The sequence below is a fragment of the Rhabdonatronobacter sediminivivens genome (assembly GCF_013415485.1).
Taxonomy (GTDB): Bacteria; Pseudomonadota; Alphaproteobacteria; order Rhodobacterales; family Rhodobacteraceae; genus Rhabdonatronobacter; species Rhabdonatronobacter sediminivivens.
Genome location: NZ_JACBXS010000012.1, coordinates 57,672 through 101,050, shown reverse-complemented (window position 1 = coordinate 101,050; position 43,379 = coordinate 57,672). Strand labels below are relative to the sequence as shown.

The 43,379-nt window shown below is 66.7% G+C and carries 40 protein-coding genes, 1 tRNA gene and 1 pseudogene (1 of these 42 only partly in view); 28 read left to right on the top strand and 14 right to left on the bottom strand.

The features are described from left to right. Positions 1-515 precede the first annotated feature (515 nt). From HUK65_RS07905 to HUK65_RS07880, 6 genes are all read left to right on the top strand, one after another. Positions 516-1,328, top strand: a complete 813-nt coding sequence (locus HUK65_RS07905; protein ID WP_179905615.1) for a uracil-DNA glycosylase — start codon at positions 516-518, stop codon at positions 1,326-1,328. After that, positions 1,325-1,867 carry a molybdenum cofactor biosynthesis protein B gene (gene moaB / locus HUK65_RS07900; RefSeq protein WP_179905614.1) on the top strand — a complete coding sequence of 181 codons (543 nt, stop codon included), beginning with the start codon at positions 1,325-1,327 and terminating at the stop codon, positions 1,865-1,867. The genes HUK65_RS07905 and moaB overlap by 4 nt, the downstream gene beginning before the upstream one ends. Positions 1,868-1,962: 95 nt before the next feature. After that, positions 1,963-3,438 carry an efflux RND transporter periplasmic adaptor subunit gene (locus tag HUK65_RS07895; RefSeq protein ID WP_179905613.1) on the top strand — a complete coding sequence of 492 codons (1,476 nt, stop codon included), beginning with the start codon at positions 1,963-1,965 and terminating at the stop codon, positions 3,436-3,438. A 4-nt stretch (positions 3,439-3,442) separates the two neighbouring features. Next, positions 3,443-6,883, top strand: coding sequence for an efflux RND transporter permease subunit (locus HUK65_RS07890; RefSeq protein ID WP_179905612.1), 3,441 nt, complete (start codon positions 3,443-3,445; stop codon positions 6,881-6,883). 111 nt (positions 6,884-6,994) lie between these two features. Continuing rightward, positions 6,995-7,747 carry an SDR family NAD(P)-dependent oxidoreductase gene (locus HUK65_RS07885; RefSeq protein ID WP_179905611.1) on the top strand — a complete coding sequence of 251 codons (753 nt, stop codon included), beginning with the start codon at positions 6,995-6,997 and terminating at the stop codon, positions 7,745-7,747. Between the two features lie 26 nt (positions 7,748-7,773). After that, positions 7,774-10,407 (top strand): cation-transporting P-type ATPase, encoded by a 2,634-nt coding sequence (locus tag HUK65_RS07880; RefSeq protein WP_407692420.1) that lies wholly within the window; start codon positions 7,774-7,776, stop codon positions 10,405-10,407. A 92-nt stretch (positions 10,408-10,499) separates the two neighbouring features. Here the strand turns inward: HUK65_RS07880 and HUK65_RS07875 are convergent, their stop codons facing one another. The 5 genes from HUK65_RS07875 to HUK65_RS07855 all read right to left on the bottom strand — a co-directional run bounded on the left by HUK65_RS07875 (position 10,500) and on the right by HUK65_RS07855 (position 14,598). Next, positions 10,500-10,700 carry a DUF2905 family protein gene (locus tag HUK65_RS07875; protein WP_327787061.1) on the bottom strand — a complete coding sequence of 67 codons (201 nt, stop codon included), beginning with the start codon at positions 10,698-10,700 and terminating at the stop codon, positions 10,500-10,502. A 52-nt stretch (positions 10,701-10,752) separates the two neighbouring features. Continuing rightward, positions 10,753-11,643, bottom strand: a complete 891-nt coding sequence (folD, locus tag HUK65_RS07870) for a bifunctional methylenetetrahydrofolate dehydrogenase/methenyltetrahydrofolate cyclohydrolase FolD (RefSeq protein WP_179905609.1) — start codon at positions 11,641-11,643, stop codon at positions 10,753-10,755. Between the two features lie 22 nt (positions 11,644-11,665). Continuing rightward, positions 11,666-12,541: a bifunctional 5,10-methylenetetrahydrofolate dehydrogenase/5,10-methenyltetrahydrofolate cyclohydrolase gene (locus HUK65_RS07865; protein ID WP_179905608.1), complete on the bottom strand. Its 876-nt coding sequence runs from the start codon at positions 12,539-12,541 to the stop codon at positions 11,666-11,668. Positions 12,542-12,556: 15 nt separating this feature from the next. Beyond that, positions 12,557-12,853 carry a chorismate mutase gene (locus HUK65_RS07860; RefSeq protein ID WP_179905607.1) on the bottom strand — a complete coding sequence of 99 codons (297 nt, stop codon included), beginning with the start codon at positions 12,851-12,853 and terminating at the stop codon, positions 12,557-12,559. A 68-nt stretch (positions 12,854-12,921) separates the two neighbouring features. Then, the gene (locus HUK65_RS07855; protein WP_179905606.1) at positions 12,922-14,598 is read right to left on the bottom strand and encodes a formate--tetrahydrofolate ligase; all 1,677 of its coding nucleotides are present in this window, start codon (positions 14,596-14,598) and stop codon (positions 12,922-12,924) included. 195 nt (positions 14,599-14,793) lie between these two features. Here HUK65_RS07855 and HUK65_RS07850 point away from each other — a divergent pair, with 195 nt between their 5' ends. The 4 genes from HUK65_RS07850 to HUK65_RS07835 all read left to right on the top strand — a co-directional run bounded on the left by HUK65_RS07850 (position 14,794) and on the right by HUK65_RS07835 (position 20,656). Continuing rightward, positions 14,794-15,684 carry a DMT family transporter gene (locus HUK65_RS07850; RefSeq protein WP_179905605.1) on the top strand — a complete coding sequence of 297 codons (891 nt, stop codon included), beginning with the start codon at positions 14,794-14,796 and terminating at the stop codon, positions 15,682-15,684. Between the two features lie 108 nt (positions 15,685-15,792). After that, positions 15,793-16,887 (top strand): TRAP transporter substrate-binding protein, encoded by a 1,095-nt coding sequence (locus HUK65_RS07845; RefSeq protein WP_179905604.1) that lies wholly within the window; start codon positions 15,793-15,795, stop codon positions 16,885-16,887. Positions 16,888-16,990: 103 nt separating this feature from the next. Beyond that, positions 16,991-17,989: a TRAP transporter small permease subunit gene (locus HUK65_RS07840; protein ID WP_179905603.1), complete on the top strand. Its 999-nt coding sequence runs from the start codon at positions 16,991-16,993 to the stop codon at positions 17,987-17,989. Between the two features lie 6 nt (positions 17,990-17,995). Continuing rightward, on the top strand, positions 17,996-20,656 hold the full coding sequence (locus tag HUK65_RS07835) for a TRAP transporter large permease (protein ID WP_179905602.1): 2,661 nt from the start codon (positions 17,996-17,998) through the stop codon (positions 20,654-20,656). A 52-nt stretch (positions 20,657-20,708) separates the two neighbouring features. Here the strand turns inward: HUK65_RS07835 and HUK65_RS07830 are convergent, their stop codons facing one another. After that, the gene (locus HUK65_RS07830) at positions 20,709-21,050 is read right to left on the bottom strand and encodes an ArsR/SmtB family transcription factor (RefSeq protein WP_179905601.1); all 342 of its coding nucleotides are present in this window, start codon (positions 21,048-21,050) and stop codon (positions 20,709-20,711) included. A gap of 215 nt (positions 21,051-21,265) precedes the next feature. Between HUK65_RS07830 and HUK65_RS07825 the strand changes: the two genes are divergently transcribed. The 5 genes from HUK65_RS07825 (at position 21,266) to HUK65_RS07805 (ending at position 23,800) form a co-directional block, all read left to right on the top strand. After that, positions 21,266-21,613 (top strand): AtpZ/AtpI family protein, encoded by a 348-nt coding sequence (locus HUK65_RS07825; RefSeq protein WP_179905600.1) that lies wholly within the window; start codon positions 21,266-21,268, stop codon positions 21,611-21,613. 22 nt (positions 21,614-21,635) lie between these two features. Continuing rightward, entirely contained in the window at positions 21,636-22,346 is a 711-nt protein-coding gene (locus HUK65_RS07820) for a F0F1 ATP synthase subunit A (protein ID WP_179905620.1), read from the top strand. A 58-nt stretch (positions 22,347-22,404) separates the two neighbouring features. After that, positions 22,405-22,641 carry a F0F1 ATP synthase subunit C gene (locus tag HUK65_RS07815; RefSeq protein WP_179905599.1) on the top strand — a complete coding sequence of 79 codons (237 nt, stop codon included), beginning with the start codon at positions 22,405-22,407 and terminating at the stop codon, positions 22,639-22,641. Positions 22,642-22,721: 80 nt separating this feature from the next. After that, positions 22,722-23,246, top strand: coding sequence for a F0F1 ATP synthase subunit B' (locus tag HUK65_RS07810; protein ID WP_179905598.1), 525 nt, complete (start codon positions 22,722-22,724; stop codon positions 23,244-23,246). Beyond that, on the top strand, positions 23,243-23,800 hold the full coding sequence (locus HUK65_RS07805) for a F0F1 ATP synthase subunit B (RefSeq protein WP_179905597.1): 558 nt from the start codon (positions 23,243-23,245) through the stop codon (positions 23,798-23,800). Before HUK65_RS07810 ends, HUK65_RS07805 begins: the two co-directional genes overlap by 4 nt. A 143-nt stretch (positions 23,801-23,943) precedes the next feature. Here HUK65_RS07805 and HUK65_RS07800 read toward each other — a convergent pair whose 3' ends face one another. The 6 genes from HUK65_RS07800 to rpmH all read right to left on the bottom strand — a co-directional run bounded on the left by HUK65_RS07800 (position 23,944) and on the right by rpmH (position 27,339). After that, positions 23,944-24,711 (bottom strand): FadR/GntR family transcriptional regulator, encoded by a 768-nt coding sequence (locus HUK65_RS07800; protein WP_179905596.1) that lies wholly within the window; start codon positions 24,709-24,711, stop codon positions 23,944-23,946. A gap of 103 nt (positions 24,712-24,814) precedes the next feature. Continuing rightward, entirely contained in the window at positions 24,815-25,450 is a 636-nt protein-coding gene (locus HUK65_RS07795; RefSeq protein ID WP_179905595.1) for an OmpA family protein, read from the bottom strand. Between the two features lie 33 nt (positions 25,451-25,483). Then, a complete protein-coding gene (locus HUK65_RS07790) occupies positions 25,484-26,395 on the bottom strand; it encodes a methylated-DNA--[protein]-cysteine S-methyltransferase (protein ID WP_179905594.1) in 912 nt (303 codons plus the stop codon). An 87-nt stretch (positions 26,396-26,482) separates the two neighbouring features. Continuing rightward, on the bottom strand, positions 26,483-26,749 hold the full coding sequence (gene yidD / locus HUK65_RS07785) for a membrane protein insertion efficiency factor YidD (RefSeq protein ID WP_179905593.1): 267 nt from the start codon (positions 26,747-26,749) through the stop codon (positions 26,483-26,485). Further along, a complete protein-coding gene (gene rnpA / locus HUK65_RS07780; RefSeq protein WP_407692421.1) occupies positions 26,746-27,168 on the bottom strand; it encodes a ribonuclease P protein component in 423 nt (140 codons plus the stop codon). The genes yidD and rnpA overlap by 4 nt, the downstream gene beginning before the upstream one ends. A gap of 36 nt (positions 27,169-27,204) precedes the next feature. Next, positions 27,205-27,339 carry a 50S ribosomal protein L34 gene (gene rpmH, locus HUK65_RS07775; RefSeq protein ID WP_179905591.1) on the bottom strand — a complete coding sequence of 45 codons (135 nt, stop codon included), beginning with the start codon at positions 27,337-27,339 and terminating at the stop codon, positions 27,205-27,207. A 256-nt stretch (positions 27,340-27,595) separates the two neighbouring features. Here rpmH and HUK65_RS07770 point away from each other — a divergent pair, with 256 nt between their 5' ends. From HUK65_RS07770 to HUK65_RS07745, 6 genes and pseudogenes are all read left to right on the top strand, one after another. Further along, entirely contained in the window at positions 27,596-28,348 is a 753-nt protein-coding gene (locus HUK65_RS07770; RefSeq protein ID WP_179905590.1) for a TVP38/TMEM64 family protein, read from the top strand. Beyond that, positions 28,345-29,748, top strand: coding sequence for a dihydrolipoyl dehydrogenase family protein (locus tag HUK65_RS07765; protein WP_179905589.1), 1,404 nt, complete (start codon positions 28,345-28,347; stop codon positions 29,746-29,748). The genes HUK65_RS07770 and HUK65_RS07765 overlap by 4 nt, the downstream gene beginning before the upstream one ends. Positions 29,749-29,772: 24 nt before the next feature. Continuing rightward, on the top strand, positions 29,773-31,158 hold the full coding sequence (locus tag HUK65_RS07760) for a sensor histidine kinase (protein ID WP_179905588.1): 1,386 nt from the start codon (positions 29,773-29,775) through the stop codon (positions 31,156-31,158). Positions 31,159-31,232: 74 nt separating this feature from the next. Further along, positions 31,233-31,309: transfer RNA gene (locus HUK65_RS07755), tRNA-Arg, on the top strand. 226 nt (positions 31,310-31,535) lie between these two features. Continuing rightward, positions 31,536-31,811 (top strand): annotated as a pseudogene (locus HUK65_RS07750) (hypothetical protein); the annotation flags it as partial. After that, positions 31,808-32,512, top strand: a complete 705-nt coding sequence (locus tag HUK65_RS07745; RefSeq protein ID WP_179905586.1) for a glutathione S-transferase N-terminal domain-containing protein — start codon at positions 31,808-31,810, stop codon at positions 32,510-32,512. The pseudogene HUK65_RS07750 and the gene HUK65_RS07745, both read left to right, overlap by 4 nt. Positions 32,513-32,817: 305 nt before the next feature. On the opposite strand, the gene HUK65_RS07740 is transcribed toward HUK65_RS07745, so the two are convergent. Then, complete coding sequence (locus HUK65_RS07740) at positions 32,818-33,408, bottom strand: DUF1285 domain-containing protein (protein WP_179905585.1); 591 nt, start codon at positions 33,406-33,408, stop codon at positions 32,818-32,820. Between the two features lie 113 nt (positions 33,409-33,521). Here HUK65_RS07740 and HUK65_RS07735 point away from each other — a divergent pair, with 113 nt between their 5' ends. From HUK65_RS07735 to HUK65_RS07720, 4 genes are read left to right on the top strand one after another with little or no spacing between them, the layout of a single operon-like run. After that, positions 33,522-34,529 (top strand): AAA family ATPase, encoded by a 1,008-nt coding sequence (locus HUK65_RS07735; protein ID WP_179905584.1) that lies wholly within the window; start codon positions 33,522-33,524, stop codon positions 34,527-34,529. After that, positions 34,526-35,416: a DUF58 domain-containing protein gene (locus tag HUK65_RS07730; RefSeq protein WP_179905583.1), complete on the top strand. Its 891-nt coding sequence runs from the start codon at positions 34,526-34,528 to the stop codon at positions 35,414-35,416. Before HUK65_RS07735 ends, HUK65_RS07730 begins: the two co-directional genes overlap by 4 nt. A gap of 1 nt (position 35,417) precedes the next feature. Then, positions 35,418-38,198: a DUF4159 domain-containing protein gene (locus tag HUK65_RS07725; protein WP_179905582.1), complete on the top strand. Its 2,781-nt coding sequence runs from the start codon at positions 35,418-35,420 to the stop codon at positions 38,196-38,198. Beyond that, positions 38,195-40,267 (top strand): hypothetical protein, encoded by a 2,073-nt coding sequence (locus HUK65_RS07720; RefSeq protein WP_179905581.1) that lies wholly within the window; start codon positions 38,195-38,197, stop codon positions 40,265-40,267. Before HUK65_RS07725 ends, HUK65_RS07720 begins: the two co-directional genes overlap by 4 nt. A 275-nt stretch (positions 40,268-40,542) precedes the next feature. Here the strand turns inward: HUK65_RS07720 and HUK65_RS07715 are convergent, their stop codons facing one another. Further along, the gene (locus tag HUK65_RS07715) at positions 40,543-41,004 is read right to left on the bottom strand and encodes a GatB/YqeY domain-containing protein (RefSeq protein WP_179905580.1); all 462 of its coding nucleotides are present in this window, start codon (positions 41,002-41,004) and stop codon (positions 40,543-40,545) included. Positions 41,005-41,180: 176 nt separating this feature from the next. Between HUK65_RS07715 and carA the strand changes: the two genes are divergently transcribed. The 3 genes from carA to HUK65_RS07700 form a co-directional block, all read left to right on the top strand. Further along, a complete protein-coding gene (gene carA / locus HUK65_RS07710; RefSeq protein ID WP_179905579.1) occupies positions 41,181-42,338 on the top strand; it encodes a glutamine-hydrolyzing carbamoyl-phosphate synthase small subunit in 1,158 nt (385 codons plus the stop codon). Between the two features lie 112 nt (positions 42,339-42,450). Further along, the gene (locus HUK65_RS07705; protein WP_179905578.1) at positions 42,451-43,233 is read left to right on the top strand and encodes an alpha/beta fold hydrolase; all 783 of its coding nucleotides are present in this window, start codon (positions 42,451-42,453) and stop codon (positions 43,231-43,233) included. Beyond that, positions 43,230-43,379, top strand: partial view of a Mur ligase family protein gene (locus HUK65_RS07700; protein WP_179905577.1) — the start only. Its footprint extends 1,407 nt past the window's final position; only the first 150 of its 1,557 coding nucleotides appear in the window; the start codon lies at positions 43,230-43,232; its stop codon lies beyond the right edge, outside the window. Before HUK65_RS07705 ends, HUK65_RS07700 begins: the two co-directional genes overlap by 4 nt.

Here is a 43,379-nt window from a genome sequence, read left to right as displayed (position 1 = left end):
TCATCGCCCACATCCGTCGCCTCACCCGCCTCATCGCAAGAACCTGAAATCATTCAGACCATTATGAATCGGACTCTGAGGACTTTGGGGGAAAAGGCCGTGGAAGCATATACCACCCCCCGCGCAAGCATCCATCCCCGTAGCCCTCAAAACCTCTTTTGAGGTATCGAAATCTCTAAATACATCGCCAAGGTCTATGTTGCACATATCACGTGAGGGATACATCTCGTGGATTCAGCGTGGTAGCTGGGGAACATGAGCAGACCCACACCCGCCGCCTACATGTCCAAGAACTGGCCCAGCTACAACGATGCGCTGATGCACCGCAGCTCGCTGACGATCTGGTTCGATTCCGCCATGACAAATGCGCCACGACCTTCCTCGCCGCTACCGTCATCTACCTGCTTTGAATATCAATAAGTCTGGGCCTGGGCCCCCGACGCGGCGGTGACAACCCGGGCCGTGTGACGCGATGGGCGCTTTACGTGCTGGCGCGGGGCGCTTACCTATGGCGCATGCAGGGGCAGATGGATTGGCATACCGCGCGGGCGCTGCTGGAATGGCAGGTCGAACTGGGCGCGACCGAGGCGATCGGCGACAGCCCGGTCAACAGTTATGATCTGCCCGCCGACACGCCGTGGAAACCCCCTGTCAGACCCAGACCTGCGGCCCGCCCCGCGCCCGCGGCGCCCGCACCCGCACCTGCGGCCCCCGCAGTTGACCCGGTGGCCGAGGCCCGCGCCCGCGCCGGTGCGGCCCAGGACCTGGACGCCCTGCGCGCCGCCATGGCCGATTTCGACCATTGCGAGTTGAAGAGGGGCGCGCGCAGCCTGGTGTTCAGTGATGGTCAGCCAACCGCGCGCGTGATGATCGTGGGCGAGGCTCCGGGCAGCGAAGAAGACCGCCAGGGCAAGCCATTCGTGGGCCGGGCCGGGCAGTTGCTGGACCGGATGTTCGCCGCCATCGGCATGGCACGTGATCACCCGGACCCGGGCCGCGCGCTCTATATAACAAACATGCTGCCCTGGCGCCCGCCCGGCAACCGCGATCCGAATGCGCAGGAACTGGCCATGATGCGCCCCTTTGTCGATCGCCACATCGAACTTGCCGCGCCGGATGTGCTACTGTTCATGGGGCGGGTTTCCGCCACCACGCTGTTGCAGACCGCAACCGGGATCACCCAGCTGCGCGGCAACTGGCATGACTTCCTGCACCGCCCGGTGCTGCCCATGCTGCACCCCGCCTATCTGCTGCGCAACCCCGCCGCCAAACGCCATGCCTGGGCGGATCTGCTGACCCTTCAGGCCAAACTGAGGTCCCTGCCATGAGCCGAATCGACGACACCAAGGAATTCATTCCCGTCCGCTTTGCGGTGCTGACCGTATCGGACACGCGCGATCCGGCCGGCGACCGGTCGGGCGACACGCTGGCCGGGCGGATCGAAGCTGCGGGCCACACCCTTGCCGCGCGCGGGATCGTGCGCGATGAGCGCGACCAGATCGCCGCCCGCCTGCGCGAATGGTGCGCCGACCCGGGCGTGGATGCGATCCTGACCACCGGCGGCACCGGGCTGACCGGGCGCGATGTGACCGTCGAAGCCCACCGCGATGTCTATGAAAAGGAGATCGAGGCCTTTGGCACTGTCTTCACCATCGTCTCCATGCAGAAGATCGGCACCTCGGCCATCCAGTCCCGGGCCTGTGCGGGGGTGGCGCAGGGCACATACCTCTTTGCGCTGCCCGGATCGCCCGGCGCCTGCAAGGATGCCTGGGACGAGATCCTGCGCCTTCAGTTCGATTTCCGCCACCGCCCCTGCAACTTTGTCGAAATTTTTCCGCGGTTGGACGAACATCTGCGACGGAAATGACGCGTGCGGCCGTGTGCATGATGCAAATGTGACCCGCGGGCCGGGGTGCTGCGTATATCCTGTGATCCGACGGCCCCAAAGTTAAGAAAGTTGCCATGCGTTTCCTGACCCGCAGCCTGTTGGCGCTGTTTCTGGCCGGTCTGACCCTGGGGTTGCTGGGCTATGCCGCGCATGTGGTGGTGACCTCGGTGCAGGAGCGCGCCCAGCAATCCGCCCGCCCCGCCATGAGCCGTGAGCGCACATTCACGGTGCAGGTCATGCCTTATGATCCCGGGCAGGTGATCCCGGTGCTCTCGGCCTTTGGTGAGGTGCGCACCCGCCGGTCACTGGAGCTGCGCGCGCCCATGGCCGGGCGGGTGCTGGAACTGGCGCCAGGGTTTGAGGATGGCGCTGCGGTCACCGCCGGGCAACTGCTGCTGCGCATTGATCCGTCCGAGGCGCTTTCGGCGCGCGATCTGGCGCAATCCGACATGTCCCGGGCCGAGGCCGAGCTGCGCGATGCCGTCCGCGCCCTGGATCTGGCCGCCGAAGACGTGGCCGCCGCGCAGGAACAGCTTGACTTGCGCCAGCGCACCCTGGACCGGCGCCGAGATCTGGCCGGGCGCGGCGTGGGCACCGAAGCCCAGATCGAAGAGGCCGAGCTGGCCCTGTCCTCGGCCCGGCAGGCGCTGGTGTCCCGTCGCCAGGCCCTAGCCCAGGCCGAAGCGCGGCGCGATCAGGCCGAAACCGCGCGCGACCGTCTGCGGATCACCCTGACCGATGCCGAACGCCGCCTGGCCGATACCGAGGTCCACGCCGGTTTCGCAGGCGTGCTGAGCGGGGTCGATGTGGTCGAAGGTGGGCTGGTCAGCACCAACGAGCGGCTGGCAACCGTGATCGACCCCGATGACCTGGAAGTGGCCTTTCGCATCTCGACCGCGCAGTATCTGCGGCTGCTGGACCCTGACGGCGGCCTGCGCGCGGCCCCGGCGCAGGTGTCGCTGGATGTCTCGGGCATGGAAATCACCAGCCCGGCACGGCTGAGCCGTGTCGGCGCGGGTCTGACCGAAGGCCAGTCCGGGCGGTTGCTCTATGCCACGCTGGATGCCCCGCGGGGCTTTCGCCTCGGTGATTTCGTGACCGTGCGCGTTGATGAGCCGGCGCTGGAGAATGTGGCGCTGCTGCCTTCGGCTGCGGTGACAGCGGCGGGCGAGGTGCTTGTCGTCGGCCCGGATGACCGGCTGGAGGCGCACCCGGTCGAGGTCCTGCGCCGCCAGGGCGATGCGGTGATCCTGCGTGCCAGCGCCGATCTGGCCGGGCGTGAGGTGGTGCGCGAGGTCGGCCCCATGCTGGGCGCGGGCATCCTGGTCCAGCCCCAGCGTTATGCGGCTGCCAGTGCCGGGCAACCCCTCGCCCCCGAAGCGCGCATGATCCGGCTGGACCCGGAACGCCGCGCGGAGCTGATCGCCCAGGTCGAAAGCAACAGCCGCATGCCCGAACCCGTGCGCGCGCGGCTGATCGCTCAGCTGGAACAGGATGAAGTCCCCGAACAGATGATCGAACGTATCGCCAACGGGCCGCGCGGGGGGTGATGCCATGACCGATGCGGGCGAGGTCCGGCGCAACCGGTTGCAGGTCACGGCTCTGGGTCTGTTTCGCTATTTCACCCGGCACCGCACGGCGGCGAACCTGCTGCTGGTGCTGATGCTGACCGCCGGGCTGGCCGCTATTCCCAACATGCGCGCGCAGTTCTTCCCCGATGTGGTGGTGGACACGGTTTCGGTCAGCGTGGGCTGGTCCGGGGCGGGGGCCGAAGATGTGGACGCCGCCATTGTCCAGATCATCGGCCCGGCCCTGCAGGCTGTGGATGGCGTGGCCCGCGTGGACGCCCGCGCCCGCGAAGGTTCGGCCAGTTTCGTGATGGAGTTCGAAACCGGCTGGGACATGACCCGCGCCACATCCGATGTGCAGGATGCGCTGGATGCGGTCAGCAACTTGCCCGCCGATGCCGATGACCCGCGCCTGCGCCGGTCAAGTTGGGGCGACCGGGTGACGAATGTGGTGATCACCGGCCCGGTGGCGGTGGAGCAACTGGCCCGCTTTGCCGATGAATTCACCGCGCGGCTGTTTGCCGAAGGGATCACCCGCACCAGCATTCAGGGCATCGCCGCGCCCGAGGTCATGGTCGAGGTGCCCTCGCGCAATCTGGTGGCCCATGACATTGCCATGGCCGATATTGCCCAGTCCATCGCCGCCGCCGTCTCCGCCGACCCCACGGGTGAGATCGCCTCAGGCGCCGCCCGGGTGCGGGCGGGGGCCGAACGGCGCAGCGGCACCGAGATCGCGGCGCTTCCGCTGCGGTCACTGCCCGATGGCACGCAATTGACCGTGGCCGATATCGCCACCGTGACCGAAGGCGCCGTGGACCGCAACCGCGCCTATTTCGTGGGTGAAAACCCGGCCATTGCCGTGCGCGTGGACCGGTCCGAGCGGGGCGATGCCATCGACATTCAGAACACGGTGCAGCGGGTGGCCGATGACATGGTGCTCAGCCTGCCGCAGGGCACCCGGATCGAACTGGTCAGCGCGCGGGCCGAGTTCATCTCGGGGCGGCTCGCGATTCTGGTCAAGAACGGGCTGATGGGGCTGGGGCTGGTGGTGATCCTGCTGTTCCTGTTCCTGAATGCGCGCACGGCCTTCTGGGTGTCGGTGGGGATCCCGGTGGCGATGCTGGCGGCGGTGGCGGTGATGTGGGCCATCGGGCTCAGCTTCAACATGATCTCGCTATTCGCGCTGATCATCACGCTGGGGATCGTGGTGGATGATGCCATCGTGGTGGCCGAACATGCCGACTGGCGCGCGCGCGAACTGGGCGAAAGCCCTGCGCAGGCCGCCGAGAACGCCGCAACGCGCATGGCGCAGCCGGTGTTCGCGGCCTCGATCACCACGATCATCGCCTTTGGGGCGCTGATCGTCATCGGCGGGCGCTTCGGCTCCCTGATCGCCGATATCCCCTTCACGGTGATCGCGGTGCTGATCGCCTCGCTGATCGAATGCTTCCTGATCCTGCCGCATCACATGTATCATGCGATTGCAGGCGCCGCAAAGGAGCACTGGTATGACTGGCCCTCGCGCCAGGTGAACCGGGGCTTTCGCTGGATGCGCGAGCGACTGTTCCGCCCCTTCATGGGGCTGGTGATCGCCGCGCGCTATCCGGTGCTGGCGGGGCTGGTGGCGCTGCTGGCCGTGCAGGGGGGCAACCTGATCCGGGGCGATCTGCCATTCCGCTTCTTTGCCGCCCCCGAACAGGGGTCGATCACCGGCAATTTTGCCATGACCGACGCGGCCACCCGCGAAGACACCCTGGCCATGATGCGCGAATTGCAACGCGCCACCGAAGCCCTGGCTGCGCGCTATGAGGCCGAGATCGGCGTCAACCCGGTCATCCATGCCCTGGCCGAGATCGGCGGCAATTCCGGCCGGGCGCTGGCCGCGGCCGATAACAAGGAGCCCTGGCAGCTGGGTGCGATTTCCATCGAGCTGGTGGATGCCGACGCGCGGCCGTTTTCATCCTTCGAATTCACCTCGGCCCTGCAGGATGAGGTCCGCCCCCATCCGCGGCTGGAGGAGTTCAGCTTTCGCAGCTGGGGCGCCGGTCCCGGCGGCGACAACCTGTCGGTGGATCTGGCCGGTGGCAGCGCCGAGGTGCTGAAAGCTGCCGCCGAAGCCCTGCAGGCGACCCTCGCCCCCTATGGCGAGATCACCGGCCTGGAGGACAGCCTGCCCTATGACAAGGAAGAGCTGATCCTGCGGCTGACCGCGCAGGGGCAGGCGCTGGGCTTTACCGAAGACGGGCTGGCCCGCGTGCTGCGCCACCGGCTGGGCGGGATCGAGGCGGCGACCTTCCCCGACGGGATGCGCACCGGCGCCATTCGCGTGGAAATCCCGGACACCGAACGCACGGCGGATTTTCTGGACAGCATGCTGATGCGCGCCGCCTCGGGGCAGTATGTGCCGCTGGCCGATATCGTCAGCGTGGACAGCCGCCAGGGCTTTTCCACCATCCGGCGCGAAAACGGGGTGCGGGTGGTCACCGTCACCGGCGACATATCCGAAGATGACCCCGCCCGCGCGCGTGAGATCACGCAGGAACTGCGCGAGGTGATCCTGCCGCAGCTGGAGGCCGATTTCGGCATCGAAACGCGCCTTTCAGGGCAGGCCGAGGATGAAGCCGCCTTCCTGTCGGATGCCATGGTCGGGGTGACGCTGTGTCTGCTGCTGATCTATCTGACGCTGGCCTGGGTATTTTCCAGTTGGCTGCGCCCGCTGGTGGTGATGGCGGTGATCCCCTTCGGGCTGATCGGGGCGTTCTATGGGCATATGCACTGGAATATCGCCCTGACGATTTTTTCCATCATCGGGCTGATCGGCATGGCGGGGATCATCATCAACGATTCCATCGTGCTGGTGACCACGGTGGATCAGTATGCGGCGGATCGCGGGCTGATCCCGTCGATCATCGATGCCGCCTGTGACCGTCTGCGCCCGGTGCTGCTGACCACGCTGACCACGGTGCTGGGCCTGACACCGCTGATGTTCGAAGGCTCCACCCAGGCCGAGTTCCTCAAGCCCACCGTCATCACCCTGGTCTATGGGCTGGGCTTTGGCATGGTGCTGGTGCTGCTGGTGGTGCCTGCCCTGCTGGCGGTGGGGCATGACCTGGGGCGGCAGGCGCAATCGCTGCGCCGCATGCTGCAACTGCCGCGCCGGGGGCAGGGGTTGCTGGCGGTGCCGGGGCTGGTGGCGGCGGCCGTGCTGTTGTGGTTTGCCGCCAGCATGGGGCATGTGATCGCCACCGGCAGCCTGTGGTCGCCGCTGGCCGCGCTGCCCCTGCCGGGTGGGGCGCCGATCCAGCAGGCGCTTGTCGCGTTTCTGGCCGGGCTGGCCGGGCTGGTGGTGGCGGGCTGGACCTTCGCCGGGCTGGGCCTGTGGCTGGGCGTCCGGCGCGGGCGCGACCGGGCAGCGCCTGGCGCCTGACCTCTGCGTCATTTGCGCAGGATCAAGGCGCCGCCCCTTGCTTTCGCCGACTCTGGGCAGAAGTGAACAGGGGGCGCCCGATGCCCCTGCCAAAGCGCAAGGAGAGATCAGATGTTCGATTTCACAGGAAAAACCGCCATCGTGACCGGCGCCGGTTCAGGTATCGGTGAGGCGATAGCACTGGAACTGGCGGCCTCGGGTGCCTTTGTGGTGGTCAGCGATCTGGATGAAGAAGCCGCAAACCGCGTTGTGGCGATGATCCTGGACCGCGGGGGCAAGGCCGAAGGGCACGCCGCCGATGTGTCCGACCCGCAGGCCATGGAGCGCATGGTCGCCTTTGCCGAAGCCGAAACCGGCGGCCTGCATCTGGCGGTGAACAACGCAGGCATCGGCGGGCCGCAGAACCCGGTGGGCGAATACCCGCTGGACGGCTGGAAACAGGTGATCGATGTCAACCTCAACGGCGTGTTCTACGGGCTGCGCTACCAGATCCCGGCGATGGAGCGCGCGGGCGGGGGCGCAATCGTCAACATTGCCTCGATCCTGGGGTCGGTCGGTTTTGCCAATGCCAGCGCCTATGTGGCGGCCAAGCACGGGGTGCTGGGGCTGACCAAGACGGCGGCCATGGAATATTCCGCCAAGGGCATCCGCGTAAACGCCGTCGGTCCCGGCTTCATCGCCACGCCGCTGCTGACCAAGAACCTGGAGCAGGAGGTGCTGGACGGTCTGGCCGCGCTGCACCCCATCGGCCGGATCGGCACCTCCGAAGAGGTCTCGGCCCTGACCTGTTTCCTGCTGTCGGAGCGTGCTAGCTTCATCACCGGAAGCTACCATCTGGTGGACGGCGCCTATACGGCGCAGTAACCGCGCGGCGATCCGAAAGGGAATAGATGAGTGACAAGATGAAGCCCTGGGCCACGCCCGTGGCCGAGGTTCTGGAGCATGTGGACGCGGGCGAAAAGGGGCTGAGCGCGTCCGAGGCCGCCGCGCGGCTTGACAAGCACGGCCCCAACAAGCTGCCCGAGGCGGAACGGCGCAGCACCTTGATGCGCTTTGTGGTGCAGTTCCACAATGTGCTGATCTATGTCTTGCTGGGCGCGGCGCTGATCAAGGCGCTGATGGGCCACTGGATCGATACCGGCGTGATCCTGGCGGTGGTGGTGCTGAACGCCATCATCGGCTTCATCCAGGAAGGCCGGGCCGAGGCCGCGATGGAGGCCATTCGCGGCATGCTGGCCCCGCGCGCCGCCGTGCTGCGCGATGGCAAGCGGGTCACGGTAGATGGGGCCGATCTGGTGCCGGGCGATGTGGTGCTGCTGGAGGCGGGCGACAAGGTGCCCGCTGACCTGCGCCTGTTCAAGGCCCGCGGCCTGGCGGCGCAGGAGGCCATCCTGACCGGCGAATCGGTTCCGGTGGACAAGGACACCGACCCGGTGGAGGCGGGCGCCGCACTGGGGGACCGGGCCTCGATGCTGTGGTCGGGCACGCTGGTCACCCAGGGCGCCGGGCGCGGGCTGGTGGTGGCCACCGGCGCAGGCACCGAGATCGGGCGCATCGGCGGGATGCTGGCGGGGGTGGAGAAGCTGACCACCCCGCTGGTTGCGCAGATGGACCGCTTCGCCCGCTGGCTGAGCCTGTTCATCCTGACCGCCGCCGCGCTTCTGTTCGCGTTCGGGGTCTTCATCCGCGGCTACCCGCTGGAAGAGGCCTTCATGTCGGTGGTCGCCGTGGCGGTGTCCTCCATCCCCGAAGGCCTGCCGGCGGTGCTGACCATCACGCTGGCGCTGGGCGTGCAGGCCATGGCGCGGCGCAACGCCATCGTCCGGCGGCTTCCGGCGATCGAAACCGTGGGCGCGGTGTCGGTCATCTGCACCGACAAGACCGGCACGCTCACCCGCAACGAGATGACCGTGGCCCTGGCCGAAACCCCCTCCGGCCGATTGGAGATCGCAGGCGAGGGCTACGCGCCGAAGGGCAAGATCACGGGTGAGGCCGACCCGGAGGCCCTCGCCCTGGCCGCAGCACTTTGCAACGACGCCGAATTGCACGAGCGTGACGATGGCTGGATGGTCGAGGGCGACCCGATGGAGGGCGCGCTGCTGGCCTTTGCCGGCAAGGCGCTGGAGGATGACCCGCTCGATGCATGGGACCGGGTGGACGCGATCCCATTCGACAGCCGCCACCGCTACATGGCGACCCTCCATGAACGCGACGGGGCGCGGCGGGTGCATGTGAAGGGCGCCCCCGAACGGGTGCTGGGCATGTGTGCGCATCTGCCCGATGGCAGCACCTTCACCCCCGAGGACTGGCACGAGCGCGCCGATGCCATGGCCGCCGAGGGCACCCGCGTTCTGGCCCTGGCGGTGATGGAGGCCGACACGCTGGAGGCGGAGGCGCTGGACGGCGGCCTGACCTTCCTGGGCCTTGTGGGGCTGATCGACCCGCCCCGCCCCGAAGCGATCAAGGCCGTGGCCGAATGCCGGGGCGCGGGGATCGGGGTCAAGATGATCACCGGCGATCATGCCGGCACCGCCCGCGCCATTGCCGCGCAGGTGGGGCTGGAGCACGCGGGCGAAGTGCTGACCGGCGCCGATCTGGAAGAGATGGACGATACCCGTCTGGCGCAGGTGGTGCGTGATGTCGATGTCTTTGCCCGCACCACGCCGGAGCACAAGCTGCGGCTGGTCAAGGCGCTGCAAAGCCATGGGATGACCGTGGCGATGACCGGGGACGGGGTGAATGACGCCCCGGCGCTGAAACGCGCCGATGTGGGCATCGCCATGGGCCAGAAAGGGTCCGAGGCCGCCAAGGAGGCCTCGGAGCTGGTGCTGGCGGATGACAATTTTGCCTCCATCGCTGCCGCAGTGCGCGAGGGGCGCACGGTCTATGACAATATCCGCAAGGTGATCGGCTGGACGCTGCCGACCAATGCGGGCGAAAGCTCGGCCATCATCATCGCGATCCTGATCGGGGTGGCGCTGCCGATCACGGCGTTGCAGGTGCTGTGGGTGAACATGATCACCTCGGTCACGCTGGGGATCGCGCTGGCCTTCGAGCCGACCGAGAAGGCGACCATGGAGCGCCCGCCACGCGAACGCGGGGCGTCGCTGCTGTCAGGGGCGCTGTTGTGGCATGTGGTGCTGGTGGGCGGGCTTTATGCCGCGGCCATGTTCGGGATCTTCAACTGGGGGATCGGGCAGGGCTATTCGGTGGAACATGCGCAGACGCTGGCGATGAACACACTGGTGATGCTGAAGATCTTCTATCTGTTCCATATCCGCAATCTGCACGGCACCGGGCTGGGCTGGGACGCGCTGCGCGCCACGCGGGCGGTGTGGGTCACGGTGGCAGTGGCACTGAGCGCGCAGGCGGTGCTGACCTATGTGCCGCTGTTGCAACTGGCCTTTGGCACGCAGCCCATGGCCGCGCTGGACATGGCGGTGATCCTGGCCCTGGGGGCGGTGTTCATGGTGCTGATCGAGATCGAGCGCCAGTTGCGCCGCACGGTGACCGAGACGGGGTGAGCCTGTGGCCAGCCGGGGAGGGGGGCTGTCTGCCCCCCGCCGCCCGTTCCGGGCGCCTCCCCCCGAGGATATTTTGCAAGGGTGAAGGACGGTCAGCGAAAGAGGCGCAGGAGCAGGCTGAGGATGACGCTGAGCAGGATCATGGTGGTGATGGGCAGATAGAGCCGGCCGCCCGTGCCCCGCGGGATCACCAGATCGCCGGGCAGGCGTCCCAGCGGGACCTGTTTGAGCCAGGGCCAGAGCAGCCCCGCCACCAGCAGGGCCAGGCCGAGGATGATGAGCAGTTTCTGCACGCGTGCCACCTCTGGCCCCTGATACCGGCGGGGCCGGGGCAGGGGCAAGGGCTCAGGCGGTCAAACCTTCGGGTTCGGGCAGGCCGTGGGTGCGGCATGCGGCGGTGAGGGTGTTGGCCAGCAGGCAGGCAATGGTCATGGGGCCGACCCCGCCCGGCACGGGGGTGATGGCGCCGGCCACAGCGGCGGCGCTGTCGAAATCGACATCGCCCACAAGGCGGGATTTGCCGTCACGCTCAACCCGGTTGATGCCGACATCGATCACGGTGGCGCCGGGTTTGACCCAATCGCCCTGGATCATTTCCGGGCGGCCGACGGCGGCGACCAGGATATCGGCGGCGCGGCAGACGGCGGGCAGGTCCCTGGTGCGGCTATGGGCGATGGTGACGGTGCAGCTGTCGCCCAGCAGCAGTTGCGCCATGGGTTTGCCGACGATGTTGGAGCGCCCCACCACCACGGCATTCATCCCCGACAGGCTGCCGTGATGGTCGCGCAGCATCATCAGGCTGCCCAGCGGGGTGCAGGGGACCATGGCCTTTTGCCCCGTGCCCAGCAGCCCCACATTCGAGATATGGAAGCCGTCCACATCCTTGGCCGGGTCGATGCGGTTGATCACCAGATCCGAATTGAGGTGCCCGGGCAGCGGCAGTTGCACCAGAATGCCATGCACCGCCGGATCGGCGTTCAGCCGGTCGATCAGGGCCAGCAGGTCGGCTTCCGAGGTGTCGGCCTCAAGCTTGTGTTCAAAGGAGGCCATGCCGCATTCCACGGTCTGCTTGCCCTTGGAGCGGACATAGACCTGGCTGGCGGGGTCCTCGCCCACCAGCACCACGGCGAGGCCCGGGGTCAGGCCGTGATCGGCCTTCATCCGTGCCACATGGTCGGCGACTTGCTGGCGGATGCGGGCGGCAAAGGCCTTGCCGTCGATGATGGTTGCGCTCATTCGCGTCACTCCCTTTCGCGTGTCATTCGGCAGCATAGGCGCTGCGATAGTGGTCCATCTGCATCCGGGTCGCCTTGACCGCGTTGCTCAGCAGGGTCGCCACGGTCACCGGGCCGACCCCGCCGGGCACCGGGGTCAGCCAACCGGCGACCTCGGCGCAGCTGTCGAAATCGGCGTCTCCGACGGTGCGCCCGTCCACCCGGTTGATGCCGATATCGATCAGGGCCGCACCGGGTTTGAGCATGGCGCCGGTGACCAGCCCCGGCTTGCCCACGGCCACGAAGACCGCATCGGCGCGGCGCGAATGCACCGCCACCTGGCGGGTCATGTGGTGGCAGACGGTGACGGTGGCGCCCAGCCCCATCATCAGAAAGGCGATGGGCTTGCCCACGATCTCGGAATGGCCGATCACCACCACGTCCAGCCCTTCGATCTGCAACGGCAGGGTCTTGAGCATTTCAACCGCCGCCACGGCGGTGCAGGGCCCAAGGGCGAGATCGTTATAGACGATGTTACCGATGGAGGCGGGGTGCATCCCCTCGACATCCTTGAGCGGGTGGACGGCCTTTTGCAGCGCCTTGACCGGGATATGCGCGGGAAGCGGGCGCTGGATGATGATGCCGTTGACGCGCGGGTCGGCGTTGAGCCCCTGCAGCACGCCGATCAGTTGCTCGAGCGAGATCGTGTCAGGGAAGTTGCGCTCCTGAAACTGCAGGCCGCAGGCTTCGGCGCTGCGTTTCTGGTTGCGCACATAAAGGGCAGCGGCGGCGGTGTCGCCGACCGAAACCGACACCAGCGCCGGGGGCCAGCCGGCCTCGCGCAACGCGGCGGCATCGGTGGCGACCTGATCGCGGATGCCGGTGGCGATTGTCTTGCCGTCGATCAGGGTTGCGGTCATGTCGGTCCCGTCTGCTCAGCTCGGCCCAAGCACGCGCTCCTCGCGGGCGATGGACCATTCGATGATGCGCCCCCACAGATCCTCGGCCAGGTCCGGGTCGAACCCTTCGGCTTCGGCAGTGGCGCGCACATTGGCGATGACCTCGGCCACGCGCGGCTCTATGCGGGCGGGCAGGCCTTCGGTCGGTTTCAGGGCGATTGCCCGGTCAATATAGCTGGCGCGCTGCACCAGAAGGTCGATCAATGCGCGATCCAGAAGGTCGATCTGTTCGCGAAGCTCGGCCATGGTCCGGCAATCTTCGGCGGGTTTCATGGGGTCTCCTTCGATCCGGTCGCGCTCAGATGTAGCGCGCGACCGGACAGGGCACAAACCCAAACCCCTCAGAACAGGCCTTCGATGAGGCCTTCGTCGTTGATGCGGATGACCTCGGCGGAGGGCTGCCTTGGCAGTCCGGGCATGGTCATGATCTCGCCGCAGACGACCACGACGAAGCCTGCACCGGCCGAGAGGCGGACCTCGCGGATGGGCAGGGTGTGGCCTTCGGGGGCGCCGCGGCGGTTGGGGTCGGTGGTGAAGCTGTACTGCGTCTTGGCCATGCACACCGGCAGGTTGCCATAGCCCTGGGCCTCCCACTCCTTCAGCTGATCGCGCACCTTCTTGTCGGCGATCACCTCGGACGCGCGGTAGATCTTCTTGGCGATGGTCTCGATCTTGGCAAAGAGCCCCATGTCATCGGGGTAGAGCGGCTGGAAATCGGCGCTGTCGCCATCGGCCAGCGCGGCCACCTTCTCGGCCAGTTCGGTGATCCCCGCCGAGCCGTTGGCCCAGTGCTTGCACAGCACGGCTTCGGTGCCCAGACCCTGCACATACTCCTGCAGGGCGGCGACCTCGGCATCGGTGTCGGTGACGAAATGGTTGATCGCCACGATCACCGGCACGCCAAAGGATTTCACGTTCTCGATATGGCGGCCCAGGTTGGCGCAGCCCTTCTGCACGGCGTCCACATTCTCGTCGCCCAGATCGCCCTTGGCCACGCCGCCATTCATCTTCATGGCGCGCACCGTGGCCACGATCACCGCCGCCGCAGGCTTCAGTCCAGCCTTGCGGCACTTGATGTCGAAGAACTTCTCGGCCCCCAGATCGGCGCCGAAGCCCGCTTCGGTCACCACATAATCGGCCAGTTTCAGCGCCGTCTGCGTGGCCACCACGGAATTGCAGCCATGGGCGATATTGGCGAACGGGCCGCCATGGACAAAGGCGGGGTTGTTTTCCAGCGTCTGCACCAGGTTGGGCTGCATCGCGTCCTTCAAGAGCACCGCCATGGCGCCATCGGCCTTGATGTCGCGGGCAAAGACCGGCGAGCGGTCGCGGCGGTAGCCGACGATGATATCGCCCAGCCGGCGCTCCAGATCGCCCATGTCGGTGGCCAGGCACAGGATCGCCATGACCTCGGAGGCGACGGTGATGTCGAAGCCGGCCTCACGCGGGAAGCCGTTGGCCACGCCGCCCAGGTTGCACACGATCTGGCGCAGGGCGCGGTCATTCATGTCCATCACCCGGCGGAAGGCGATGCGCCGGATGTCGATCTCCAGCTCATTGCCCCAGTAGATGTGGTTGTCCAGCATCGCCGCCAGCAGGTTATGCGCGCTGGTGATGGCGTGGAAATCGCCGGTGAAATGGAGGTTCATGTCCTCCATCGGCACCACCTGCGCATAGCCGCCGCCCGCGGCCCCGCCCTTCATGCCGAAGCACGGGCCGAGGCTGGCCTCGCGGATGCAGATCGCCGCGGTCTTGCCGATGGCGTTCAGCCCGTCGCCCAGGCCCACGGTGGTGGTGGTCTTGCCCTCGCCCGCAGGCGTCGGGTTGATCGCCGTCACCAGGATCAGCTTGCCATCGGGGCGGTCCTTGAGCGAGGCGATATACTCCGCCGAAACCTTCGCCTTGTCATGCCCATAGGGCAAAAGATGATCCGACGAAATCCCAAGCTTCGATCCAACCTCCTGAATCGGCTTCTTCTTCGCCGCGCGCGCAATCTCGATATCGCTTTTGGGGGCCATGGTCTGATGGTCCTTGCCTGATGTGTCCTATCGGCGGTGGTATACAAAGCCATGTGCGCATGCACAGGGCCGATAGCGACATTTCCGGTCCCACAACCGCCAGCCTTGCGATTACGGCGGGCCATTGTATCCCCCGGCGGATTGGCGCTATGACGGGGCGCGCGCCTGCACAAGCGCTGCAAGGCGGGGGAGGTCATGCATCAGGAAGAGGCTCAGCCGGTCAAGGCCGCGCTGTGGATGATGGGGGCGATTGCGTCCTTCACGCTGATGGCGGTGGCCGGGCGGGCGATTCAGGTGGAGCTCAGCTCGTTCGAGCTGATGTTCTGGCGCTCGCTGGTCGGGTTTGCGATCGTTCTGGTACTGGTCATGGGGCTGAGCCGGGCGGGGCTGCGCCAGCTTGTGCCTTCGGCCCCGGGGCTGCATCTGGCGCGCAACGTTTTCCATTTTGCCGGGCAGAACCTGTGGTTCTTCGGGATCACGGTGATCCCGCTGGCGCAGCTTGTGGCGCTGGAATTCACCTCGCCCATCTGGGTGGCGCTGCTGGCGCCGCTGCTGCTGGGCGAGGCGCTGACCCGGCGCAAGCTGGCGGTGGCGGTGCTGGGCTTTGGCGGCGTGCTGCTGGTGGCGCAACCGGGGGTGCAGCCGCTGAATGCGGGGCATCTGGCTGGGATGCTGGCGGCACTGTGCTTTGCGTTGAACGTGATCTTCACCAAGCGGATCATGCGGTATGACAGCGTCTGGTGCGTGCTGTTCTGGATGACCCTGTCGCAGACGCTCTTCGGGTTGGTGTTGTCCTTTATCGGCGGGTTCACCTGGCCGTCAGTGGCGCTGATCCCCTGGCTGCTGGTGGTGGGGGTGACCGGGCTGACGGCGCATTTCTCGCTGACCTCGGCGCTGGGGCTGGCGCCTGCGTCCACCGTGGCGCCGATGGAATTCGCGCGCCTGCCGGTGATCGCGCTGGTGGGCGTATGGCTTTATGCCGAAGGGCTGGACCCGCTGGTATTCCTGGGCGCGGCGATCATCTTTTCGGCCAATTGGTGGAACATGCGCGCCGGGCGCCCACGTCCGGTTGGCAAGGAAATTTGACCAGTCAGGGCAGATTCCTGTTTGAAGGCGCTGACTGATATGGTCTAACACGGGGCGTCAACTGCAGCAGCAGTTGGAGCAACCAGAAAAATCCATGGGAGGATTGTAATGGATCGTCGCTCTTTTCTGAAAACCTCGGCGATTGGCGGCTCGGCGGTCGCGGCTTCGTCGCTGGCGGCCCCGGCTGTCGCGCAGGGGCGCACGCCGATGGTGATTGTCTCCACCTGGCCGCGCGACTTTCCGGGCCTGGGGACCAGTGCGCAGCGTCTGGCCGTGCTGATCGAGGAAGCCACGGACGGCGCGATTGCCCCCGAATATTATGCCGCTGGCGAGCGTGTCGGCGCGTTTGACGTGTTCGACGAGGTGGCCGCAGGCAACGCGCAGGCCTTTCACGCCGCGGATTATTACTGGCAGGGCGTGCACCCGTCGTTTTCGTATGTCTGCTCGGTTCCCTTCGGTCTTACCGCGCTGGAGCAGAACGCCTTCATGCATTACATGGGCGGGCAGGAACTGTGGGATGAGTTGGCGGATGACTATGGCCTGAAGGGCTGGCTGGCCGGCAACACCGGCTGTCAGCCCGGAGGATGGTTCAACCGCGAAATCAACTCGCCCGAGGATCTGCGCGGCCTGCGCATGCGCATCCCCGGTATCGGCGGGTCCATGATGTCGCAGCTGGGTGTGTCGGTTGTTTCGCTGCCCGGTGGCCAGATCTATGAAAACCTGGTTTCGGGCGCCATTGATGCGACCGAATGGGTTGGCCCGTGGAATGACTATTTCCTGAACCTGCATCAGGCGGCGCGCTACTACTACAACCCCGGCGCACAGGAGCCGGGCCCGGCGCTGTCGCTGACCATGAACAAGTCCTGGCTGACCAGCCTGCCCAGCTGGCAGCAGCGCGCCATCCAGGCCTGCTGCCACATGGAAAACGACCGGATGATGGCGGAATACAACGCCAACAACGGCCGCTACCTGGACATGCTGATCCGCGACCACGGCATCCAGATGCGCGAATTCAACGACGAAGTCTTCGAAGCCTTTGGCGAGGCTTCCGAGGCCGTGTTCGACGAAATTCGTCAGCATTCGGACCTTGCCAACCGCATGCACGAGGCCTTTGTGACTGCGCGCGCCGAGGTTGGCCGCTGGCTGTCGATTTCCGAGCAGGAATTCGCCTTCAAGCGCAACCGGGTGCTCGGAATCGACTGATCCGCGCCAGTGGCGCCACGGAGCGGGGCGGGGCCGGGATGGCACCGGCCCGCTTCTCCACATAAGACAGAAGAATAAAATCACGTCCGACAGGAACTGAACCATGCCGCATTCGACCCCCGCAACGGGCATCGGGCCGATCTTGCTCAGGCTTCTGGCCTGGGGGACGGTCACGATCACCTTTGCCTTTCTGATCGAGAATTACCTGGTTCACTGGCGCGGCCAGCCCGGGGCCATGGCCTTTGTTCAGGGGCAAACGGACGGCCTGCTCTCGGCGGTGCTGTATGTGGTGGCGGCGGTTCTGGCTGTGGCGCTGGTCTATCGCAGCCGCAACGAACCCTTCCGAACCGACAGCGCCCGGATCGAGGCGCTGACGAATTACCTGGTCCGCGCCTGTTTCTTTGCCGTGCTGTTCGTGGGGCTGGGCGATACGGCGGTGTCCTGGCTGCGGGCCGAGGGGCTGCACCGGGTGCTCTTCAGCGATGAGATGGCGACCGCCCTGGGCCAGACGCGCTTTCGCGGGCCGATGATCCATGTGCCGCTTATGGTGCTGGGTTTTGTCGTGGCCGCCTTTACCCGCACGCTGGGCTTCTTCTGGCTGGCGCTACTGGTGGTGCTGGTGCAGTTGCTGATGGTGATCGGGCGGTTCATCTTCTCGTATGAACAGCCCTTCATGGCCGATCTGGTGCGCATGTGGTATGCGGCGCTGTTCCTGTTTGCCTCGGCCTATACGCTGGCCACGGACGGGCATGTACGGGTGGACGTGTTTTATTCCTCGATGAGCCGAAAGGGCCGCGCGCTGGTCAACGGGCTGGGTGCGGTGGTGCTGGGCATGACCATGTGCTGGACCATCCTGATCCTGGGCACGGCCACCAGCGCCTCTACCCTGATCGGCCCGTTCCTGCGCTTCGAACAGGGTCAGCAGACCTATGGCCTGATGACGAAATACACGCTGGCGGTGTTCCTTGGCATTTTTGCCGTGACGATGCTGTTCCAGTTTGCGGCCTATGTCCTTGGCGCCGCCGCCAGCTGGCGTGATGAATTCGACCCGAACGCCCCGCCCGAAGGTGCTGCGGCGGATGTGAAACTGGCTGCAGGGTAAGCGATCATGGAAGTTGTCTTTCTCTTCATCCTTGTTGCGATGATGATGTTCACGCTGGGCATCGGCTTTCCGGTGGCCTTTGCGCTGCCCGGTTCGGCGATTGTCACCATTGGCCTGGCCGCCGGGACCGGCTGGCTGTTTACCGGCGATGCCAGTTCCTTCTTCATGCACGGCACGGCAGTCGAATGGCTGAGCGCCGGGGTCACCAACTTCCGAGGGATCTATTGGGAGGCCGAGCGGGATACGCTGATCGCCATCCCGTTGTTCGTGTTCATGGGCATCATGCTGCAGCGGTCGCGCATAGCCGAGGAACTGCTGGTCACCATGGCCAAGCTGTTTGGCGGGCTGCCGGGGGGCTTGGGCATTTCGGTCGTCGTGGTCGGTGCGCTGCTGGCCGCCACCACCGGGATTGTCGGCGCCACCGTGGTTGCCATGGGGCTGATCTCGCTTCCGGCGATGATGCGCAACAATTACAGCCAGCCGCTGGCCACCGGCTCGGTGCTGGCCTCGGGCACGCTGGGGCAGATCATCCCGCCGTCGATCGTGCTCATCATCCTGGCCGACCAGCTGTCTTCGGCGGTGGATCAGGCGGCGCAATTGCGCAGCGCCGAATACCGTGAGGCCACGGGCGCCTTCTCCATGCCCTCGGAACTGGGGGTGACCTCGACCTCGGCGGGCGACATGTTCATGGGGGCGCTGTTCCCCGGCCTGCTGCTGGTGGGCATGTATATCGTCTTCATCCTGATCTTCGCGCTGATCAGCCCGAAAAGCGCGCCCTCGGTGCCGATCGAAGGGCGGATGGACCGCCGCTTCTGGTTCGATGTCTTCTTTGCTACCGTGCCGCCGCTGCTGCTGATCGTGCTGGTGCTGGGGTCGATCATCACCGGTGTTGCCACCGTGACCCAGGCCGGCGCCGTGGGCGCAGCGGGCGCCACGGTCATGGCGGGTTACAAGATCCATGAAGGGCGGGGGCGCTTTGTCCCGGCCATCATCGTGTTGGCCATGCTGGTGGTGATCTACCTACTTTCGGTCAGCTTCAACCTGAACATCCGGCAGATGGACCGCTCAGGCGCTGCGCTTGGCGTTGCGCTTGCCGCGCTTGCCGTCATCGTGCTACTGGCCGCCCTGGGCTGGAGCGCCTGGCGCACGCTGAAAATCGACAACACCCTGCGCGCGGTGATGATCGAAACCGCCAAGACATCATCGCTGGTCTTCATCATCCTGCTGGGTGCGGCGATGCTGATTTCGGCCTTCCGGGCCTTTGGCGGCGAACATATGGTGCGCGATTTCCTGGGAAGCATGCCGGGCGGGTTCTGGGGTCAGTTCATCATCGTCATGATCGTGATCTTCCTGCTGGGCTTCTTCCTGGATTTCATCGAAATCGCCATCGTCGTGGTGCCGATTGTCGCGCCGATCCTGCTGATGAACCCCGAAGCGAATATTACCGCCGTCTGGCTGGGGGTGATGATCGGGCTGAACATCCAGACCAGTTTCCTGACACCACCTTTCGGCTTTGCGCTGTTCTATCTGCGCGGGGTCGCGGACCGGACGGTGAAGACGCTGAACATGTACAAGGGTGTGATCCCCTTCATCGCCTTGCAACTGGGGGCGCTGGTGGTCGTGGGCTATAACCCGCCGCTGGTGAACTATCTGCCTGCGCGGGTGCAGCTTCTGTCGGAAAACGCGCCACCACCGCGCAACCCGCGCCTGCAACATTGTGTCGAGGAGTTGCTGATCCGCGACTTGCCGGCGCAGGAAAGCACGGTGCGCGGGTTGTTGGCCACGCTGGAGGGGGCTGATCGTTCGATCCTGCCGCCGGCGCAGGAGCGTGAACTGGACACCGCCATCGCCGCTTATGAGGCCAGCTTCGCGCAACTGGACGCGTTCGTCGCCGCCATGGACGCGATCGAGGACGCAACCCCAAGCTATCAGCCACTGCACCGCGAAGTTGCCGATATCCGGCGCGAGATGCTGGGCCATACCCAGCGCATTGATCGGCTACAGGCACAGATGCGCAACTTCCGGGGGGATGCACCGGTTGCCGTGGCCGGGCGCGAACGGATCGAGGCGCAGATCGCTGCGGCCGAAGCTGACCGTGCTGCCGCCGAAGCCCAGATTCCGGAACGCTGGGAGCAGGCACAGCGCGACTTCCAGGCGCTGGTGCAGGTGGAGATGACGGCGCGCAACGACCTGCGCCGCCCGACCGAGCAGGCCTATCTGACCTTCCGCGAAATGGCGCAAACCATCGCGGCGGCAGAGGCTTTCGCCGACCTGCGCCCGCGGGTCGAAGCCCTGGCCGCCGAGGTGAATATCTCCGACAACAGCGAACTGGCCAGCCGCGTTCAGGCGCTGGAAGGCGAAATTGCAGCGCTGCCAGGCTCGGCTGACCTGCGCTCGGCCCTGTCGGATATCCGCGACGGGCTGACCGGGCGCCGTGCCTCGGCCGAGGCGGCCGCAGACGCCGCCGAGGCGGCGGTGGAACAGGTCCACGCCGATACCGAATGGCGCCGCGCGGCTTCCGCGACTCTGCTGACACCCTTGCGCGCGATCGAGGAGGAAACCCGATTCACCCTCGGCATGCGCGAACAGCCACGGCTGGAGCGTGAACACGCCCTGGAAGTGGCGCGCTGTGTATCGGTGCATCGGGACGTGTCATTGCGGTTCTGAACTCTGGGCGCGGGGGCGCTGATGTGCCCCCGCGCCCGCGCGGTCCCACGGCCTAGCCGCCGCCCTGTCCCGGCCCGCCGAATTCCGCTTCCAGAAAGCGTTCAAATGCGTCCAGGTTGACCGCTTCGAACTGGCCAAAAGCCTGCATCCAGACGCTGGCATCGCGCAGCGCATCGGGCTCCAGCTTGCACCATTTCACCCGCCCGCGCTTTTCCTGGCTGATCAGCCCCGCCGCCGCCAGAATGCTCAGGTGCTTGGAAATCGCCGCCAGTGACATGGCAAAGGGTTCGGCAACATCCGTGACGGCCATGTCATCTTCCAGCAACATGGTCAGGATCGCCCGCCGCGTGGGATCGGCCAGCGCCATGAAGATCTGGTCCAGGGGGTGGGTCATGGCGGATGATTGGCCCCGCGCCGGGCAAAGGTCAACCGAAAGGTTGAATATGCTGGCGGGCGTGGGCGCATGCCCGTATGCGGCTGCTGCGCTGCGGCAAAATTTCAAAACCCTTTGTTATCAGCCACTTGATTGGTGCCCATGCGCGCTCTTGGCGCTTGACTCTCTAAGCCCGCGCGCCTAGCTTCCGCCCAGCTTCCTGACCGGGGGTGGCCATGGCCGACAAGCAGGATCTAGAGCGTCTCAGGGCGCTCGAAGACAAGATCGCAAAGCTCAAGGCCGCACATGAGCCGCCGCCTGCGAAGGAGGATCATCACACGCTGGCAAACGCTGCCTGGCGGATGGTGATCGAACTGGTGTCGGGGCTCGGCATCGGTTTCGGCATCGGATACGGGCTGGATGTGCTGTTCGGCACAATGCCATGGCTTCTGGTGCTGTTCACATTGCTGGGCTTTGCCGCCGGTGTCAGCACGATGATGCGCACGGCACGCGAGCTTCAGGACCGGAATATGCAGGCGGTACAGAAACCCGCCGCGGAACGAGGGGACGATACCCGTGGCTGAGAACGGCATTGTCATCAAACCCATGGACCAGTTCATCGTGAAGCCGCTGTTCGGCGGTGACATGGTCAGCTGGTACACCCCCACCAACGTCACCCTGTGGATGGCGCTGACCGTCCTGGCCGCCACGGCGATGATGGTCTATGGCTCGCGCGGGCGGGCCGTGGTGCCGACGCGCGCGCAGTCGGTGGCCGAACTGACCTACAGCTTCATCTACAAGATGGTCGAGGATGTTGCCGGGCGCGATGCGGTGCGCTTCTTCCCCTATATCATGACCGTTTTCCTGTTCGTGCTGTTTGCGAACCTGTTGGGGCTGATCCCCTTCGCCTTTACCACCACCTCACATATCGCGGTGACGGCGGTGCTGGCGCTGACGGTGTTCATCTCGGTCACGGCGCTGGGGTTCATCCTGCACGGCACGAAGTTCCTGAAACTGTTCTGGGTGGACAGCGCGCCCTTGCCGCTGCGCCCCGTCCTGGCGCTGATCGAGGTGATTTCCTACTTCGTGCGCCCGGTCAGCCATTCCATTCGTCTTGCCGGGGCCATGATGGCCGGGCATGCGGTGGCCAAGGTGTTTGCGGGCTTTGCCGCCGCACTTGGTGCGGCCTTCTTCCTGCCCATTCTGGCGGTGACCGCGCTTTATGCGCTGGAACTGCTGGTGGCGGTGATCCAGGCCTATGTGTTCACGATCCTGACCTGCGTCTACCTGAAGGACGCGCTGCATCCCGCTCACTAAGCCCGGGGCAGTCAGGCAAACCTCTATCCAATCACTTCCAACGTAAGGAGAAACGATCATGGAAGGCGATCTCGTACAAATGGGTGCTTACATCGGTGCTGGCCTGGCATGCCTCGGCATGGGCGGCGCAGGGATCGGTGTGGGCCATGTGGCCGGCAACTACCTCGCCGGCGCGCTGCGCAACCCGTCGGCCGCTCCCGGCCAGACCGCGTTTCTGTTCATCGGCATCGCATTCGCAGAAGCACTGGGCATTTTCTCGTTCCTGGTTGCCCTGCTGCTGATGTTTGCGGTCTGATCTGAACCCTGGTTTTCCTTACGGCCGGACGGGCGGGCGCACCCGCCCCTCCGGTGAATTCAGGACCTGAGGGGGACGACATGGCAGACCCTGCCCAAGACGCGGTTGGCATGCCGCAGCTCGATTTCACCACCTTCCCCAACCAGATCTTCTGGTTGATCGTGGCGATGATCGCGCTTTACCTGATCCTGTCGCGCGTGGCGCTACCGCAGATCAGTGCCGTTCTGGCAGATCGCCGGGGCGCCATCACCAACGATATCGCCGCAGCCGAGGAAGCCAAGCAAAAGGCTGCCGCGGCTGAGGAGGCTTATCACAAGGCGCTGGCCAATGCCCGGGCCGAGGCTGGCCGGATTGTCGATCAGGCGCGTGCGGAAATCCAGCAGGAGCTGGACGTGCAGATGGCCAAGGCCGAAGCCGAGATCGCCGCCCGTAGCGCCGAATCCGAAAAGCGCATCCGCGAGATCCGCGAGAGCGCAATGGATATGGTCGCCGAAGTGGCAAAGGATACCACGCGCGAGGTTCTGGGCGTCTTTGACGTGAAAGCGGATGCGCGCACGGTCAACGCCGCCGTCACGGCGCGGCTGAAGCAAGGGGGCACGGCATGAAGCGGCTTGCACTCATTTCCGCCCTTCTGGCCACGCCGGCCATGGCTGCGGGGGATTACCCGTTCTTTTCCCTGCGCAACACTGACCTTATTGTCCTGATCGCCTTTGTGATCTTTGCCGGTATCCTTGTCTATTTCAAGGTGCCCGGGATGATCACCGGGCTTCTGGACAAGCGCGCTGACACCATCCGCGGTGAGTTGGACGAGGCGCGGCGCCTGCGCGATGAAGCCGTGGAAATCCTGGCCTCATTCGAGCGCAAGCAGGCCGAGGTCAAGGATCAGTCCGACCGGATTGTCGCCCGCGCGCGCGAGGATGCCCGCATCGCCGCCGATCAGGCGAAGGAAGAGATGAAGGCCTCGATCCAGCGCCGGATCAAGGCCGCCGAGGATCAGATCTCCTCGGCCGAGGATGCGGCCCTGCGTGCGGTCCGTGATCAGGCGGCACGGGTGGCTGTTGCCGCCGCCGGGGATGTGATCGCCAAGACGCTCAGCGATGCCGAAGCCGATGCATTGATCCGCGATTCGATCACCACGGTGGAACAGCGGCTGCACTGATTGCGCCCCAATCGCGCCAAGTCACTTGAAAGCCCGGCCCCTGCGCCGGGCTTTTTTGTTGGCGGACCCATGGTTGGTCCGGCAGTACTGGCGCAGACAGGATCATCAGCCTTGCGCTTCTGCGTGCGAAGGGGACAGGGGTGCTACAGGTCTTGCGCGTGTTCATAGCGCAACTGGGCAATGGCCTCGTTGCGCTCCACCCGTTTCAGATCGTGCAGCGTGCTTTTCACGAAATCCATATGCGCCTCGACCGCGGCGCGGGCGGTCACGGGGTCGCGCGCCTGCAGGCCCGCGTTGATGGCCCGGTGCTGGTCCAGCAGGTCATCGCGGGTCGCGCGCTGCCGGAACATCATCTGGCGATTGTAGAACACGCCCCGGCGCAACAGGTCGAACATGGCGCGCATCATGTGCAGCATGATGATATTGTGCGAGGCTTCGATGATAGACAGATGGAATTCGGCATCCAGATGCGCCTCATCGGCCGGATCGCGCTTATCATGGGCAGCTTCCATCTTCGAAAAGACGGTGTTGATGACCATCAGATCGGTTTCCGATCCCAGCCGCGCGGCGCGTTCGGCGGCCATGGCTTCCATGTCGCGGCGGAAATCGATGTAATCGAAAAGCGCCTCATCATGATCGGCAAACAGGTCCACCAGCGCAGCCGAAAAGGCTGATCCCAGCGCCTCGGACACATAAATGCCCGCGCCGGCCCGGGTTTTCAGCAACCCACGGTCCTGGAGTTCGGCCACCGCGTCACGCAGACTGGGGCGGGACACGCCCAGACGCTCGGCCAGGTCACGCTCCGACGGAAGCCGCTCCCCCGGGCGCAGGATGCCACGCAGGATCAGAAGCTCGATCTGCTGCACAACCGTGTGTGAAAGCTTTTCCAATTGCACGCGCTGAAATGGCATGGCTCCCCCCGATCATTGGTAAAAAGATATGACCGAAAAGGGAGGGTCTGCAACTCCGATTACGGTCCGGGGCGCGATTGGGCACCCCGGGCCGTCAGTGCGATCAGGCAGCGGTTGGGCGGATGATGATTTCCACCCGGCGATTCTGGGCCCGGCCCTGGGCCGTGCTGTTATCGGCGATCGGCTGGGTCAGCCCGCGACCGATGGCGTTGACCCGGTGCGACGGCACGCCCGCGTTGCGCAGGACGGCAGCCACGGACCCGGCGCGGCGTTCTGACAGGCCCTGATTATACTCGGCCGAGCCGGTGTTATCCGTATGGCCGACAACAAAGATCTGGCTGTCGGGGTTGTCGATCAGGTTGCGCGCGATGATGCGCAGATCGCTTTGCAGATCCGGGCGGACCACAGCGCTGTCCACGGCGAACAGGATATCCTGCGGCATGGTCAGGATGATCTCTTCGCCCGTGGTGCGGATATTCACGTCCGAACCCAGCTGGCGGCGCAGTTCCGCGGCTTGCTGGTCCATGCTGTGTCCAACGACCGAGCCTGCGATGGCGCCGACCGTGGCGCCAACCAGCACCCGGTCACGGTGCCCGCCGGTGGCTGCGCCCAGCGCGGCGCCTGCCGCGGCCCCGGTCAGGGCGCCGGGGACAACGCGGCTCTGGGTGTTCTCGGGGTTGACGCAACCGGCAAGGAACAGTGCCGCAGCGCCAAGCGACAAGGAGGTTCTGACAATCATTCTTCGGGCCTTTCCAGGTAATTCGGCGCGATCCTAGCAGCTTGCGCCCGGCCCTGACAGACCCTGACTGCCCTGCGCTGCCGTGACCACGTCACTTTGGCGAGAGTTTGCCGGTTCCGCTGCCTCCAGCCGGGCCGCCTCCCATCCCAGCATGGCGCGTTTGCGGGGCAGGCCCCAGTGATAGCCGCCAAAGCCGCCGCCTGCACGCAGGCAGCGGTGGCAGGGGATGACGAACCCAAGCGGGTTGCGCCCGACCGCCGTGCCCACGGCGCGTGCCGCACCCTTGTGGCCGATCCGCTCTGCGATCCGGCCATACGTTGTCACATGCCCCGAAGGGATCTGCAGCAGCGCCTCCCAGACCTTGATCTGGAAGGGGGCACCGATCAGATGCAGTTGCGCCGTGCCATGTCGGGCAAAGATCGCGCGGACCAGGGGGTGCACAGCGGTGGGGTCTTCGATGTGTTGCGCCCGGGGCCAGCGGCGGGCCATGTCGTCGAATGTGCGGGCGCGGTTCCCATCGGTCACGAAGGCCAATCCGCAGAGGCCGCGGTCGGTGGCCATGGCCAGGGCCTCGCCAAAAGGGGTGGGGAACCAGCCATGGCGGATCACCAGCCCCGCGCCCGCGCGGGCGTAATCACCGGGAGACATCGCCTCCCAGCGCAGGAACAGGTCATGCAGCCGTCCGGGCCCCGACAGCCCGGCACCCAGGCTCGCCTCCAGCGTTGAGAAGCGGTCCTGCAGCAGGCGCCGGGCCTGGCCAAGTGTCAGGTATTGCTGATACCGTTTGGGCGACACGCCTGCCCACTGGCTGAACAGACGCTGGAAATGCGCCGTGCTCATACCCAGTTCAGCGGCCAGATCATCCAGGGACAGGGCCGTCCCGCCGGGCGCATCTATCAGGTCGATGGCGCGGCGGACGATATTGTAGTGATAGGGGTCTGACATGGGGCGCCGGTCTGCTCTGTTGCGGTTGCTGTCAGCCTATGGCCCATTGGCCCCCCGCGCGACCCGGAACCTGCGCTTTCGCGGCGCTCAGCTGTCGCGGTCCGGCGCGGGCTTGGCGTCATGGTCGGGGTCGGCGCCGGGTACCGGGTCATAGCCGCTGCTCCCCCAGGGGTGGCAGCGTCCGATCCGGCGCAGTGCCAAGGCCCCGCCGCGCAGGGCGCCGTGGCGTTCCAGCGCCTCCAGCGTATAGACGGAGCAAGTGGGCTGAAACCGGCAATTATGGCCCACCAGCGGGCTGAAGGTCACTCTGTAGAGCCGCACAGGCAGCGAAAGAAGCCATGCCATTGGGCTCATGCCGCGCCCCTTGCGCCATGCACCGCCTCCAGGGCGCTGCGCAGATCGGCGCAAAGCGCGCCGAAATCGCGCGTAACGGTTACGCCGGGGCGGCCTATCAGAACGTAATCCCAGCCCGGGCGGCCATGCGCGCGCAGCACCTGCTGCGCTGCCGCGCGCAGGCGCCGTTTGGCGCGGTTTCGGGTCACGGCATTGCCGACCTTCCGGGTGCAGGTGAAGCCCACGCGAATCAGGTCCGGTTCCGCATCGCGGGCGCGGGCCTGCAGCATCAGCCCCTTGCGCGGCTGGCGCATCCCGGCGGCAGTGCGCAGGAAATCGCGCCGAAAGCGCATGACCGCAACCCGTGGCGGCGCATCACAGGCCAAGGACGCCGCACCCGAAAGGGTTGCGGCGTCCTTGGCAGATTGGTCGGATGTGATCATCACGTCAGAGCCGGACCCATGGGCCCGGACCCCTCAGGCCGTCAGCTTCTTGCGGCCCTGGGCACGCCGAGCGTTGATGATCTTGCGCCCGGCCTTGGTGGCCATGCGGGCGCGGAAACCGTGGCGGCGTTTGCGCACCAGGTTGCTGGGCTGGAAAGTGCGTTTCATCGCTGTCGTCCTTGCGTCTGGGCGCCCGAACCGCCGGATGCGGGGGCGCCAACTCCAATTCAGGGTCGGGCATTACCCCTCCCGCGTGGCCGAGTCAATTCTCAGCGCGCGATTCTGGCCGGAAATCTGCGCCCTGGCCCTGGCTGATCCTCCTCGACTGTAACATTCGGGGCTTTTTCCTGTCCATCCATCAAGCCCGCGTGATACGCCCTGTCCAGAGCGTAACACGCGCGCCAATCTGACCGAATATGCTGTCATGCTCGGCAAAGGACCTGAACCCGTGGATACCTCCAACCTGCCCTCGCCCTGGCGTCGGCGCCTGCCCCTTCTGGCCGTGCTTGTGCTGGCGGTGGTCGGTGCGATCTTTCTGGGCGAGCATCTGAATTTCGAAACCCTGCGCGACAACCGCGAGGCCCTGCTGGCCTACAGGGATGCGAATTACGCCTTGGCCGCGGGTACCTTCATCGTTGCCTATATCGCCCTTGTGGCCTTTTCCCTGCCTGGGGCAACGGCGGCGACCCTGACCGGGGGCTTCCTGTTCGGCCTTTTCCCGGGGGCGCTGTTCAATGTGCTGGGCGCCACCATCGGCGCGGTGCTGATCTTTCTGGCGGTGCGCAGCGGGCTGGGCCAGGGGCTGGCGGCGCGGATCGATGCCAGTGACGGGCGGATCGCACGGATCATGCAGGCGATCCGGGCCGATGCCTTTCAGGTACTGTTGTCGTTGCGGATGGTTCCGGTGCTGCCGTTCTTCGTGATGAATGTGGTTCCGGCATTGATCGGCGTGCGGACCTCGGTCTTTGCGGTGACGACCTTTCTGGGCATCATCCCCGGCGGGCTGGTCTACACCTGGGTCGGGGCCGGGCTGGGCGAGGTCTTTGCCCGCGGTGAAACCCCCAACATGTCCATCATCTTCGAGCCCCACATCCTGGGCCCGCTGCTTGGGCTGGCGGCGCTGTCGCTGTTGCCGGTGCTGTTGCGGCGGCTGAACCTGACCGGGGCGCGGCCATGAACGTGATCGAAACGGATATCTGCGTGATCGGTGCAGGCTCGGGCGGGTTGTCGGTGGCCGCGGGCGCGGTGCAGATGGGCGCGCGGGTGGTGCTGATCGAAGGCCACAAGATGGGCGGCGATTGCCTGAATTACGGCTGCGTCCCGTCCAAGGCGCTGCTGTCCGCAGCCCGCGCCGCCAAAGCCGCCGGACCGGTCGAAGCCGAGGCCGCCCGCACCCGCTACGCCGCCGCACAGGCCCATGTGCGCGCCACCATCGCCGCAATCGAACCCCATGACAGCCAGGAGCGATTCGAGGGTCTGGGCGTGCAGGTGATCCGCGATTACGCCCGCTTCACCGGCCCTGACAGTGTGGAGGCCGGCGGCCAGACCATCCGCGCGCGCCGCTTCGTGGTGGCCACCGGGTCGTCGCCCGTGGTGCCGGACATCTCCGGGCTGGACCGGGTGCCGCATCTGACCAATGAAACCCTGTTCGACATGCCGGACCTGCCCGGGCATTTGCTGGTGATGGGGGGCGGGCCCATCGGGCTGGAAATGGCGCTGGCCCATCGGCGGCTGGGCGCGCAGGTGACGGTGATCGAAGGCGCGCAGGCCCTGGGCCGCGAAGACGCGCAGGCCGCCGCCGTGGTGCTGGCGCAGCTGCGCGCCGAAGGGATCGAGATCATCGAGGGCGCGCAGGTCGAGCGTGTCTCGGGGCGGACCGGCGCGATCGAGGTGCAGGTGACCGGGGGCACCGTATTCCATGGCACGCATCTGCTGGTGGCCGTGGGGCGGCGCCCGAGTATCGACCGGCTGGACCTGAAAGCTGCGGGTATCAGGCATACCGCCGACGGGATCACCGTGGGCGATGATCTGCGCAGCACGAACCGCCGCGTTTACGCCATCGGCGATGTGGCGGGGCGGGGCCAGTTCACCCATCTGGCCGGGTATCATGCGGGCATCATCATCCGCGCGGCGGTGCTGGGGCTACCCGCAAAGGCGCGCGCCGACCATATTCCGCGCGTTACCTATACCGACCCCGAACTGGCGCAAGTCGGCCCGACAGAAGCCGAGGCGCGGCGCAAGTTCGGCGCCCGGCTGCAGGTGCTGCGCGTGGACATGGCCCAGATTGACCGCGCGCAGGCCGAAGGCTGGACCGAAGGCTTCCTGAAGCTGATGGTTGTCAGCGGGCGCCCCATCGGTGCCACCATTGTCGGCGCGCAGGCGGGCGAACTGATCGCGCCCCTCTGTCTGGCGATTTCGGCCCGGATGAAGCTGAGTGCGCTGGCGGGCACGGTCCTGCCCTATCCGACATTGGCGGAAATCGGCAAACGCGGCGCAGGGGCCTATTTCTCGCCGAAACTCTTTGATAATCCTTTTGTGAAGCGGATGGTGCGGTTGGTGCAGAGGGTCATGCCCTGACCGCTTTCGCGCGAAGGGGCAGGCATGTTTTTCAGAACGCTCTCGGGCCGGTTTCTGATGCTGACGATCATCTTCGTCATGCTGGCCGAGATTCTTATCTTTGTTCCGTCGGTCGCCCGCTACCGCGAGGATTACCTGCTGGCCCGGCTGGAGCGCGCGCAGATCGCCTCGTTGTCGTTGCTGGCCAGCCCCGGGTTCATCGAAGAGAACCTGGCCCAGGAACTGCTGGAAAACGCCGGTGTCTTCAACGTGGTGCTGCGCCGTGATGCGGTGCGCGAACTGGTGCTGTCCTCGCCCCTGCCGCAGCCGGTCAGCGCCACATTCGATCTGCGTGACCCCGGCGCACTGGCGCTGATGCGCGATGCCATGGCGGTGCTGTTCGACCCGGAAAACCGGGTGATCCGGGTCATTGGCGATCCGGTGCGCGAAGCGGGTTTGTTGATCGAGGTAACGCTGGAAACCGGCCCCCTGCGCGCCGAGATGCTGGAGTATGGCGAACGCATCCTGTGGCTGTCGCTGGTCATTTCGGTATCAACGGCGGTGTTGCTGTTTGCGGCGGTGCAACTGCTGATGGTGGCGCCGATCCGGCAACTTGTGCGCGCGATGTCCCGCTATGCCGAAGCCCCCGAGGACGGGCGCCGCATCATCACACCCACCGCCCGCGTGCGTGAACTGCGCGAGGCCGAGGACGCGCTGCATGACCTGCAGACGCAGCTGACCGCGAACCTGCGCCAGAAGGAACGCCTGGCCCAGCTGGGCGGCGCCGTGGCGCGCATCAGCCATGACCTGCGCAATATCCTGTCTTCCGCCAGCCTGTTCGCCGACCGGATGGAGACCAGCCAGGACCCGGCCGTGCGCCGTGCGGCGCCGAAGCTGCTCAACTCGCTCTCGCGCGCGATCAACCTGTGCGAAAACACCCTCGCCTTCGGCAAGGCCGAGGAACCGCCCCCCTCGCTGAACCGGATCGCGCTGGCGCCGCTGGTCAAGGATGTGGTGGCAAATGAGGAACTGGCAGCTTCGGGGACGCCCGAGATCGAGTTTCTGGTCGATGTGCCGCCCGGGCTGAACCTGAGTGCTGACAGCGAACAGCTGTTCCGGGTGCTGACCAACCTGATCCGCAACGCCCGCCAGGCGATCGAGGCAACAGGCCAGCCAGGCAGCATCGAGGTTTCGGCCAAGGCGGGGGACGGAAATGTCGTTATCGGGATCGGCGATACCGGGCCCGGGTTGCCGGCCAAGGCGCGCGACAACCTGTTCACCGCCTTTCAGGGCGGGGTGCGCAAGGGCGGCGTGGGCCTGGGTCTGGTGATCGCCGCCGAACTGGTGCGCGGCCATGGCGGGCGGCTGGAGCTGCACCGCAGCGACGATCAGGGCACCGAATTCCGCATCATCCTGCCCACCGGGATCTGAACGGCCAGCCAGCGTTTTTCCTGCGACGCCCCCCTTGCAAAGGGGGCAAAGGGCGGGTATCAGGCCGGTGTTGCGCGCCCGTAGCTCAGCTGGATAGAGCACCAGACTACGAATCTGGGGGTCAGAGGTTCGAATCCTTTCGGGCGCGCCATTCTCCCCAGGTTGCCACTTCGTTGCCATTGTCGGAATGTTAGTGGACCAACGCCATGGGCACACAAACAACCACTATCCGGCACAGATTTCTCACTGAGCTGCCAGCGTGGCGCCACCGGTTCAGGACCCGTGGCTGGCGGGATCGAGCACCGCCGGACCAAGCCGAACCACCGCTGCAGGTCCAAGGACCAGACAACGAACCGGGGGGATCGTTTGCGCGAGGGGACGGTCAGCGCGACCGGATGAACCGCACGATCAAGGACGCGACCGTCAAGCGCACCCACAACAACAGCCACGACGGCTTGCGGGCGCAGCTTGCCGACTTCCGCGCCGCCCATGACTTCGCAGGCAGGCTCAAGCCGCTGGGCAGCCTCACGCCCCAGGAATGCATCTGCAAGATCTGGACTTCAGCGCCAGACAGATTCATCACTACTCCGAGCCACCGGATGCCGGGACTGAACACCTGGGTCTGCACGCAACAGAAGGAGAGTATCGCATGAGCGACCCGATAGAGTTGTATTACTGGCCCACGCCCAATGGCTGGAAGATCACCATCGCACTCGAGGAAATGGGCCTGCCTTACAACGTCAACCTCATCAATATCGGCGCAGGTGACCAGTTCGCCCCGGACTTCCTGAAGATCGCGCCCAATAACCGCATGCCCGCCGTCATCGACCCCGATGGCCCCGATGGCGCGCCGATCTCCATCTTCGAATCGGGCGCGATCCTGCAATATCTGGCGCGCAAGACCGGCCAGTTCGGCGGGCCGAGCGAGCGGGACCGCATCGCCGTGGATCAGTGGCTGATGTGGCAGATGGGCGGGCTTGGACCCATGGCCGGGCAGGCGCATCATTTCCTGAAATACGCCCCGGCGATGGACCCGCCGCAGGACCTCCCCTATGCCAAGGACCGCTACCAGCGCGAGGTTGCGCGCCTTTACGGCGTGCTGGACCGGCAGCTTGCGAACAACCGCTATGTGGCGGGCGAGTTCTACTCCATCGCCGATATGGCGATCTGGCCCTGGGCAATCCTGTGGGAGGGGCAGTCACAGACACTGGATGACAAGCCCCATATGAAACGCTGGCTGGACGAACTCGGCGCGCGCGAGGCCGTCCAGCGCGGCAAGGCTGTCGCCAAGGACCGGCGCAGCGCCGTACAGGATGACCGCAAGGCGCAGGAGGTGCTGTTCGGCAAGCGCTAGACCGGTGCGCGCCCGGACATTTGGCCCCCGGGCGCGGCGCTCTCAGGGCTGACTGCAGCCCGGCCAGATGGGGTGCCTGGAGCGGTGGCGCCGGGACTCTGGGCAGCCGGAACAAGTGGGCTCTCTGGGCAACAGCAGCATGATGCCGTGCGCGCGGAGAAGACCATGGCAGCGCGCGCAGCACCGTCCTGATCTGGCATTCAACATCAATGCGCCTGGAGCCTGGGGATCGCTGCCTGCGCGCCGGGACAGTTCCGTGAGCGGCTCCAAGCCGTGGGCGCGTCTTGCGGGGCAGGGTGCAAAGCTTACGGCAGCTCCCGCGACGAGATCACCGGGAAGAACATGCCGTCCGACCACAGGCCGAACCAGCTTTCGCCCTCATGCTCGGCATGGGCGCCGATATCGACCAGCCGGTAAAAGCTCTTGCGGTCGATCAGCGCCTCAAGGTTGGCGCGGACCAGCACATAGGGCGCGGGCTCGCCGGTTTCGGGGTCGCGCTCCACCCGGATGGGGCTCCGGGGGCCGGCAATGACGCTGTCGCCTACATTGGTGGTGAAGTTCAGCCGCTGGTCGGGGCCGTGGCCGCTTGCTTCGACATCCACGGCCACGAAGGGGGCGTCATCGACGGTGATGCCGACCTTTTCCACCGGCGTGACCAGGAAATAATCATCGCCATCGCGCCGCAGGATGGTGGAAAACAGCCGCACCAGGGCAGGCCGCCCGATGGGCGTGCCAAGGTAGAACCACGTCCCGTCCCGCGCGATTCGCATGTCCAGATCGCCGCAGAACGGCGGGTCCCACAGATGCACCGGGGGCAAGCCGCCCCTTTTCGCCGCCGCCTGAGCCGAAGCCGCGATGTTTTCCGCCGATGGGGTAACGATCTGTTGTCCGCTCATGGTTTTTGCCAGCACGCCGTTTTAGGATATGTCCATCATGGAAAGACATAGGTGCGCCAGCGTCGAGCGCAACCGGTCAGGACCACCAAGGGACCACCAAGGAGCGCGCAGGCATGGACGAAAACGCGGAACTGATTGGCCAGATCGAGGCTCTGGGCGAAAAGCTGGCCGAGGCCCGCAGCAGCATCAACCGCCGTTTCATCGGTCAGCGCAAGGTGGTGGACCTGTCGCTGGCGGCGATGCTGTGCGGCGGGCACGCGCTGCTGATCGGCCTGCCGGGGCTGGGCAAGACGCGGCTGGTGGACACGCTGTCCACGGTGATGGGGCTGCGCGGCAACCGCATCCAGTTCACCCCGGATCTGATGCCCGCCGATATCATCGGCTCCGAAGTGCTGGACACCGCCGCCGATGGCAGCCGTGCGTTCCGTTTCATTCAGGGGCCGCTCTTCTGCCAGCTTCTGATGGCCGACGAGATCAACCGCGCCAGCCCCCGCACGCAGGCCGCGCTTCTGCAGGCCATGCAGGAGCGGGAGGTCACGGTCGCAGGGGTGCATCACAAGCTGGAGGCGCCGTTCCACGTGCTGGCCACCCAGAACCCGATCGAACAGGAAGGCACCTACCCCCTGCCCGAGGCGCAGCTTGACCGCTTTCTGGTGCAGATCGACGTGGAATACCCCGACCGCGCCACCGAGCGTGACATCCTGATCGCCACCACCGGGGCGTCGGAAGATGCCGCGCATGCCGTGTTCACCGCCGAAGAACTGATCGACGCGCAATCCGTGCTGCGCCGCATGCCGGTGGGCGAGGCCGTGGTCGAGATGATCCTGGACCTGGTGCGCGCCTGCCGCCCCGGCGAGGCAGATGCCCATGACGCTGTGCGCGATGCCGTCAGCTGGGGGCCGGGGCCGCGTGCCGCGCAGGCGCTGATGCTGACCGTGCGGGCGCGGGCGCTGATGGACGGGCGGCTGGTGCCCTCGGCCGAGGATGTGATGGCGCTGGCCCGCCCGGTGCTGACGCATCGCATGGCGCTGGGCTTCGCCGCCCGCGCCCGGGGCGAATCGCTGGGCGCGATCATTGACCGGGTCGCGGCCTCGGTCACGCAGATGGAGGCCGCCGCGTGAGCCACTCTCCCGCCGCGCTGCGTCTGGATGCCGAAAGCCTGGCCGGCGGCCTGCCGCCGCTGCTGGTGGAGGCGGAACATCTGGCGGCCTCGGTCCTGCCGGGGGCGCATGGGCGCCGCCGCGCGGGGCAGGGGGATGAGTTCTGGCAGTATCGCGCGGCCACGGGGTCGGACCCTGCCTCGCGCATCGACTGGCGGCGTTCGGCCCGGTCGGACATGCATTTCGTGCGCGAAACCGAATGGCAGGCGGCGCAGGCGATCACGCTTTGGGTGGATCTGTCGCGCGCCATGGCGTTTTCCGGCGACAAGAGGCGCGCCGACAAGGGAAGCCGCGCGCGGCTGCTGGCGCTGGCGCTGGCGGTGCTGGCGCTTCGGGCCGGTGAGCGTGTGGGGCTGATGCGCGATGGCGCACCGCTGCCGGCGCGCTCGGGCAAGGCGCAGCTGATGCCGCTGACCCAGGCGCTGGCGGTGGACACTGACGGGCGCGACTATGGCGCCCCGGGCCTGGCGCTGCTGCCGGCCCATTCGCGCGCGGTGTTCCTGTCGGATTTCCTGGGCGATCCCGCCCCGGTCGAAGCCGCCCTGACCGCCGCCGCCGATCGTGGCGTGCGCGGCGCGCTGGTGCAGGTGCTGGACCCGGTAGAGGAAGGCTTCCCCTTTCAGGGCCGGTCGATCTTTGAAAGCATGGGCGGGGCCATGCGCCATGAAACCATGCGCGCCTCGGACCTCCGCGCGCGCTATCAGGACCGGCTGGCGCAGCGCAAGGACCGGCTGGCGGCGCTGGCGCGGCTGACCGGCTGGCAATTCACCTGCCACCACACCGACACGCCCCCCGCCGCCGCGCTGATGTGGCTGTGGCACGCGCTGGCGCCGGCAGGGGGGCGGTAGGATGTTCACCCTGGGCCCCATCGGATTCGCCACACCTGCGTTGCTGCTGGCGCTGGTGGCGCTGCCTGCGCTGTGGTGGCTGTTGCGCGCAGTGCCCCCCGCCCCGGTCATCCGCCGCTTTCCGGGCGTGGCGCTGCTGCTGGGTCTGAAGGACGAAACGCAGGAAAGCGACAAGACCCCGTGGTGGCTGCTGCTGCTGCGCGCCCTGGCGGTGGCGGCGCTGATCATCGGCTTTTCCGGGCCGGTGCTGAACCCGCAGCCGGAACGGACGGGCGATGGGCCGCTGCTGATCGTGGCCGATGCCAGTTGGGCCAGCGCCCGCGACTGGCCGCGCCGCATCGAACGGATGGAGGAATTGCTGACCGAAGCCAGCCGCGCCGGGCGCCCCGCCGCCGTCATCGCCCTGACCGACCTGCCCGAGGGCGACTTGCCGCTGCGCTCGGCCGATCACTGGCTGGGGCGGCTGGGCGGGATCACGCCCGCGCCCTGGCTGCCGCAGGCCGATGCGGTTGCAGCCTGGGCCGAAACTCTGCCCAGCACGCTGGAAAGCTACTGGTTCTCGGACGGTCTGGCGCGCGACGGACGCACGCCGCTGCTGGAGGCGCTGGAGGCGCGCGGCCCGGTGACAGTGTTCGAAACCGAAACCGCGGTGCTGGCGCTGGCGCCGGCGCAACTGGTCGAAGGCGCCTTGCAGCTTCAGGCCCTGCGCAGCCCCGCGAGTGATGCGTCCGAGATTCGCATCGCCGCCATCGGCCGTGACCCGGCGGGCACCGAACGCACCCTGGCCGAGGGCGTGGCCGAATTCGCCAGCGGGGAATCCCGCGCCGAATTGGAACTGGTCCTGCAGCCCGAATTGCGCAACCGCATCACCCGCTTCCAGATCACCGGCCAACGCAGCGCGGGCGCCGTGGCGGTGACCGATGACGCGCTGCAACGGCGCAAGGTGGCGCTGCTGGCCGGGCGCGATGCCGATGAGGGGCTGGAGCTGGTCTCGCCCTTCTTCTACCTGCGCCAGGCGCTTGGCCCGGTGAGCGAGTTGACCGAAAGCCCCAGCATCGACGATCTGCTGCTGACCGGCCCCGATGTGCTGATCCTGGCCGATGTCGCCGCGCTGGGCGAGGTTGAATCCGCCATGGTGCAGGATTGGGTTGCCGATGGCGGGCTTCTGCTGCGCTTTGCCGGGCCGCGCCTGGCGGCAAGCGAGGTCAGCCGCGATGACGAGGATCCCCTGATGCCCGTGCGCCTGCGGCTGGGCGGGCGCACCGTGGGCGGCGCCATGAGCTGGGGCGAGCCGCGGACCCTGCGCGATTTCGCCGAAGGATCGCCCTTCGAGGGGCTGCGCATCCCGTCCGATGTGACCGTGTCCAGCCAGGTGCTGGCCCAGCCGGACCCGGCGCTGGCTGATCGCACCATCGCCTCGCTGGCCGATGGCACGCCGCTGGTGACGCGCAAGTTCCTGGGCGACGGGCAGGTGGTGCTGGTGCACACCACGGCCAATGCGGACTGGTCCACATTGCCCCTGTCCGGCCTGTTCGTGGAGATGCTGGAGCGGCTGGCGGTCTCGACCCGCCCCGCGCGCCCCGGCGCCGATGATCTGACCGGGACCACCTGGATGGCCGAGCGGGTGCTGGACGGGTTCGGCGAGGTGCAAGACGCCTCGGGCATGGCCGGGGTCGCGGGGGAGCTTTTGGTCGAAAGCACCACCGGTCCTGATCTGCCGCCGGGGGGCTATGCCGGGCCCGGGGGCAGTCTGGCGGTCAATGTGATGGCCGATGCCGATGCCGAATTGCAGCCCGCCGACTGGCCCGCGCGGGTGCAGGTGGAACGCGGCGGCGCGCTCAGCGAAACCCGGCTGGCGGGGGCATTCCTGGGCGCGGGGCTGCTGGCGCTGATGGCCGATATTCTGGCCGCGCTGTGGATTGCGGGGCGGCTGTTGCCCGTCCGGGCCACGGCAGCGGCGCTGACAGCGCTGGCCATGTTGACTACGCCCGGCGCCGCACTGGCCGAAGATGCGGTGGACACCGATGACCGGCTGGCGATCATGGCGGCGAATAACGTGGTTCTGGCCCATGTGATGACCGGGGACCCACGGGTGGATGAGATTGCCGAGGCCGGATTGCGCGGCCTCTCGCAGGCGCTGTTCCAGCGCACCTCGATCGAACCCGATGATCCCATCGGCGTGGACCTGGAGCGTGATGAGCTGGTGTTCTTCCCCTTCCTCTACTGGCCCATCACCGAGGATACGCCGATCCCGTCCGACGCCGCGCTGTCACGGCTGAACCGCTACTTGCGCGGGGGGGGCATGATCATGTTCGACACCCGCGATGCCGAACTGGCCGGGCTGACCCGCACCACCCCCGCCGAGCGCCGCCTGCAGGCCATCGCGCGCTCGCTGGACATCCCGCCGCTGGAACCGGTGCCCGAGGATCACATCCTCACCCGCACCTTCTACCTGATCCAGGAGTTTCCGGGCCGGTTCACCGGGCGCGACCTGTGGGTCGAGGCTTCCCCGCCCGATGCCGAACTGGCCGAAGGCATGCCCTTTCGCAGCCTCAATGACGGGGTGACGCCGGTGATCATCGGCTCGCATGACTGGGCGGCGGCCTGGGCGGTGGATGCGCAGGGGCTGCCGTTGCTGCGTGTCGGGCGCGGCATGGACGGCGAACGCCAGCGCGAGATCGCGCTGCGCTTCGGGGTGAACCTGATCACCCATGTGCTGACCGGCAATTACAAATCCGATCAGGTGCATGTGCCTGCATTGCTGGAAAGGCTGGGCCAATGAGCGGCGCGCAGATCATTCTGGACCCGCTGGTCCCCCTGCTGGTGCTGGGGGCGGCGGGGGTTCTGGCGCTGGTCATGGTGGGGCTGGCGCTGTGGCGCGGGCTGCCGGGCTGGTGGCTGCGCGGGCTGGGGGCGGTGGCGCTGCTGGCCGCTCTGGCCAACCCCTCGTTGCAGACCGAGGAACGCGACCCCCTGCCGGATGTGGCGCTGGTGGTGGTGGATGACACGGCATCGAACCGCATCGGCCCGCGCGCGGAACAGACCGAGGCCGCGCTGACCCATCTGAGCGACCGCATCGGCGCGCTGGACAACACCGACCTGCGCATCGCCCGCGTGCCCGACGGGGCGCGCAACGAAGGCACCCGCCTGAAAACCGTGCTGGCCGAGGCGCTGTCGGACATCCCGCGCGACCGGCTGTCAGGGGTGTTCGCCATCAGCGACGGGCAGGTGCATGACCCCGGCACCGATGTGCAGATGGACGCGCCCTTTCACCTGCTGAAAACCGGCGAGGCCGATGACTGGGACCGCCGCCTGATCGTGCGCAACGCGCCCGCCTATGCGATCCTGGGCGAGCCCGTGACCCTGACCCTGCGGGTCGAGGATCAGGGCGCCGTCCCCGCATCGGCCGGCGATACGGCCGATCTGTCCTATTCCATCAACGGCGAGGACACCCGCCGCGCCCGCGTGCCGGTGGGCGAGGATATGGAAATCCGCCTGACGCTGGATCAGGGCGGCATGAATGTCCTGCAATTCGAACTGGACCCCGCCGAGGGCGAATTGACCGACCGCAACAACGCTGCCGTGGTGCAGATCAACGGGCTGCGGGACCGGCTCAGCGTGCTGCTGGTCTCGGGCGAGCCGAATGCCGGGCAGCGCACCTGGCGCAACCTGCTGCGGTCTGACCCGTCGGTGGATCTGGTGCATTTCACCATCCTGCGCCCGCCCGAAAAGCAGGATGGGGTGCCGGTGAACGAACTGTCGCTGATCGCCTTTCCCACGCGTGAGCTGTTCATCGACAAGATCGACGAATTCGATTTGATCATCTTTGACCGCTACAAGCGGCGCGGCATCCTGCCCAATGCCTATTTCGACAATATCCGCCGCTATGTGGATCAGGGCGGGGCGCTGCTGGTGGTGGGCGGGCCGGAGCTGGCCGGGGCCGACAGTATCTGGCGCTCGCCGCTGGGGCAGGTGTTCCCGGCGCATCCGACCTCGCGGGTGATCGAGCGGGGCTTCTGGCCGCAGATCTCGGATCTGGGGCAGCGCCATCCGGTGACGGCGGGGCTGGAACGCCACGCCCCCGGGGCCGAGGGCGAAGGCCCCGGCTGGGGCCGTTGGTATCGCCAGATCGAGCTGGAGCGCGACACGGGCCAGGTGGTGATGGAGGGCGCCGATGGCGCGCCGCTGCTGGTGCTGGACCGGGTGGGCGCGGGGCGGCTGGCGCTGCTGGCCTCGGACCAGGCGTGGCTGTGGGATCGCGGGCACGAAGGCGGCGGCCCGCAGCTGGAGATGCTGCGCCGGCTGGCGCATTGGATGATGGGTGAGCCTGACCTGGAAGAAGAGACCTTGACCGCCACCGCCGAGGGCCAGCGCATGACCGTCACCCGCCGCACGCTGGATGATGAGGTCGCCCCGGTCACCGTGACCGACCCCGAAGGCGCCGAGACGGTGCTGGAACTGGCGCAGGAGGAACCGGGGCTGTATCGCGCCACCTGGGAGGCGCCCGAAATCGGCCTCTACCGGCTGAGCGACGGGGTGCTGGATGCGGTGGTCGCGCTGGGCCCCTCGGCCCCGAGGGAGTTCGAGGAAACCATCGCCACGCGCGAGGTGCTGCAACCGTTGGTGCAGGCCACACGGGGTGGTGTGGCGCGGATCGAGGACGGGCTGCCCGATCTGCGTCAGGTGCGCGAGGGCCGCGCCGCCGCCGGGCGCGGCTGGATGGGCCTGACCCCGCGCGAAGCCTATGTCACTACCGACCTGCGTGTGGCCGCGCTTCTGCCCGGCTGGGCCTGGCTGCTGCTGGCGGCAGGTTTCGCACTGGGCGCGTGGCTGCGCGAGGGGCGTTGGTGACGCGGGCGGTGTGTGGCCCGGCTTGACGCAGCGAGAGTTGGGGCCGCTTTGACCCGAGGCAATGGAGCCGCCGATATGCACCGGTGCTGGCGGGGGATCGGGCTGGTTTTGCCAGTCTTTTCCGCGGGGTGATGCTGCGGGGCCTGTCGCGCCGCCGCGTCGGTGGTGAGGGGGGCTCCCGCCCGTCGGGGATGCATCGAAGATGCACCCCCTCCCGTTGGGCCGGGCGGCGCGCGGGCGCGCGCCGCTGTTGCGCGCGCGGGGCGCGTGTCGCCTCAGACGCTCAGCCGTGCCTTGACCATTGGGCCGACCTGGGCAAAATCCATCTGGCCCGCGTATTTTTCCTTCATCGCCGCCATGACGCGACCCATGTCGCGGATGGAGCTTGCCCCGAGTGCCGCGATCTCGGTGTCGATGGCGCGGGCGATGGTGTCCTGATCCATCTGTTTGGGCAGGTAGGACTCGATGACTTCGATCTCGTCACGTTCTTCCTGGGCCAGTTCCAGGCGTCCGGCCTCTTCATAGGTGCGCGCGCTTTCGGTGCGCTGTTTCAGCATCCGCGCCAGGATGGCCCTGATCTCCGACTCCGGGACCAGATTTTCGTCACCCGCGCTGCGCGCGGCGATATCGCGGTCCTTGATCGCGGCGCTGATCAGGCGCAGGGTGGACAGGCGTTTGCTGTCCCGTGCCTTCATCGCGGACTTGAGATCGGAGGCAAGGCGGTCGCGCAGGGACATGGGCTTCTCCGGGTTGCAGTGGAAAGCTGCACCATATCCTGTGCCGCAGGCGCCGGCAATCCCGGTTCACATATGCGCAAGTTATTGAAATGGCGTGATAATCCAGATTTCGGTTTGACTTGATTCTGCTGCGCTGCGGCAGTAGTTTCCGGCAAATCCCAGATGAGGGCCCTCCCATGGCTGCCACAGCTTCCAGACCGACCGCCTGCCTTGCCCTGGCGGACGGGACACTCTTCTACGGGCATGGTTTCGGCGCCACCGGCGAGACTGTGGCCGAACTGTGCTTCAACACCGCAATGACCGGCTATCAGGAGATCATGACCGACCCCTCCTACGCCGGGCAGGTGGTGACCTTCACCTTTCCCCATGTGGGCAATGTCGGCGTCAACCCCGAGGATGACGAAACCGCTGACCCCGTGGCGGCAGGGATGGTGGTGAAATGGGATCCGACCGAGCCTTCGAACTGGCGCGCGGCCGGGCATCTGGTGGACTGGCTGGAAAAACGCGGGCGGATCGGCATTGGCGGGGTGGATACGCGGCGCCTGACGCGGGCCATCCGGCAGCAGGGCGCGCCCCATGTGGCGCTGGCCCATGACCCCGAAGGCCGCTTTGACATCGAGGCGCTGGTGGCAAGGGCCCGCGGTTGGAGCGGACTGGTGGGGCTGGATCTGGCGCGCGAGGTGACCTGCGCGCAAAGCTACCGCTGGGATGAGATGCGCTGGGCATGGCCTGAGGGGTATCAGCCGCAAACCGCTCCGCAGCACCGCGTTGTGGCCATTGATTATGGTGCGAAGCGCAACATCCTGCGTTGCCTGGCCAGCGCAGGATGCGAGGTCACGGTCCTGCCCGCCACCGCCACCGCCGAGGAAGTGCTGGCGCTGAACCCCGATGGTGTGTTCCTGTCCAACGGCCCGGGCGATCCGGCGGCCACGGGCGATTATGCGGTGCCGATGATCCGCGGCGTTCTGGAGCGCGACCTGCCGGTGTTCGGCATCTGCCTGGGCCATCAGATGCTGGCACTGGCGCTGGGGGCCCGCACGGTGAAGATGAACCACGGCCACCACGGCGCCAACCACCCGGTCAAGGACCTGGAGACCGGCAAGGTGGAGATCACCAGTATGAACCACGGCTTCACCGTGGACAGCCAGACCCTGCCCGACGGCGTGCTGGAAACCCATGTCAGCCTGTTTGACGGGTCCAACTGCGGGATCAGGCTTGCCGACCGGCCGGTGTTTTCGGTGCAGTATCACCCCGAGGCAAGCCCCGGCCCGCAAGACAGCTATTACCTCTTCGAACGCTTTGCCGGGGCGATGGCGGCGCGCAAGGCGGCCTGAGCCACGCGCGGCTTTGGGTTGGATGGGGGGTTGAATTGCCCGCAGGGCCGAGCGCATACTTCGCCAAACGCCCCGCCCGAGCAGTAACGAGGGGGCGGCAGAAGGATCAGGCATGTCACACCCCCCGGCTCAGGCTCCGGCCATGCACCACATTGCCATCGGGCGCAGGGGCGCGCCGGGCGTGGTGTTTGCCCATGGCTGGGGGCGCAGCCACCGCGATTTCATCCCCACGGCCGAGGCATTAGCGCCGGTGGCGCGCGCGGTCCTGCCGGATCTGCCGGGCTTCGGGGCCACACCGCGCCCCGAAGCCGCCTGGGACACGGGCGATTACGCCGATGCCATGGCAGAGGCCCTGCGCGGGGGGCTGGTTGATGGTCCGGTGGTCTGGGTGGGGCATTCCTTTGGCGGGCGAATCGGGCTGCGGCTGGCGGTGCGGCACCCTGATCTGCTGACGGGGCTGGTGCTGGTGGCCGCCGCGGGTATCCCGCGGGCGCAGCCGCTGGTGGAGCAGCTGCGCGGGCGCTGGCGGTCCCGGCAATTCCGGCGGTTGAAGGCGCGCGCTACCGATCAGGCGGCGCTGGAGGCGCTGGAGGACCGTTTCGGCAGCCCCGATTATGTGCAAAGCCGCCGCGACGGGCTGCGCGATATCTTCCTGAAAACCATCGCCGAGGATCAGAGCGCGGATTTGCGCCGGATCAACCTGCCCGTCACCCTGATCTATGGCGGGCGCGACACTGAGACCCCGCCGGACCTGGGACGGCGCATGGCCAATGCAATCCCCGGGGCAGAGTATGTGCAGCTTGATCCATGCGATCATATCTCGGTGCTGGACCGGGGGCGGCATCAGATTGCGCTGGCGGTGAAGGAGAAACTGGTCGCGCAGGTGGCGCCATGATCGCGGAACTGGCCTTTGTGATCGCGCTGGTGGCGCTGGTGCTGGTGCGGCTGGACACGCTCATGGCCTATTTCCAGCAGGAGGAATACGCCACCCGCCGCTTTCTGGCCGCAATCCCGCGCGTGCGGCTCTATGATCTGCGGGCC

Excerpts from the sequence above, each read along its gene's own strand:
- HUK65_RS07905 (WP_179905615.1), top strand. The coding sequence starts at position 516 with ATGCAGGGGCAGATGGATTGGCATACCGCGCGGGCGCTGCTGGAATGG.
- moaB (WP_179905614.1), top strand. The coding sequence starts at position 1,325 with ATGAGCCGAATCGACGACACCAAGGAATTCATTCCCGTCCGCTTTGCG.
- HUK65_RS07895 (WP_179905613.1), top strand. The coding sequence starts at position 1,963 with ATGCGTTTCCTGACCCGCAGCCTGTTGGCGCTGTTTCTGGCCGGTCTG.
- HUK65_RS07890 (WP_179905612.1), top strand. The coding sequence starts at position 3,443 with ATGACCGATGCGGGCGAGGTCCGGCGCAACCGGTTGCAGGTCACGGCT.
- HUK65_RS07885 (WP_179905611.1), top strand. The coding sequence starts at position 6,995 with ATGTTCGATTTCACAGGAAAAACCGCCATCGTGACCGGCGCCGGTTCA.
- HUK65_RS07880 (WP_407692420.1), top strand. The coding sequence starts at position 7,774 with ATGAGTGACAAGATGAAGCCCTGGGCCACGCCCGTGGCCGAGGTTCTG.
- folD (WP_179905609.1), bottom strand. The coding sequence starts at position 11,643 with ATGAGCGCAACCATCATCGACGGCAAGGCCTTTGCCGCCCGCATCCGC.
- HUK65_RS07865 (WP_179905608.1), bottom strand. The coding sequence starts at position 12,541 with ATGACCGCAACCCTGATCGACGGCAAGACAATCGCCACCGGCATCCGC.
- HUK65_RS07860 (WP_179905607.1), bottom strand. The coding sequence starts at position 12,853 with ATGAAACCCGCCGAAGATTGCCGGACCATGGCCGAGCTTCGCGAACAG.
- HUK65_RS07855 (WP_179905606.1), bottom strand. The coding sequence starts at position 14,598 with ATGGCCCCCAAAAGCGATATCGAGATTGCGCGCGCGGCGAAGAAGAAG.
- HUK65_RS07850 (WP_179905605.1), top strand. The coding sequence starts at position 14,794 with ATGCATCAGGAAGAGGCTCAGCCGGTCAAGGCCGCGCTGTGGATGATG.
- HUK65_RS07845 (WP_179905604.1), top strand. The coding sequence starts at position 15,793 with ATGGATCGTCGCTCTTTTCTGAAAACCTCGGCGATTGGCGGCTCGGCG.
- HUK65_RS07840 (WP_179905603.1), top strand. The coding sequence starts at position 16,991 with ATGCCGCATTCGACCCCCGCAACGGGCATCGGGCCGATCTTGCTCAGG.
- HUK65_RS07835 (WP_179905602.1), top strand. The coding sequence starts at position 17,996 with ATGGAAGTTGTCTTTCTCTTCATCCTTGTTGCGATGATGATGTTCACG.
- HUK65_RS07830 (WP_179905601.1), bottom strand. The coding sequence starts at position 21,050 with ATGACCCACCCCCTGGACCAGATCTTCATGGCGCTGGCCGATCCCACG.
- HUK65_RS07825 (WP_179905600.1), top strand. The coding sequence starts at position 21,266 with ATGGCCGACAAGCAGGATCTAGAGCGTCTCAGGGCGCTCGAAGACAAG.
- HUK65_RS07820 (WP_179905620.1), top strand. The coding sequence starts at position 21,636 with ATGGACCAGTTCATCGTGAAGCCGCTGTTCGGCGGTGACATGGTCAGC.
- HUK65_RS07815 (WP_179905599.1), top strand. The coding sequence starts at position 22,405 with ATGGAAGGCGATCTCGTACAAATGGGTGCTTACATCGGTGCTGGCCTG.
- HUK65_RS07810 (WP_179905598.1), top strand. The coding sequence starts at position 22,722 with ATGGCAGACCCTGCCCAAGACGCGGTTGGCATGCCGCAGCTCGATTTC.
- HUK65_RS07805 (WP_179905597.1), top strand. The coding sequence starts at position 23,243 with ATGAAGCGGCTTGCACTCATTTCCGCCCTTCTGGCCACGCCGGCCATG.
- HUK65_RS07800 (WP_179905596.1), bottom strand. The coding sequence starts at position 24,711 with ATGCCATTTCAGCGCGTGCAATTGGAAAAGCTTTCACACACGGTTGTG.
- HUK65_RS07795 (WP_179905595.1), bottom strand. The coding sequence starts at position 25,450 with ATGATTGTCAGAACCTCCTTGTCGCTTGGCGCTGCGGCACTGTTCCTT.
- HUK65_RS07790 (WP_179905594.1), bottom strand. The coding sequence starts at position 26,395 with ATGTCAGACCCCTATCACTACAATATCGTCCGCCGCGCCATCGACCTG.
- yidD (WP_179905593.1), bottom strand. The coding sequence starts at position 26,749 with ATGAGCCCAATGGCATGGCTTCTTTCGCTGCCTGTGCGGCTCTACAGA.
- rpmH (WP_179905591.1), bottom strand. The coding sequence starts at position 27,339 with ATGAAACGCACTTTCCAGCCCAGCAACCTGGTGCGCAAACGCCGCCAC.
- HUK65_RS07770 (WP_179905590.1), top strand. The coding sequence starts at position 27,596 with ATGCTCGGCAAAGGACCTGAACCCGTGGATACCTCCAACCTGCCCTCG.
- HUK65_RS07765 (WP_179905589.1), top strand. The coding sequence starts at position 28,345 with ATGAACGTGATCGAAACGGATATCTGCGTGATCGGTGCAGGCTCGGGC.
- HUK65_RS07760 (WP_179905588.1), top strand. The coding sequence starts at position 29,773 with ATGTTTTTCAGAACGCTCTCGGGCCGGTTTCTGATGCTGACGATCATC.
- HUK65_RS07745 (WP_179905586.1), top strand. The coding sequence starts at position 31,808 with ATGAGCGACCCGATAGAGTTGTATTACTGGCCCACGCCCAATGGCTGG.
- HUK65_RS07740 (WP_179905585.1), bottom strand. The coding sequence starts at position 33,408 with ATGAGCGGACAACAGATCGTTACCCCATCGGCGGAAAACATCGCGGCT.
- HUK65_RS07735 (WP_179905584.1), top strand. The coding sequence starts at position 33,522 with ATGGACGAAAACGCGGAACTGATTGGCCAGATCGAGGCTCTGGGCGAA.
- HUK65_RS07725 (WP_179905582.1), top strand. The coding sequence starts at position 35,418 with ATGTTCACCCTGGGCCCCATCGGATTCGCCACACCTGCGTTGCTGCTG.
- HUK65_RS07720 (WP_179905581.1), top strand. The coding sequence starts at position 38,195 with ATGAGCGGCGCGCAGATCATTCTGGACCCGCTGGTCCCCCTGCTGGTG.
- HUK65_RS07715 (WP_179905580.1), bottom strand. The coding sequence starts at position 41,004 with ATGTCCCTGCGCGACCGCCTTGCCTCCGATCTCAAGTCCGCGATGAAG.
- carA (WP_179905579.1), top strand. The coding sequence starts at position 41,181 with ATGGCTGCCACAGCTTCCAGACCGACCGCCTGCCTTGCCCTGGCGGAC.
- HUK65_RS07705 (WP_179905578.1), top strand. The coding sequence starts at position 42,451 with ATGTCACACCCCCCGGCTCAGGCTCCGGCCATGCACCACATTGCCATC.